Below are 40,378 nucleotides of genomic sequence, written 5' to 3'. Positions count from 1 at the left end.
GCTCCGCGACGGCACCTTCTACGACCCCCAACCCGCCCCAACCCCTTGACCAAAGTCATAGGGGCACCCCCCCGTGTCCCCCGGGCCCGTCAAGCGCCGGGGGCCTGCCGGCTCGCCGCCTTCTTGGCGAAGAGCTTCTCGACGTAGCCCGCGAGGAGGGCCTCGTACTTCGCAGCGTTCTCCTCGTCCATGGTGGTGTGCCGGACGATCTTGATCCCGCTGCGGGGATTCAGCATGTATTTCTCCGACAGGAGCACGCGGGCCTGCATGAAGTTCTGCCGGTTCGCCACCCGCATCATTTCGTGGCGGCTCTTCTTGCCCTGGCCCTGGAAGTGTTCGGGGTTCTTCCCCACGAGTTCACGCTGCCGCGGCAGTTCCGGATGGCTCAGCTTTTCCGGATCGTTCACGTAGTCGTCGAGGTGGCTGGTCGGTGCGTATTCGCCCTTACGGTACCGGTCGAGAGTCCGTTCGTGGAGCTCTGTGGCCTGCTGCTTCAGACGCCACTGGCGCCGCTGCTCCGTACGCGCGGCAAGTTCCGGACGTGCGGCTTCCACCTGCTCGGCGGTGGTTCCGGGGCCGGGCGGGAAGGTGCCCCTGGCCGGGACGGGGGACGGCTCCTCGACATCCTTGTCCCATACGTCGCGGACCGCTTCGAGGTTTCTGGTGATCTCGTCGTTCATCTTTTCCCGCTCGTTGTTGACGGGAAGCCCGGACCTCGTGCCGTCGGGCTCCTCCAGCGAGGAGGCCGTCGGCTTGTCGTAGCGGATGGGGCCGAGCGTGTGGAGGTCGTCGAGGAGCTCGTCGTCGTGCGGCAGACCGTGCGGATGGGCGACGTAGGCGACCTTGTCGGCCAGATCCCTGGGGACGAGGATCTGGAACAGGCTGCCCTCTGCGGTGTCGTTGAGCGCTTCGGCTTCTTTGTAGATCTCGGCCACGCCACTGGCGTCCAGACCGAATTTCGTCAGGAAATCCTCGATGAAAGACGCCACGGGGATTTCCGTCTGGCCCTTTCCGACCTGGAAATAGTGGAAGGTCTCCTCACCCGAATGGTTGAGGCCGCCGTGGAGGGACAGGTTGGCGGAAATGATGCTGGACTTGGTCGGGACGATGTTGTCGTCGATCAGCCCGTGCTCCTTCATGTCCGCCTCGAAGAACTCCTCCATTTTCCCGTACTTCGCATAGTCGGTGTCCTCCGGCCCCGGATACCTCAGGAAGTGGAAATCCTCCGGCACCTCCTCCCCGTGGTGGCGGGAGTAGACGTGCTTGTAGATGTCCTGGGCCACCCGGATACGGGGATCCTGAGCGTGGAAGAAGGGGTAGTGGTCAGCGCCGTGCTCGTCCTCCTTCGCGATGACGTCCTGCTGAATCCGCTCGTACTGCTGCGCCTGCTCCGAGGTGATCTGCCGGCGCGGTCGCCCGTCCTGTCGCTGCTCGTCCGTCAGCTCGGGCGTGGGGGTGAGGAAGCGGCCGTGCACACCCATCCGGTGCGGGCCCTGCTCCTCCAACTCGGCGTTGTGGAAGGGCAGACCGAGGTGCGCCCGGGAGGCCGAGCGCTCCACCCGCTGGACCGGGGCGAGCGGACCGACCGGGGCGAGCGGACCGTCCGGCGCGGGCAGCGTCTCGGTCCGGGCCCCGGTCCGGGCAGCGGTCTGTGCGGGGGCGGACGCTTCCGCCGTGCGCGGGGCGTCCCCGCGCAGGGCCTCGGTCGCACCCGCCTCCGCCTCGCGCTCGAACCGGTCCGACGGGTCCGAGATCTTCAGCCCGGTTCCGTCGTCCGTTCCCGCCACGGGCCCCTGCCGCTGCTGGATGACGTGGATCAGCTCGTGCGCCAGGGTGTGCTTGTCGCTCCCGCCGTCGCCGATGACCACGTGGTTGCCGGAGGTGAACGCACGGGCGCCCACCTCGGCCGCGGCGCGCCGTGCGCCGGCGCCGGTGTGCAGGGTGACGTCGGCGAAGTCCGCGCCCAGCCGCTCCTCCATCTCGGTGCGCAGCGGCGCGGCCAGCGGCTGCCCGGCCGAGCTCAGCGTGTCGTGCACCGTGGACCGCTGCACGGCCTGCTCATGCACCGTGGACCGCTGCACAGCCTGCTCATGCACCGTGGACCGCTGCACAGCCTGCTCGTGACCGTGGTCCGCGCCGGTGTCGCGCCGCTGCTCCTCGATCATCCGTGCCACCGCCGTGTTTCCGGCAGTACGTTGCAAGCTCATGAGCGCTGCCGGGGACATGGCCCCCAGGTGAGGCTGCACGGCTGCGGCTGCCTGCTCCGGCGGGGTCGGCACGCGTCGCGGAGCAGTGCCTTTCTCCGGCTGTTCCTTCATGTGCATGGCGGGACCTTTCTCAGGGCTCCGTCCCTCTTTACAGAGGCGGAGGCCGACCGGGAAGGTCCGAACAGGCAGCCTTGGGTGCACGATCGCCCACCTGGCGTGCATGCCGCGCGAAGGAGATCGGCACTTCGGACGGCGGGGCGGGGAGGGGTCCGCGCACCCTCCCCGCTCCGCCCTGCTCCACGGAGCTACAGGGTCGCCGCGGCCTGGGCGATGGCCGACGCGAACGTGGAGACCTCCGTGTACACGCCCGGGTAGTTCGGCCGTGCGCACCCGTTGCCCCAGCTCACGACGCCGACCTGGATCCACGCGCCCGCGTTGTCCTTGCGGAACATCGGGCCGCCCGAGTCACCCTGGCAGGTGTCGGTGCCGCCCTGCGCGTACCCGGCGCAGATCTCCTCGCCGGGGATCAGGTCGCTGTACGAGGACTTGCACGAGGCGTCGGAGACGAACGGCACCTGCGCCTTGAGGAGGTAGCGCTGCTGGGAGCCGCCCTCGCGGTTGGCACCCCAGCCTGCGACGGTGAAGGTGCCGGAGTTGTACGAGGTGTTGGTGGCGATCTTCAGCGTGGGCTGGTTGATCGGCTTGGCGAGCTTGATGAGTGCCCAGTCCTTGCCGCTGCCGTTGTAGCCGGGAGCCTGGAGGACCTTGGTGGACTTGACCTTGATCGCGCTGGAGCTCTGGAGGTCCACGACACCGCCGGTGGCGGTGATGCTGGTGTTGTTGCCGGAGCCGTCCACGCAGTGGGCGGCGGTCAGGACGATGTCCTTGGCGTAGAGCGAACCGCCACAGCCCATCGAGAGCCGGACCATGAAGGGGAACTCGCCCTGGGCGGCGCGCGTTCCACCGACGACGGGCTGCGTGCCGGGGGTCGGGCTCGCGGAGGCCCCGGCGGGCTGGAGGCTGACGGCGGCGAGGACGACGGCACCGACGACGGCGGATCTCTTGAAGGCCTGGAGTACGTTTCTCAACGGAGTGCCTTTCGTGGGGGGTGAAGCCGGAAGGACACGTGGGAGCACACACCGACGCAGCAATGGCATGAGCTCGTCAACGCGCTGCTGGATTATGTGAAGCTGGCCGACCGTCCGACAAGGACCCCTTTTCAGCCACGCACCGCCGGAATCAGGCGGGCACACGGGGCGCGGGGCGACACGGAGACCGTCGTTGTCGAGACGCCGGGCAGGACGTCGGTCCCCGGCTCGCGGGCCCGAGGATCCGCGCTCGCGGGCCCGAGGATCCGCGCGGTGACGAACAGCGCGTCGAAGCGCCGGGGTTGCGGAGACCGCCCTCAAAGCTGTCGCAGCCGACGGCGATCAGCCGCCGGAGCGGTCCGCTGCGAGGTCGATGCCGCTGTTGCCCATGCAGGGGATCCCGCAGAGGGCGAGCTGCCGACCCGAAGCAGGAGATCACGGCGGGACTGCTCCCCCGGGGGCACGTCGGCAGGGAGCAGTCCCGGCCGGTGCCGGCCCGAGCACTGCTGTCGGCTCGCGGGAGTGCCCCCTTCGCGGCCCGTCGGCCGGGTCAGTCGAGGCAGAACTCGTTGCCCTCGATGTCCTGCATCAGCAGGCACGACTCGTTGAACTCATCGGCACGCAGCAGCCGCACCCGTACCGCACCGAGCGGGAGCAGTCGTGCGCACTCGGCCTCCAGCGCGGCCACCCGCTCCTCGCCCACGAGCCCGGTGCCGACCCGCACATCAAGGTGCACCCGGTTCTTGACGACCTTGCCCTCGGGAACCCGCTGGAAGTACATGCGCGGGCCCACACCCGAGGGGTCCATGCAGACGAACCCCGCGCCCTGACGCTCGGTCGGCAGCGAGCGGTCGTAATCGTCCCAAGTGCCGAACCCCTCCGGCGGCGGCGGTACGACGTACCCCAGGACCTCGCACCAGAAGCGCGCGACGCGCTCCGGTTCCGCACAGTCAAAAGTGATCTGGACCTGCTTGATCGACGGCATCGGGCCATCGTAGAGCCGGGGTGCAGCGAGCCACACCGTTTTTCGGGGCGCGGGGCCGGCGTCCGCCCCGGCCCTCCCGCAGGGTCCCGCCCGGGTGCCGGAAGGTGCCGCACCCGACCGTTGTTTCGTCCTCCCTCAAGCTGCTTCACACGGCACGGAGGGCCCTGCCAGGCTCAGCCGTCGAAGGTGCATTCCTTGCGAGGAGAGGCTGGTCCCTTGTCGAATCGACGGAAGAGATGCGTGCTCGCCGCGGCGGCGCTCACGGCGGCACTCGGCATCGTGCCGGTGAGTACGGCTCAGGCACAAGCGACGGCCTGTCAGTGGCGGCAGACGACGTGGGAGCTGCCGCCCACCACGACTTCCGGCACGCTGTACGCGAGCGACGGCGGCCGGTACGGGGTCGGTGTCACCGGGACGCGGAGCACGAACTTCCCCTACGGCTACAAGGAAAAGCGCTGGACACTGTGGGACAACGGAAAGGTCGCGCTGCGGCTGGACGCGACCGGTCCCAGTCTGTCGGACGTCAACTCGGCGGGCCTGATGGTGGGCAACGTCCGCGCCAACAACAAATTCACGGGCGCGAAGGTGAGCCGCACCGGGACGACGACCGTGCTGCCGTCCAATCCGAACTGGGTCTACTCGACGGCCGATGTGATCAACGACGCCGGTGACATCGCCGGGACCGCCGAACTCGGATCGAAGCACCTCCTGGTGGTGTGGCCGGCGAACGCACCGGGAACGTATCGCGAACTGCCCACTCCCGCGGCCCACAACGTCACCGCCACCGACATGGACGAGCAGGGCAGGATCGTCGGGTACACCGACAGCGGGTACGCGGGCTCGGCCGGCTTCGTCACGGACCTCAACGGTCAGGTGCACAAGCTCGCCGCGCAGGGCGCCAACGGCATGGGCACCCCGTCGGCGATCCGGGACGGGCGCGTGGTCGGCGACATGGACAACGACACGAGCTACGCCGCGGCCGAGTGGAACGCTCAGGGTTCGCTGGTCAGGACCATCACCAAGGGCGCCCTCTCGGCAGAGGCCATCGGCGGTAACGGCACCGTGGGCGGCCTGGCGTTCGTCGGGTCGAATACGAGGCCGCGGTCCATCCTGTGGCGTGACGGCGTGGTCTCCGACTCGCTGTCCGGGGTCTCGGACTGGTTCATGCTCAAGGCGATCAGCGACGACGAGAAGACTCTCATCGGGGACGAGATCTCCGGGCCCGCGCACTACACCTGCTCCTGACACCACGAATGCTCCTGACACCACGGGACCGGCGGCCCCTCACCGAAGGGGCCGCCGGTCCCGTGGGTCTCCCTGCAGGAGCGCGCGTGGGTCGGGCAGACGGTTCCTCGACCGGCCAACTGGCCCTCCGCCGACGGCCGTAGACGACAGCGGCCCGGAAGACCGGGCCGGAGTACCGGGATCGGTGCGGCCTATGCTGTCCGTGGCGAGGGCCCGGAGTCCTTCGCGTTCAGATCAGACCGAGGATGTCCGCCCGATGAGCCCGAAGCAGCAGCGTGGGGAAGCCACCGTCGATCAGGTCCTGGCCTCCGCACTTCGCCTCCACGCCTCGTCCGGTGAGGCGGGCCTCACCGTTAGCGCGATCACGAAGGCCAGCGGTGTCAGCGCCGGAAGCGTCTACCACCACTTCGGCAGCCTCTCGGGAGTGTTCCACGCACTGGCCCTGCAGTGCACGGGCCGGTTGCTGGACGAAATCGTCGCGGCACTCCGGTCGGCAACAGGCGCCCGGTCCGGAGTCGATGCCACCGTCCGGGCCTACCTGGCCTTCGTCCAGGCCCACCCGGACGAAGCCCGGCTCCTGCACTCCGCCACCGTCGACCACGCATTCATGGCGCAGGCCAGGGAGATCCGCGACTCCCAAGAGGCCCGCCTGTCACCGATCGCCCACTGGATCCGCGCTCACACGGAGGCCGGCGAACTCACCGTGCTCCCCGTCCCCGTGATCGAGGCCCTCGTCATGGGCCCGGTCGTCGCAGTCGCCCGACGCTGGCTCTCCGTCGGAGACATCGATCTGAGCGAGGCCGCGCGGACCCTGCCTGACCACATCTGGCGCGCGGTCGGCCCGTAACCGCGCACGGCCCCCTGCCGACGTAGATCCCGTACTACTGGGCGGTCGCCGCCACGCCTACTCGATGACGAGCTCGACGGGGATGTTGCCACGGGTGGCCTTGGAGTACGGGCAGTACGCGTGGGTCTTCTCCAGGAGCGTCCGGCCCACCTCGCCCTCCAGGTGCTCGGGCAGCTCGACCCGCATGACCACGGAGAGGCCGAAGCCGCCGTCGGTGTCCTTGCCGATGCTGACCTCGGCGGTCACCGAGACGTCCGCGACGTCGAGCTTCTCCTGGCGGGCGATGGAGCCCATCGCGCTGGCGAAACAGGCGGCGTATCCGGCGGCGAAGAGCTGCTCGGGGTTGGTGCCCTGGCCATTGCCGCCGAGAGCGGCCGGGAAGCCGAGCGGCAGGTCGATCTGGCCGTCGGAGCTGACGGCGCGACCCTCGCGGCCGTTGGCGGTGGCGACAGCGGTGTACAGCGCGTCCATGGGGTCCATCTCTTTTCGGTCGTCGGTCCGGGGAAACACCCTGGACCAAATAGAGCACACAATTGAGTTGTGCACAACTTAGTTGCACACGGTACGATGCCTTCATGGCAGAGGAACGGGCGAAGGAACGGGCAGACGCGATGGCTGGACGGGACGAGGGCGACTTGACGGACGAGGACTTCCTCCGCCTCGACCACCAGATCTGCTTCTCACTGCACGCGGCGTCGCGCGCCCTGAACGGCGTCTACCGCACCGCGCTGAAGGACCTCGGCCTCACCTACCCCCAGTACCTGGTGATGCTGGTGCTCTGGGAGGACGGCGAGCTCCCGGTCAAGAAGATCGGCGAGCGTCTGAGGCTGGACTCGGGCACCCTCTCCCCGCTGCTCAAGCGCCTGGAGCTGGCGGGTCACGTGGAGCGGCGCCGCAGTCCCGACGACGAGCGCTCGGTCACCGTCAGGCCCACCGCGGAGGGCGTCGCACTCCGCGCGAAGGCCCTGGCCGTGCCGCGCGCCATCGCCTCGTCCACCGGTCTCTCCCTGGACGAGGTCAGGGACCTGCGCACCCGGCTCAACACCCTGACCGCCACCCTGGACGGCACAGACCCCGGCGCGCTCACCCAAAGCTGCGCGGCGGACGAGACCGGGAAGGCGTAACGGCATGGACCACATCGACGACAGGAACGACAGGCACAGCATGGAACAGTCACCCCAGGCGTACGCACCCCTGGCCCCCGCCGCCCACCGCGACGCCGTGGCGGCCGAGACCGCCGCCCTCGTCGCGCTCACCCGGGGCGCGGACCTGGCGACGCCGGTGCCCGGCTGCCCCGGCTGGACCCTGCTCGACCTGGTCAGGCACACCGGAAGCGTGCAGCGCTGGTTCGCCGTCCTGCTGCGCCGGGGCGCCCTGACCCGGCCCGAGAGCCGCGACGTGGAGCTGCGGCTGCCGCAGCACGAGGACGGATACGCGGACTGGCTGGCCCGGAGCGCGGACGAGGCCGCCGAGGCGTTCGCCACCATCGACCCGGACGCCCCGATGTGGGTGTGGGGCGCCGACGGGCACGCGAGGTTCTGGATGCGCCGGATGCTCTTCGAGACCCTGGTGCACCGCGTCGACGCCGAACTCGCCCTCGGGCAGCGGCCCGTGATCGACCCCGTGCTGGCGACCGACGGGGTGGACGAGTTCCTGGTCAACCTCCCCTTCGCCGCATTCTTCGCCCCCGGGACGGCCCAGCTGCGGGGCGCCGGCGAGACCCTCCGCTTCCGTACCACGGACACCGGGACCGACTGGCTGGTGCGCCTGCGCCCCGACGGCTTCGGCGTCGAAGAGCAGGACCCTGCGGGAGGCGCGGCCGACGCCACCGTGGAGGGAGCAGCCGCCGACCTCCTGCTGCTCGTGTACGGCAGGGTCCGGCACGGCGCGGACACCTTCGTGACCTCGGGGAACGAAGAGCTGCTGGAGCGGTGGTTCGCCCACTCCGCGTTCTGACGGGCCCGACCGGCTAACGGATGGAGCCCTCCCGCATGGCCGCCCTGTCCTCCGGCGGGAGCCACGCGTCCGGCGGCAGTTCCAGCCAGTGGTTCTCCCGTGCCAGGCGCCGTGTGGTCGCGGTCAGCGCTGCCAGGGCCGGGTGGCTCAGGCCGGCCCGCCAGACCAGGGAGAGGGGCGAGAGGGGCACGGGGTCGCACAGCAGGCGCAGTGCCATTCCCGGTACGTCGATGAACTCCGTGCTCGCCAGCACCCACCAGCCCCGTTTCCGTACGATGCGCATGAACTCTTCCGGGCCCTCGATCTCCGGGAACGGCTCCGCCAGTCCAATGCCGTGCTCGGAGAACAGGCGGGTCGCCAGGTCGGTCCACTCGGCGGTGGCCGGGTTGCCCGCCCCGGCGTAGAGGGTCCGGCCGGAGAGGGCCTTCAGGGGAATGCGGTCGTACGCGCACAGCGCGTGGTCCTCGGGCAGGAGGACGGCCATGTGCTCGTAGCGGGCCGGGAGATGGGAGAGCCGCGCGGCCACGGCGGGAGCGAGCCCGGCGAACCGGCCGAAAGCGGCGTCGAGGCGGCCGTCGACGATCTCCTGGGCGGCGCCCGTGAGACCGCTGTGGAAGCGGGCGACGAACTCCAGGTCGGGGTGGGCGCGCCGGGCCTCCTCCAGCACTTCGTGACCGGTGGCGGCCCGGTCGCCGACGTCGACGAGCAGGGGCCGCTGGTCGCGCACCGAGGCCGCGGTGGCGAACTCCTCGTGCGCGGTGAGCACTTGGCGGGCGTACGGCAGGAGCCGCGCGCCCTCGGCGGTGAGACCGACGTGGCGGGTGGTGCGTACGAACAGCTCGGCGCCCAGCTCGGCCTCCAGGCGGCGGATGTCGCGGCTCAGCGCCTGCTGGGCGACGTACAGACGCATGGCGGCACGGGTGAAGTGGAGTTCCTCGGCCGTGGCGACGAAGGCGCGCAGGAGTCGGGGATCGAAGTCGCGGGGCACCCGGGCAACCTACCCCCGCAGCATTGACAACCACAATGCGTGAATGGGTGCGGGACAGGTGTTGGACCGGGGTGGGTCCGCCACGCGAGCGTAGAGGCCATGCCCCCTTACGAATCCGTGCGTCCCACTCGTCATGCGTCGCCGCAGCCCGCCCCGGTTCTGCTGGCCGTGAGCGGCCATGCGCTTGTCGCGGCTGCCGTGCCCCCGTACGAGGTCCGCAGCACCGGGAACAGCAACGGCCCGCGCGGGCGGCCTGCCGCCTGGTTGCGGCGCCTGCTCTCCGCAGGACGGCGGGACGGCCCTGCCGCGTGACATGAGCATCCACGGCTGCCCGGCCCTGGGAGTGCGTCGGCTGCGGCGGTGTGCGGAAGAAGTCCGGCCGGTGCCGATCAGGGTCCGGGGCCTGCGGCGGACCGATCCCCCTCCGTCAGGTCGTCAGCATCCCCATGGACACGACGATCGACGCCGGGGCCTGTCACGTCCGCCATCACGTCCGCAACCCCGAGAAGCTGTCGCGGGTGGCGCGGGAGACCGCCGTCGGCCGCTGAGCCCGGCCTTCGATTCCTGCCCCGTGCCCCGCCTCGCCCCGGGCCCGGGGCGAGGTCCACGACGCGTCGCCGCTGCCGCCGCGCCGCCTCGTCACACGTGCGCGGCCCGGTGCGTGGGCCGTCCGTCGAGAACCGTGAGCAGCACGGGCAGTTCCGGGAGGTCGGTGGCAGCGGTGGTGAGCGGGTTCCCGGCGAAGGCCGTCAGGTCGGCGCGGTGGCCGACGGCGATCCGGCCCGCCTCGTGCTCCTCCCCCGCGGCCCAGGCGGCGTTGACCGTCATGCCCTGCAAGGCCTCCAGAGACGTGAGAGCCTGTTCGGGGCCGTGCGCAGGGCGCGTGACATCACGGCTCGGACGGCGGTGGCGGGCCCCGGCCATGACGCCCAGCGGCGGGTACGGCGCGATGGGCCAGTCGGAGCCGAGTACGACAGTGGCACCGGAGTCCCACAGGTCACGGCAGCGCCAGGCGCGCGCGGCACGCTCCTCGCCCAGGCGCCGGGACCAGTTGTCGGTGTGGTCGGCCCGGGTGAAGTCGCAGCAGTGGGTGGGCTGCATGGAGGCGGCGACACCCAGTTCGGCGAAGCGGCGCAGAGTGTCGTCGGGGACCGTCTCGATGTGCTCGACGCGGTGGCGTACCCCGCGCCCGCTCTCCGTCTGTGCCTTCTCCACGGCGTCGAGGACGTGCCGGACCGCCGCGTCCCCGATCGCATGGGTCGCGGTGGGCACGCCTGCCCGGTGGAGCTCTCCGATGATCCGCGTGTACACGGCGGGGTCCGGCCAGAAGGCGTGCGTGGACTCGCCGTTGCGGTCGGGGCGCTCCAGCCAGGCGGTGCCGTTGTCGATCGTGCCGTCCATGAAGATCTTGACGCCGTCGGTACGCCACAGCCTCCCGCCGGTGCCCTGCTGCTCGACGAGGGCACGCAACTCGTCGGCGCCGGTGCCGGGTTGGCACCAGGGGGCGACGCGGAGCCGCAGCGGGAGGTCGCCCGCGGCGTCGAGTTCACCGTAGAAGGCGAGGCTGTCCCCGCCCGCGTCCATGACGTGGCCACCGGTGAGGCCGGTGGCGGCCATGGCCCGCAGGGCGGCGGCGAGCCGGTCGCGGCGTTCCGCGCGGGTGGGCTGCGGGGCGACCCGTTCGACGATCTCGCAGGCGGCATCCTCCAGCAGGAGACCGGTCGGCCGCCCCTGGTCGTCGCAGACGATCTGGGCCGAGGCCTGGTCGAAGGAGCGCGGTCCTTCGACCCCGGCGATCTCCAGGGCCCGGCGGCTGGCCAGCATGGAGTGGGCGTCGAAGAGCAGCAGGAGGGCCGGGACACCGTCGAGCACGGCGTCGAAGGGCGCGGTCCCGACGGGCAGGTCGCCGAAGGCGTTCGGATCGAGACCCCAGCCGTGCAGCCACTCCCCCGGTGCCAGCGAGGCCACCCCGCGGGCGAGTGTCTCTCGTACGGCCCGTACGTCCGTGCAGTGCGAAAGGTCGAGCCCGTGGGTGAGTTCGGCACCCGTGACGGGGTGGAGGTGCCCGTCGACCAGCCCCGGGGTCACCACGGCTCCCTTGAGGTCGATCACGGTGGTCGAGGCGTCGGCCAAGGCGCGGATCTCGCGGTCGTCACCGAGCGCGGTGATCCGCCCTTCGGCCGCGGCAAGAGCGGTCTGCGGCAGAAGGACTCCCGAGACGGGGTCGAGCAGTCCGGCGGAGAGCAGGACGAGAGAGGTAGGCACGTGGGGCTCCATGGAGGGACGGGGGTCAGTTCGGGGTGACGGCGGGGGCTGCGGCGGTGTCATTGGCGGATGCCGCCGGGGCCGCCGGTGCCGCCGGGGCCGTCGGTGCTGATGTGGCGTCGGCGGCGCTCAACGTGCCGGTGGGCAGGCCGAGTTCGCGTTCCGCGGTGGTGAGGGCCATGTGGGTGATCTCGGGCGGGCTCTCCGGGCTCTCCGGGCTCTCCGGGGTGGCCGCGTTGGCGTGGGCGCCGAGGCCGTCGATGACGACCAGGATCTGAATGGCCGTCACCCTCGGGTGGTCGGTGTGGAATTCGCCCTGTTCCACGCCCTCACGGATGAGCCCTTCGAGCCGGCTGCGCCACGCGTGCTCCTGCACGGCGACGCGCTCGCGCAGGACGGGGCGGTAGCGGCTGAGGTGGCGGGCGTTGAGCCAGAGTCGACTGACGTCGTCGTACGCCGCCCCCGTCGCCCGGGCGAAGAAGCGCGCCAGATGCTGCGTCGGGGAGGCGCAGGCCCGGTCGGCAGGCAGGAGCGCTTCGAGTTCCGTCGTGGCGGCGTCGCCGTACGCCTCGGCGACGAGATCCTCCACGGCCGGGAAGTAATGGCTGATCAGCCCGGGCCGCACGGCGAGCTCGTCGGCGATGCGCCGGAGCGTCACGCACTCCAGCCCTTCGGTCAGAGCGACCGTCGCCGCCGCGGCTACGATTTCCGCACGTCTGGCGGCCGGAGACAGACGGATTCGCTTGTTCGAAACGCTTGACGACATGGAATCGATGCTATTGAGTTTGCGACCAATAAACAACCAGGTGGGTATCCAGCATCCGGAGGAGCCTGATGGCGTCCACGATTCCCGACCCGCACCCCGGCCCGCACCCCGGCCCACACGGTCCCGGCACACACGCTGCGGGCCAGGCGGCCAGGTCTCCTTCCAAGTCCTCCTCCGAGCGGGCGAGTCGTATCGAGGCACACGGCATCGACCTCATCGCCGACGAGGAACGCCACGGCCGCCCGCGGCAGTTGTTCGCCATCTGGGCCGCGGCCAACGTCAACTACCTCAGCCTGGTCACCGGCGGCGCCCTGATCCTCATGGGTCTGAGCCTGTGGCAGGCCCTCGCGGTCATCGTGGTGGGCAACCTGTTCTGGCTGACCACCGGTCTCCTCGCCGTCTCGGGCCCGGCCGCGGGCGCTCCGAGCGAGGTGATCACGCGAGCGATGTACGGAGTACGCGGAAACCGGGTGAACAACGCGATCGTCGGCTGGCTGATCTCTGTCTGCTACTTCGCCCTCAACCTCGCCGCGGCCTCGACCGCCGCCTTCTCCCTCGTCGAGATGACCGGCATCGCTGCGGGCACCGGCGTCCAGATCGCCGTCGTCGTGGTCATCGCCGCCCTCACCCTGGCCATCGGCGTCTACGGCCACGGCATGATCACGAAGCTGTACCTCCCGATCACCCTCGTCCTCACGGCCGTCTTCGCCGTGGTCGCCGTACCGGTCCTGGTCCACACCGACTTCGGACACACCCCGGCCGTGCCGCTCAGCGGCATCGGACTGTGGTCGGCCCTCATCGCCGGCGTGACCCTCATCGCCTCCGCCCCGCTGTCCTACACCACCAGCGCCGACTTCTCGCGCTACCTCTCCCGCACGACGTCCGCCAAGGCCGTCGTCGGCTGGACCGCCTTGGGCGGATTCCTGCCGGGCGTCATCGTCTGCTCCCTCGGCGCCTGTGCCGCGACCGCGGTCGACATGAGCAACCCCCGGACGGGTCTCGAAAAGATCCTCCCCGCCTGGTTCACCCCGGTCTTCCTGCTGGCCCTGGTCCTCGGCACCATCGCCATCAACGCGTTGACCTCCTACAGCGCCGGACTCGCCCTCCAAGCCGTCGGCATCCGCATCCGCCGCGCCCGCAGCGTCGTCGTCGACGGAGTCGCCGCCGTCTCCCTCACCCTGTACGGGCTGCTCATATCCAACTTCCTCGACACCGTCAGCAACGTCCTGCAGCTCACGGTCGTCCTCCTCGGACCCGCCACGGCCGTCTACGCCACGGACATCCTGCTGCGCCGCAACCGCTACGACGGCCCCGCGCTCATGGACGAGACCCCGGGCAGCCCCTTCTGGTTCACCGCCGGCGTCAACCCCGCCGGAGCCCTCGCACTCACGGCGGGCGTCACCGCGGCGGCCCTGTGCGTGAACACCCTCTACACGGGCCCGGTCGCACACGCCCTGGGCGGAGTGGACCTGGCGCTGCCCGTCGGTTTCGTCGTCGCCTCCACCACGTACGCCCTGCTCCTGCGTGTCCTGGGCCGTGGACCGGCCCGGGCATGAGACGCGAAGTCCGCGCCGGGCGGCCAGGCCGGTGCGGATGCGGGCCTTGGTCCGGGGCAGTGCCAGGCCCAGGAGGACGAGCGCAACTCCCAGCAGGCGCACACGGGGCCTGTGTGGTGGGCGGGTTCACCGATGAACTGGGTCATCAGCGTGAGCAGCACACCGCCGGCGACGGCCGGCAGCCAGTCGGCGGCGTGCCCGGTCATGTTGTCCCTCCGGCGTTGTGGGGAGGGCCGTAAGGGTCTGCGTGACCGGAAAGAGGCCACTCCTGCTGCGCGGCCGACCGGTCCGGAGACTTGACGCCTCTTCGGACGTCCGATCCCCGTACCCGCCCGGGACACGCGTCAAGGCCGGTGATCGACTCCATGAGGGCCCTCGGCGACCTTGGCCGGATGGCGTGCGCCCCGGGCACGATTGGCTTGATGCCGGGGTGTCCGGCCCGGCGCCAGGACCCCCGCGAAGCGTTGTGCTCCCGCGTCCCGACGCCGAACCCCGGTCCGAGGACGACGCTTACGGCGTGGCCGGGACCGCGTTCGTCCACGCGGCGCGCAGCGCCTTCTTGTCCACCTTGCCGACCTTGGTCGTCGGCAGCCGGTCCAGCAGGACCGTCCTGCGGGGCGTGTACAGCTCTCCCAGCTCGGCGGTCACCGAGGCGCCGACCGCGGCCGGGTCGACGTCGGCGCCCTCGGCCGTGGCCAGGAAGATCTGAACGGCCTCCCCGTACTCCTCGTCGGGCACGCCCAGCGCCGCCGCGTTGCGCACACCGGGCAGCGTGAGCAGGAAGTCCTCCAGGACCCGGGAGTAGACGTTGTCGCTGGTGCTGCCGGTGACGATGATGTCCTTGGCCCGGTCGACGAGGTAGAGGTGCCCCTCGGCGTCGAGGTAGCCCATGTCGCCGGTGCGCAGCCAGCCGTCGTGCAGCGCCTCGGCGGTGCGCTCCGGGTCCTCGTAGTAGCCGAGCATCACCGTCTCGCCGCGGACGCACACCTCGCCGACCTGCCTGGCGGGCAGCGCCTCCGTACTGCCTTCGGTACGGATCTCGATCTCGGTGTCGGATATCGCCCGGCCGCAGCTGCGCCAGAGCTCGGGCCGCTCTGCGCCCGCCGACGCGAGGTCCTCGGCACCGAACGCGGCGATGCCGAGCGCCTCCGACTGCCCGTAGGCCTGGCTGAGTACGGGCCCGAAGAACTCGACCGTCTGCTGCAGTCGGCTGGGCGACGAGGCCGCGCCACCGACGACGATCCGCCGCAGCGCGGGCAGGGCCCCCGGCCCGCACTCCGGGTGGTCGAGCAGCGCGTACAGCATCGGCGGTACGAACATGGTGGCGGTGATCCGCTCCTCGCGCAGCGCCGTCAGCGCCGCGCCCGCCTCGAACTCGGGCAGCACGACGAGGACGGACCCGGTCACCAGCGCCTGGATCGTGGTGAGGTGGCCGCTGCCGTGAGTGAGCAGCGTGGCGGCGAGCACCCGGTCCGCGCCCGGTTCCGTGGCGGAGAAGACCGCCGGCCGGGGGTCCTCCGGGGCGCCCACCACCAGCTCCACCACTGCGTCGTAGAGCCGACGGCTGTGTGCGGCGAGCTTGGGACGGCCCAGGGTTCCGCCGGTGTAGAGGACGGTGACGGCCTCGTCGGCTCCCGGCGCGGGCACCCCTTCGGGGCGTACCGCCGGGCACCCGGCCGCCAGGGCCAGCAGGTCCGTGCACGGCTGCTCGCAGGGGCCGAGGCTGAGCAGCACGGGGGCGTGGACGCTGCGGCCGGCCGCGTCCGCGGCCCGTTGCGCGAAGAGCGGGTCGGTGACCACGGCGCGTGCCCGGGACTGCTCGACCAGGGCGGCGAGCTCGCCGGGACCCGGCTCGGGCGGCAGGAACACGACGCGGCAGCCGATGAGGTGCACCGCGAGCTGCACCAGTACGGAGTCCAGCCGGTTGGCCAGGAACAGCCCCACTCCGTCGCCGGGCGCGAGCCCCTGCCCGCGCAGCGCGTGCCCCAGACGGAACAGCCGCCGCCTGGCCTCCCCCCGGGTCAGCCGCTGTGCGCCCTGGACGAGCGCCTCGGCGTCCTCGTCCTCGTGCCAGTGATCCAGGATGTGGTCCACGTACGTCCGCGGCTGATGTGTCTTCTCTGCGTTAACGATCATTGACGTATGCAAACATGCCGCTCAGGGGCCATGACCTTACAGGGGGCTTATTTCGGTCACCGACTGACGGAGTACCATGCCCCCGGCCGGGACGGGCGGTTGCGGGTCCGCAGGCGCGAGGAGGCGTCAGGCGACGGGTTCTTGATGCGCCTGGTGCACTTGGTGTACCCGATTTCCTGGATATACCCCTTTCGCGGTGAGCAGTTGCGCGACCGGGTCGGTGCTGCCCGAGCCGTGCAGTTCCTGGACGAGTTCGCAGTTCCTGGTGATCCTGGCGGCGATCCATGCACGCAGCCAGGCGGAGAGGCGCGGCAGCGGCAGGCCGGACGGGGCGAGGCCGGCGAGGACGCAGCCGGTTGCGGCAGCACCGCCCACGTTCACGACCACGTCGGGCAGGACGGTGTGACCAGCCTCGCGGAGCAGCCGGCGGGCCGGTTCCGTGCAGCTCATGTTCCCGCCCTCGACCACCGTCCCGGCCCGGACGTCGGGCACCGCGTCCTCCCGGACCGCCGCTGCGGACGCCGCGAGCACGAGGACGTCGGCGTCGACGTGCAGCCACGCCTGCCCGGCCGTGTGCACCCGGGCCGTCGCGGGCAGCCGGGTCCTGTCGATCGTGCCGTCGCTGCTGGTGAGCGCGGTGAGCGCGGCGACGGGCAGCCCGCGCTGATCCTCGATCGTGCCGCGTACGTCGGCCACGGCCACCACCAGGTGCCCGTGGTCGGCCAGGTGGCGGGCGACCGCGCGCCCGACCGTGCCGAACCCCTGGATCGCGATGCGCTGCGGGGTCCGCGTGCCGGCGGCGCGCAGGGTGCCGAGCACCGCGACGGCCACGCCGAACCCGGTGATGTCGGCCAGGTGGGTCCAGAGTTCGTCCCAGCCGACGGTGAGCCGGGTCGCGCCGGGCCGGTGGGCGACGTCGTACCCGGCGGCGTCGAAGGCCAGTTGCCGGTCCGCGTAGGTGGTGCCCTGGTCGCAGCCGAGGTAGACGCCGCCGTGCAGCAGCGGGGCCGCCGCGCGGCCGAACGCCCGCATCAGCTCCGGTCGTTGGACCGCCGCCCCGGGCGCGGGCGCTATGCCGGCCTTGGCGCCTCCGATGGGCAGGCCGACCAGCGCCAGCTTCTGGGTCATGGCCCTGGCGAGGTGGGCCAGTTCCTGCTCGGTCACCGTCGCGGTCATCCTGGTCCCGCCCATGGCCAGCCCGTCGACCATGCGGTCGACGACGACCCACCCCTGGGCGTCGCCCGGCTCCATGCGCAGAGTGGTGGAGAGCAGGGGCCCGGCCGGGTCGGCGAGAGGGGCCGGATCGGCCACGGGGAGTGCCTGATTCACTCGGCACCCGCTTCCGAGGCGGTACGCCGCCGCAGGCTCAGGGGGCGCATGTCGGTCCATACGCGCTCGATGTGCGCGAGGCACTCGTCCTTCTCGCCCTGCACGCCGACCTCGTGCCAGCCCGCCGGGGACTCGCGGTCGGCGCTCCAGATCGAGTACTGCTCCTCGTCGTTGACGACGACCTTCCACTGCTCGACTGCGGTGCTGCTCATGTGCTTCCTCCGGATGTGTGTGGGGTGTTCAGGAACGGGCGTGGCGTACGTGGTCGAAGTCGTCGAGCCAGTCGGTCAGGCTGTTCGTGCGCAGGAGTCCCGTACCGATGAGCACTCCTGCGAAGCCCTCCCGTACCAGCCGGGCCGCGACCTCCGGCTGCTCGATGCCGCCGGCGCTCACCGGGCACGGGGTGCCGGTGTGCTTCAGCGCGGGCAGGAGCTCCGAGCTCCGCCCGATGTCCCCCGCGCCGCGTTCGCGGGTCGTGATGTCCTTGTTGTTGACCGCGATCACACAGTCCTCGCCGCGCGGTACGCGCAGCGTCTCCGCCTCCGTCGTCACCTCGACGAAAGGGGTCAGGCCGAGCCGCACGGCGTGGTCGATCAGATTGCCCAGGGTGGACCTCGCCAGCAGTGTGGCGGTGAGCAGGACGGCGGACGCACCGTCCTCCCCGGCCTGCTCCAACTGGCTGCGCCGGGTGATGAAGTCCTTTTGCAGCACCGGGAGTTCGGTGCATCGGACGACCTCTTGCAGCAGGGCCCCGGTGCCGCCGAACCAGTGGCCGGTCACCACGGAGAGACAGGGTGCGCCGACGTCCTCGTACGCGGCGACGAGGTCCGCGACGGACCGCCCGTCGAAGAGGTCGCGGCCTGCGGCGTCCTGCCGCTTCAGCTCCATGATCACCGGTCGGCGGGCGCCCAGCAGCGCCTCGACGAACGCGGCCGTCACGCCCCCTCCCCCGCATCGCCGTCCGCCCGCCAGCCCCGGACCACCGCCGTGACCCGCTCGGCCCGTATCCGTCCGCCGCCGGGGTCCTTGGCCGCCGTGTCGACGTCGATGCCCCGGAAGAGCGGGTGCTCCCGCACGGCCCGGTAGTCCGCCCGGTTGTCTCCCGAGATGCCGCCGGCGAGCAGGAACGGCCGCGACATCCGTGCCACGACCTCCAGGACTGCCCCGGGGTCGGCCTGTTGCCCCGTGCTGCCGATGCGACCGTCGTCGGCCGTCGCGTCCACCAGGAAGAGATCCGTGCCGGCCCGCTCGTACGACGGGATCAGGGGCAGCTCCGGGCACGTGCCCCGACCCCCTGCGCCGAGGTGCACGACCTTGACCACGGTGAAGTCCCCCGCGCCCTTCAGTGCGCGGACGGTGCCCGGTGTCTGGTAGCCGTGCAGCTGGACCCAGTCGATCCGTGCGGAGGTCAGCGCGGAGCGCAGTGCCTCGGCGTCGTTGAGGAAGGTGACGAGGACGGGCCGGAGGCGTGCGGTGCGGTGTGCCGCCGCGGCCAGGGCTGCCAGTTCCGCCGGGGGCAGGTCCGTACGGCCACCCGGCACGCCGTGCCAGACCCCGACGAGATCGGCTCCTGCCGAGGCGAGCGGTTCCATGTCCCCCGCCCGGGTGGCGCCGCAGATCTTGATCAGCATCAAGCGTCACAGCCCCAGCATCGAGGCGATGCGATTGCGCTGGATCTCCGAGGTGCCCGAGTAGATGGTGCTCGCCGTCGCGTCCCGCAGGTCCTTCTCCAGGCCGCACCCGGTGAGGTAGCCCTGGCCTCCGAAGATCTGCACGGCCGCCTGTGCGGAGGCGACGTTGCTCTCGCTCGCGAGCAGTTTGCAGGTGGCGATGTCCGTCGTGACGTTCTCGCCTTCGGTCAGCCGGACCGCCGTGTCGTAGAGCCACTTGCGGGCGGTCTCCAGGCCGGTCCGCATGTCCACGAGCCGGTGGGCGATCGACTGGTTCGCACCGATCGGCTTCCCGAACTGGGTGCGTGTTCTCGCGTACTCGACACAGCGGTCGAGCCGGTGGCGCATCTGGCCGGTGTTGATGATGAAGGAGCAGAGGATCTCCCACTTCATCACGTGGTCCAGGACCAGGAAGCCGGAGCCGACGCTGCCGATGACGGCGGACGCGGGAACCCGGCAGTCGTCGAGGTGCAGGTCACCCAGCGGAGAGGTCCTGAGCCCCATCTTGCTGACGGGCGCTCCGACGGAGAGGCCCGGGGTGTCCCGCTCCACGAGGAAGGCGGTGATGCCCAGCGGCCCGCCCGCCGGGTGCGTACGGGCGTAGACGACGAACACGTCGGCCACCGGACCGTTGCTGACGAAGCACTTGGTGCCCCGCAGTACGAAATGGTCGCCTTCGCGCGTCGCCGTCGTCCGCATGGCCAGCGCGTCGGAGCCGCTCTCGGACTCGGTGATCGCGTGCGCCCCGATCGTCCCGCCGGAGCAGATGCCGGGCAGATGGCGCTGCTTGAGCGCCTCCGAGCCGAAGCGCTGCAGGGGAACGCCGACGCTGACCAGGTGGGTGGAGACCGAGAAGTTCAGCCCGCCGTCGCGGCATCCCGCGCCGAGCTCCTCCAGTACGTACATGGTGGTGAGCAGGGACTGGCCGAGTCCGCCCCACTGTTCGTCGAAGGGCAGGCCGAGGATTCCGGACTCCTGGATCAGCTTCCACTGGTCGTACGGGAAGAGACCTTCGGCGTCCCGCTCGATGTGGCCGGCGCTGAGCGCCTGGTGCCAGTGGCTGAGGCCCTGGCGCAGTGCGGTCTGGTCGGCGTTCCATCTGATCATGTGTCGGTCCCGTCAGTACTGGGAGAACTCGGGCGAGTCCAGGCTGTGCCGCTCGCCTCCGTGCAGCGCGGGCGTGAAGACGCACACCAGTCGGAGGTCTTCTTCCGGTCCCGCGATGAGGTAGTGGGCGTCGTGCTGGTCGAGGGCGTAGAGCGTGCCGGGTGCGATCGGGTGGGACGTACCGTCGGCGTCCACCACTTCTCCCGTACCGCTGATGCAGTAGCACGCTTCGAGGTGACGCCGGTACTCCAGCCGGGACTTGGTGCCCGCCAGCACCGTGGTGTCGGTCATCGAATAGCCCATGCCGTCGGCTTCGACGAGGAATCTGCGGCTGAGACCGTTGCCCCAGTCCACGGCCGGCACATCGTCAAGACGTCGGACAATCATGGGGTGGAACTCCTGACTGGGTCGGGGAAGGGGGTCGGGGAATCGGGGAGAAGGGTGTGTACGAAGGACCGGAACTCGTCTACCACGTCGGCCTGTTGGGCGAGGGCGTGCTCGATCCTGGCGACTCCTGCGCTGCCCACGATCGCGGCGTCGGCGCCGAGGGCGTGCACCCTGGCGATGTCGTCCCTGGACCGGATGCCGAAGCCGACGGCGACGGGCGCCGTGGCCGCCTTGCGCAACAGGGCGATGGTGGAGGCCAGTTGGCGGGGATCGGCGGCGCTCGCACTGCTGCCGCTGCGGCCGTAGTGGGCGACCAGATACAGATACGCGGCTGCGTGCTCGGCGGCCTCGGCCTTCACCTCTGCGGCCGAACTCGCGTAGCAGGTGGTCACCAGGGGCAGCCCGGCGTCCCGTGCCGCTTCGCGGAGGCCGGTGCGCAGCCGTGGGGGCAGGCCGTGGACCAGCAGTCCGTCGGCGCCCGAAGCGGCGACCCGGCCTGCGAAGTCCGCCAACGGCAGGGGTCTGACCGTGTGGCTCCAGTCCGCCAGCAGCGCCACCCGCAGATGGCGGAGGTGGGGACGGATCCCGCCGAGGAGGTCGAGCACCTCGTCGAGGCCGACGCCCTCGGCCAACGCACGCTGTGCGGAACGCCTGTTGACCTCCCCGTCGGTGACCGAGTCGGGAAAGGGCACGGCCAGCTCCAGGCAGTCCACCCGGCAGTCGTCGAGCATCCGCACGAGGTCGGCCAGGACGGGCAGTGGCGGGTCCCCGGCGTTGAGGAACAGGGCCAGACCCGGCCGGCCGGGTGCCCGCCGCGCGAAGAACTCGCTCACCGCGGGCCCACCCCGACCGCAGCCGTGCGTACCGGCCGGGTCCGCAGCCGGTTGACGAGGTCGAGTGCGGCGCCGCTGATCAGGGCGTCCTCGGCTGCCGCCGTCGCGTCGGCCCAGTCGTCCACGAGCCCGCTCGCGACGGCCAGCGCGGCGGCGTTCAGACAGACGGTGTCTGTCGCGAGGCCCCAGCCCTTGCCGGACAGCACGCCGAGGAAGTGCTCCACCACCTCTGTCCTCAGCGGGGTCGGCCGCAGTTCGTCCATCGATCCTGGCGCGTCCGCCTGCAGCCGTATCTCGCCGGCGGCGTCGTTGCTGTGGATGACGTTGTCGACGGAGCTGACCAGCTCGTCGATTCCCAGGGCGTTGTTGCAGAGCCAGATCCTCCGGTCGGCCGTGCTGTCCGCGACGTACCGCAGGCTCGGCAGCAGCGAGGGGTCCGCCACGCCGATGAGCTGGTACGAGACCGGCAGCGCTGCCAGGAAGGGACCGACCGAGTTGATGAACCGGCCGAGCGTCCGCAGCTCCAGCGGCAGAACGCTCTTCGCCAGCAGCATCAGCTCGCGGGGGTACACGAAGTGCCCGGGGAAGGCGATGCCGTACCGCTCCAGCGTGGCGTCGGTCTGCTCGTACGAGGTGGTCAGGGGTATGCCGAGCAGTTCCAGCAGGTCGTACGATCCGCAGCTGCTCGTGTAGGCGCGGGAGCCCGTCTTGGCCACGCGGACCCCCATCGCGGCGGCGACGAACGCCGCAGCGGTGGAGATGTTGAAGGTGCTGGGCCCGCCACCGGTGCCGACGATGTTGGCCGTGCCCGCCAGCCGTGCGACGGGCTGCGGGCGGCGCTCGTCCAGTGAGCGCAGGAACGCGCCCAGTGTGTCCCGGTCCGGCATGCGGGTGGAGAGCGAGGCCAGCAGCGCCACCGTCTCGCCCCGCTGGAGACCGCCTTCGTGCAGCCGGTCCCAGAAGGACCGCCACATCTGCCGCTCCACGGGGCGGTCCCGGGTGAGCAGCGCCAAGGGCACCTCGTGCATGGCTACTTGGCCTCCGCCTGCTGCCGCCGGGCCCGCTCGACGAAGGTGCTGATCTCGGCGACGGAGCGGAAGTTCTCGGGCTTGAGGTCGATCTGGTCGGCGCGCAGGTCGAACCTGTCCTCCAGCCAGGCCATCGTCTTGAGCAGGCCGAGGCTGTCGATGACGCCTCCGGCCATCAGGTCGTAGTCGGAGGCCAGTTCGGCGATGTCGACGTCCGGCAGGAACTCCTCGATGATGAATTGCTTGACCACCGTGTCGTGCTTCATGTCGGCGCTCTCCATGTCAGCGTTCCTTCGTTCGGCCGTGAGGGGGGTGGGCGGCCTCGACGAGCGCATGGGCGATCTTGCCGGTGGACGTCCTCGGCAAGGGGTCGTCCACGATCAGCACGGTCGAGGGGATGGCGGTGGTGGGCAGCAGTTCCGCGCAGTGCCCGCGCAGTTCGAGGCTGTTGAGCCGGCTGTCGGGTGCGCGGCGGACGACGCCGTGCAGGAGGCGGCCGGCCACGGCGTCGGGCACCGCCATCACCGCTGCCTCCACGACGTCCGGGTGCTTCAGCAGCACCTGCTCGACCTCGTGCGTGTTGACCCGTAGACCACGGACCTTGACCTGGTGGTCGTTGCGGCCCTCCAGGGTGATCCGGCCGTCCGGGTCGCGGCGCACCAGGTCGCCGCTGCGGAAGTAACGCCGCTCCTGCTGCCCGTCGAAGTGCGTGGCGAACCTGTCCGCGTCCTGGTCCCGGTCGAGGTAGCCGTCGGTCTGGAACGGTGTCGCGACATGGAGTTCGCCGGTTCCGGGCCCGGTCAGGATCGTGCCTTCGGCGTCGACGATCACGGCGTGCACCCCGGGCAGCGGGCTGCCGATGGGGACGGGAGCGTCCGTCGGTTCGCTGCGGTCGACCTCGTGGAGGAAGCTGTCGTTGGTCTCGGTGCAGCCGTAGATGTTGGAGAGCCGCGCCGTGGCGAACAGTCCGGGGAGTCGGGCGAGGCAGCGGGCGGGCATGCTGTCGCCGGTGAAGACGGCGTGCTCGACCGTGTCGAGCCGCAGGCCGCGTCGCGCGGCCTCGTCCGAGAGCAGTTGGTAGAACATCGGCACCGCCTGGACGACCCGGACCTCGTGCTGGGCGATGAGGTCGAGGAGGTGCCGGGCGTCGGTGGCCTGCGCGGGGTCGACCAGGACGACACGGCCGCCGTTCTTGAGCGTGGTCCAGATGTCCAGCAGGCAGAGGTCGAAGTTGAGCGGGGCGTAGTTGAGCACGGTCGTTCCCCGGCGGATGCCGAAGTGTTCGCCCGCCCAGTCGGTGAAGCGGTCCACCGCGCCCGTGCTCAGCGGCACGATCTTCGGGTGCCCGGTGGATCCGGAGGTGGTGAACATGAAGGACACGTCGGACGGTTCGGTCCGGCGCGGCTCCACGGAAGCGGTCGGATCCGACGACGCGGCCGGATCCGACGATGCGGTCGGATCCGACGATGCACTCGGCTCGGCCCGAGGCGTCGCCAGGCTCTCGGGGCTCTCAGGGCTCCCCGGTGACAGCACGTGCAAGCAACCGGCCTGCTCGAACAACCGATTCAGTGATCTTGTCGTCAACAAGGGTGAAGGCAGTAGAAACCGGCGCCCTTCCATCAGACAGGCGAGCACCAGTGCGATCACCGCAGGCGACTTGGCGGCCAGGATGCCGATCGGCCCGTCCGCGCCCGGCGCGAGTCGGGTGAGCCGCGCGCGCTCCCGGTACGCCAGCTCCAGGAGTTCGGAATAGGTCGTTTCTTCTCCGTGCCAGACCAACGCCGGATCGGCGGGGTGGTGGGTGGCGTGAGAGATAAAGGAACTCACTAAATTCTGCTGTCGCATCATGACTTCTCCGAGTTCCTACGTTCCCGCGATCCCGCGTTCCCGCGTTCCCACAACAGCTGCCTTAAAGCACTCGACTCGAATGACAGCCCGGCATGGATGAGCACCGACAATCGCCCTGCGGGCAGTGGAAGACTTTCAAGAAATACTGCCCGGTAAGCTTCGCTTCGCGAATGCCCCGCTGGCCTTACACGACACTCTCGCACCCCCCGAGAAGCGCCTGACCAGTATCAACGCCCGATGCTCCCGATACTGACACCATGGTCAACCATTTAACTAATGGCCCGGAGCAGCACGTTGGCGTTCGACGGTGCGATGTTATCCATCGAACCCTCCCGGATGCAACGAAAAGATTTCTTGACGTCGGATCCCCTGCGTGATCTTGCCGAGCCGGGCGAACATCGACTAGCGTCCTTCGTACTGTTCGCGACGAAGCGAATCAGCGGGGCTTTCCAGGTCTCCCCATGTCTCTGCAGAGTTCCCGAACGCCGCGAAAGGTGAATCCCTCATGCCTTCCTCCGAACGGCGCGTGGACACTCCGGCAACGTTGTCTTTCGCGCAGCAACGGCTGTGGTTCCTCGACCGGCTCCGGCCGGGCAGGCCCGACCACAACGTGCCGGTCGCGATCCGCCTGCGGGGCCCGCTGGACCGGGGAGCGCTGGTGTCGGCACTGACCGAAGTGGTCCGGCGCCACGAGGTGTTACGCAGCAGGATCGTCGTGGTCGACGACAGTCCGTACCAGGTCACGGAACCGGTCGACACCTTCGTGCCGACCTTCACCGACCTGACGGCCCTCCCCCTGGCGGAGGCTCAGGAGCGGGCCCACGAGCTGGTGGTCGGCGACGCGGCGACCCCGTTCGATCTCGGCAGCGCACCGATGCTGCGCGCCCGGCTGATCCGTATCGCCGCCGACGACCACCTGCTGCTTCTGGTGATCCACCACATCGCGGCCGACGGCTGGTCGCTCTCCGTGCTGTGGCAGGAGTTCTCCGTCGCGTACCGCGCCACCGTTTCCGGCCGACCGGTCGAACTTCCGGAACTCCCCGTCCAGTACGAGGATTTCGCCGACTGGCAGCGGAACTTCCTCACCGGAACGGCGCTGCGCGACCAGCTCGACCACTGGCGCGAGCGGCTGGCGGGCCGGAGCCCGTCGGCGTTCCCGACGGACCGGCCGCGCCCCGCGCTGTGGTCGGGGCGCGGTGACCACGTCGAGGTGCGGATTCCGGCAGAGCTCACCGAGCGCATCCGGACGCTGGGGCGCGCCCACGAGGTGACGCCGTTCATGACGTTGCTGGCCGCCTTCCAGGTACTGCTCGCGCACCACTCGGGCGAGCCCGACGTGCCGGTGGGAACCCCGATCTCCGGGCGGACCCGCATCGAGGTGGAACCGCTGATCGGGTTCTTCGTCAACACCCTGGTCCTGCGCACCGACCTGGCGGGCGACCCCAGCTTCACCGAGGCGCTCGGTCGTGTGCGGGAGTGCGCGGTGGACGCCTACGCCCACCAGGACGTGCCCTTCGAGCGCCTGGTGGAGGAGCTGCGCCCCGAGCGCGATCTCGGCCAGCACCCGCTGTTCACGGTGATGTTCCAGCTGGAGGGGGTGCCCGCCCTCCCGTCCGGACTGCCGGGGCTCGACGTGAGTGCCCATCAGATTCCCTACGAGATCGTGAAGTTCGACGTCGAGGTCTCCCTGACGGACCACGGCGACCACTTCACCGGTGTGGTCCGCTACGCCACCGACCTCTTCGACCGCGCCACCATGGACCGGCTGGCCGAGGATTACCGGGAACTGCTCGGCCGGCTCGTCGGCAGCCCCGAGCGGCCGATCTCGGCGTGGCAGCCCCGGCTCGCCCCGCGAGCGGTCCCCGCCCGTCCCGCGGAACAGCCGGATGCCGGACCGGGCGCACCGGACGACGCGCCTCCCACCGAGACCGAGCTGCTCGTCCTGGAGGTCTGGGCCGAGGTGTTCGGCGTCGCCCCCGGCGGCGTGCAGGACGACTTCTTCGAGCTGGGCGGACACTCGCTGCTCGCGTCGAAGGTCATGTCCCGGCTCAGCCGGGCGCTCGACCTCGAACTGCCGCTCACCCTGCTCTTCTACCACCCCACCGTCGCGGAACTGGCCCAGGGCATCGAAGCGGCGCTGCTGGCGGACCTCGACAGCACCGACTCCCACCCGGCACTGCTTCCCGCCGGAGAGGACCCACACGCATGAAGCAGCACCCCAGTCGCCCCGGACCCGAATCCGAACCGGGCGTGCCGCCCGGCCCCGGCCCGGCCGTCGCCACCGCCACCACCACCCGGGCCCTGCTCGACCAGCGCATCCGAGCCGCCCGCCGCCACACCTCCGCCGGTGACACGGCGTCCGGGGTGCCGCCCCGCCCCGAGGGCACGCTGACGGCTTCGTACACCCAGGAACGCATGTGGCTGAGCGAGCACCTCTCCGAAGGGCCCGCCCTCTACAACGTCCATGAGGTCTTCCGGCTGCGCGGCCTCCTCGACGTCGCCGCGCTCGGGCACGCCCTCTCGGATCTGATATGCCGTCACGAGGTGTTGCGTACGGTCTTCACCGAGCGGGACGGGCGGCCCGAGCCCTCGGTCTCACCGGCGGGTCCCTACGAACTGACCTGCGTCGACGCACGAGTTGACGCCGGACAGAACCCGGACCGGCGGGCTCTCGCACTCGCCCGCACCGAGATCCGGCGCCCGTTCGACCTGACCCGCGCCCCGCTGCTGCGCGCGACGCTGTTGCGGACCGGCGAGAGCGACCACCTGCTGGTGGTCGTCATCCATCACATCGCGGTCGACGGATGGTCGGTGCCGCTGCTGTGGGACGACCTCTCCGCGATGTACCGGAGCCGGCTGGAGGGCCGGGAGCACGGGCTGCCCGCGCCGGCGATCCAGTACGCGGACTTCGCCCACTGGCAGCGGGACCGGCTCACCGGCGAGCGGCTGCGGGTCCCGCTCGACCACTGGCGCGAGCGGCTCGCGGGCGTGGCCACTCTGGACCTGCCGACCGACCGGCCGCGCGGTCCGGTCCGCTCGGGGCGGGGCGAGCGGATCACCTTCGCGGTCCCGGACGAACTGGTGGACCGGCTGCGGCTGGTGGGGCAGCGGCACGGCACCACTCTGTTCATGACGCTGCTCGCCGCGTTCCAGGCGCTGCTCGCCCGCTACAGCGGGCAGCACGACGTGGCGGTCGGCACGCCCGTCGCGGGCCGGACCCGGCCCGAACTCGAAGGGCTGGTCGGCGCGTTCATCAACACCGTGGTCGTCAGGACCGACCTGTCGGGCGACCCCGGCTTCGCCGAACTGCTCGGCCGGGTCCGCCGCACCGCGGTCGACGCCTACGCCCATCAGGACGTCCCGTTCGAACGGCTCGTCCAGGAACTGCGGCCGGAGCGCGGCCCCGACCGCAACCCGCTGTTCCAGGTGCTGTTCGCGGGACTGTCCGGCAGCGCCCCCGGGCCGCGGTTTCCCGGGGTGGAGGTCGAGCCGGTCGACATCGACAACGGCACCGCCAAGGTCGACCTCAGCCTGGTGGTGGCCGAGCGGCCGACTGGCACGACCGGCACTGTCGCGTTCGACCAGGACCTCTTCGACCGCCCGACCGTGGAACGCCTGGTCGGCCACTACCTGCGCCTCCTCGACAGCGCGGCGCACGACCCCGACCTCCCGCTCTCCCGCCTTGAGTTGCTCACCGAGGCCGAGCGCAGGGAACTCCTGGAGACGGCCCACGACACCACCGAGTCCGTCCCCTCGGAACTGTGCCTGCACGAGCTGGTCGAGCACCGGGCCGCGCTCGCCCCCGGCACGGCGGCGGTCCACTGCGGCGACCAGCGGCTCACGTACGGAGAGCTCGACCGGCGCGCCAACCGGCTGGCCCGCCATCTGCGCGACCGGGGCGCGGGCCCCGAGCGCCTCGTCGGCGTGTGCCTGCCCCGGTCGGTGGACCTGGTCGTGGCTCTGCTGGCCGTGCTCAAGTCCGGCGCCGCCTACCTGCCGCTGGACCCCGAACTCCCGGAGCAGCGGCTCGCGTTCATGCTCACCGACGCCGAGGTACCGCTGCTGGTCACGCAGCGGTCACTGGCCGACCGGCTCCCGGAGACCGGCGCCGCGGTCGTGTGGACGGACACCGAGGCCGACCTGATCGCGGCGCGGTCCGACGAGCCGCTGCCTGCCTACGCGGCCCCAGCCGACCTCGCGTACTCGATCTACACCTCCGGCTCGACGGGCCGGCCCAAGGCCGTGCTGGTCCCCCACGAGGGCGTCGTCAACTACCTGGTGGTGCGCGGCCGTCAGCTCGGCCTGGACCGGACCGACGTCGTCGCCTCGGTGGCCTCGATCTCCTTCGACGTCCTCGTCCCCCAGGTGTTCATGCCCCTGACCCGGGGCGCGAGCGTGGTGATCGCCCCTCCGGAGGTCGCCGTCGACGGGCCCCGGCTCGCGGAGATGATGAGCCTGTTCGGCGTCACCACGCTCATGGCCACCCCGGCCACCTGGCTCCTGCTGCTCGACAGCGGATGGCAGGGCGGCCGGTTCCAGGCGATCTGCGTGGGCGAGGCGCTCCAGCCACAGCTGGCCCGCCGGCTGCTCGGCGTGGTGTCGACCCTGTGGAACGGCTACGGCCCCACCGAGGCTTCCGTCGGCTGCGTCACTCACCGCGTGGACGCCGGGCGGGACCTCGACCGGCCGGGCGCCTCCGTCCCGATCGGCCGCCCGCTCGGCAACCTCCGGGTCCATCTGCTGGACCGGGCGGGGAACCCGGTGCCGGTCGGCCTCCCGGGCGAGATCCACATCGGGGGCGTCGGGGTCACCCGGGGATACGCCAACCGGCCGGGGCTGACCGCCGAACGCTTCGTACCCGATCCGTACGGAAGCGGCGGGCGGCTGTACCGGACCGGCGACCTGGCCCGGTATCTGCCGGACGGCAGCCTCGTCTTCCTCGGCCGCACCGACGAACAGGTGAAGGTACGGGGCTACCGCATCGAACTCGGCGAGATCGAGGCCGCGTTGTGCGCACAGCCCGGGGTCGCCAGGGCCGTCGTCATCGTGCGGGGCGGCGGGACCGACGCCGAGCTGGCGGGATACGTGGTGTGGCGGGACGGAGACGGAGACGGGGACGGGGACGGAGAGGCGGGCGGGGGTGCGGCCGGGGACGGAGGGGTGCGCGGAGACGTGACCGCGCTGCGGCACGCCCTGCGCGAGACCCTCCCCGAGTTCATGGTCCCCGCGACCCTGACGGTGCTGGACCGGGTGCCGCTGACCACCAACGGAAAGGTGGACCGGGGGGCTCTGCCCGCCCCCGACCGCCGGAATCACGGCGCGTCGGTGCTGCCCCCGCGGGACGTGCTGGAACTCCGGATGACCAGGATCTGGCAGCGCGTGCTGAAATCGCCGGAGGTCGGCGTACGGGACAACTTCTTCGATCTGGGCGGTCATTCGCTCAGAGCCGTCGAGCTCATGGAGGAGATCCGTCGGGAACTGGGGGTGCGCGCACCGCTCCACACGGTGTTCCGCCACCCCACCGTGGAGGGCCTGTGCGCGGAACTGCCGGCCGCACCGGCCGCACTGCGCCGGCTCGTGGTTCCCCTGGTGGAGGGCGATCACCGACGGGCGCCGCTGTTCCTGGTGCATCCGCAGAGCGGTGGCGCGTCCGGGTACCTCTCGCTGGCGAGACACCTCGGCGCCGACCGGCCGGTCTTCGGCATCGAGGCCGTCGGCTACGACACCGACGAGCAGCCGCTCGCCACCGTCGAGGAGCAGGCGGAGCGCTACCTTCGCGAGATGCGCGAGGCGGCGCCGAACGGCCCGTACCTGCTGATGGGCTGGTCCTTCGGCGGGCTCGTCGCCTTCGAGATGGCCAGGCTGCTGGAGAACGAGGGCGAGCCGCCGGAGTTCCTGGGGATCATCGACGTCGGAGCGCCGGGATCGTCACGGGGCAACCGCGCCGGGAACGAGACCGCGCCGTTCATGCTCGGCTCGGGCCCGGATCAACTCCCCGCGCGCGGAAGGTCCGCACTCCTGCGCCGCATGGAGCGCATCTTCGCGGCGAACGGTGACGCCGCCCCGCGCTACCGCTCAACAGCCCGTCTGCGTACGCCGATTCACCTCTTCGCGAGCGCCGACGACCATCCCACGCGCCGCACCCCCAAGGTGGTTCCCGCGCTGTGGCAGCGGCACACCGAGGGTGGAGTGAGCGTGTTCGACGTGCCCGGCAACCACTTCGACATGCTGTCGGCGCCGTACGTCGCGTCCTTCGCCGAGACCCTCTCGTCGATCCTCGATCCTTCCAGCGGAGTCACGACATGAGCGCCGAACTTCCGGTCGACCGCCCGGAACTCCCGGTGACGAGCGCCGACCTGCCGTTGACCTCGGCACAGTCCGGAATCTGGTTCGCCCACCACCTGCACGCGGGCAGTCCGGCGTACAACACGGGCGAATATCTCGACATCCCCGGCCCGGTCGACGCGGAGCTGTTCGAGCGTGCACTGCGCAGCGTGGTGGACGAGACCGATTCGCTGCGCGTGCGCTTCACCGTCGACGCGGACGGACCCCGGCAGGTCGTCGCACCCTCCCTCGACTGGTCGATGCACCGGGCCGACCTCAGCTCGGCGCCCGACCCGCACGCGGCGGCCGAGGAGTGGATGAGGGCGGATCTGGCCACCCCGGTCGACCTCACGCGCGGCCCGCTCTTCTGCCAGGCCCTGTTCAAGATCGCGCCGGATCGGTTCCTCTGGTACCAGCGGGTCCACCACATCGTGGTCGACGGCTTCAGCATGTCGCTCGTCGCACGGCGCGTGGCCAAGACGTACACCGCTCTCGTCGAGGGCACCGGGCGCCCGGGCGCCGCCTTCGGCCCGCTGAGCGTGCTCCTCTCCCACGACGCGGACTACCTCGCCTCGCCACAGCGCGAGGACGACCGGGAGTTCTGGAGGGACCGGCTGGCCGACCGAGGGGATCCGGCCGGCCCCGCGGGCCGTTCGGCGGCGGCGTCGGGCAGCTTCCTGCGCCGTACGAGCAGCCTCTCCGGCCCCACCATGACCGCGCTGCGCACTGCCGCACAGCACGCGGGAGCGACCTGGCCCGTCGCGGTGATCGCCACGACCGCCGCGTACCTCCACCGCCTCACGGGCAAGCGGGACGTCGTGCTCAGCATGCCCGTGACGGGACGCACGGCGCCCGCCGAGCGGGCCGTCCCCGGCATGGTGGCGAACGTGGTGCCGCTGCGGATCCAGGTGCGTCCCGAGCGGGGCCTGTCCGCTCTCGTCCGTCAAGTGGCCGACGAGATAGCCGCGTTGCGGGAGCACCAGCGCTACCGGGGCGAGGACCTCCGCAGGGATCTGGGCGCGGCCGAGCCGCAGCAGGTCACCTTCGGCCCCATCGCCAACATCATGTCCTTCTACTACCGCCTGGAGTTCGCCGGCGTCCGCGCCACGGCGCACAACCTCTCCAACGGGCCGGTCGAGGACCTGTCGATCTCCGTCTACGACCGGTCCGACGGCACCGCGCCCAGAATCGACTTCGACGCGAACCCGGCGCTCTACTCCGAAGCCGAACTCACCGCCCACCAAAGGCGGTTCCTGACCTTCCTGGAGACCGTCGTCGGCGCCGACCCCGACCGCCCGCTCGGCAGCCACGACGTCCTCACCGCCGAGGAGCGGCACCGGACGGTCGTGGAGTGGAACGACACCGCACGTCCGTTCCCGTCGACGACGGTGCCCGAAGCCTTCGCCGCCCGGGTCGCCCGCACACCCGGCGCACCGGCCGTGGTCTTCGGCGACCTCACCCTGTCGTACGGGGAGCTGAACGCACGCGCCAACCAACTGGCGCACCGGCTCGTCGCGCTGGGCGTGCGCAGCGAGTGCAGGGTCGCCGTGCTCATGGAACGCTCGGTCGACGTGGTCGTGTCGGTGCTGGCGATCAGCAAGGCGGGGGGCGCCTACGTGCCCCTGGACACCCGGTCCCCCGCCGCCCGGCTGCAGCACGTCATGACCGGGACCGGCGCCACGGTACTGCTCACCCACCGGGCCACCGAGGGCCATGAACTCGCCGACGGCGCAACGGAGTTGGTCGTCGACGCCGTCGCGTCCGGCCTCGCCGACGAGTCGGCCGGAGACCCCTTCGTACCGCTGCGTCCGGATCACCTGGCGTGCGTGCTGTACACCTCGGGATCCACGGGTACGCCGAAGGGCGTGGCCCTCAGCCACCGCAACGTCCTCGGTATGACGTCGGACCGCTGCTGGCGCGGCGACAGTCCCCCACGGGTGCTCGCGCACTCCCCGCACGCCTTCGACGCGTCGACCTACGAGTGGTGGGTGCCGCTCCTCAACGGCGGCCAGGTGGTCATGGCACCGCCCGGTGACCTGGACCTCGCGGCGTACCGGCGCCTCGTCGTCGAAGGCCGGATCGGTGCGCTGTGGCTGACGGCCGGGCTGTTCCGGGTCCTCGCCGAGGAGTCGCCGGAAGTGCTGGCGGGCGTCGGCCAGGTGTGGACCGGCGGCGACGTCGTCCCGGCCGACGCGGTGCGGCGGGTGCTCGACCGGTGTCCCGACACCGTGGTCGTCGCCGGATACGGGCCGACCGAAGCCACCACGTTCACCACGCGCACCGTGTTGCGCCCGGGCCTGCCCGTGCCCGATGTCGTGCCGATCGGCCGTCCCATGGACAACAGGCGCGCGTACGTGCTGGACGAGTCGCTGTCGCCGGTGCCGCCGGGCGTGGCGGGCGAGCTGTACGTCGCCGGTGCCGGTGTGGCGCGCGGATATCTGAACCGCCCCCTGTGGACCGCCCGGCACTTCGTGCCGTGCCCGTTCGGCGAGCCGGGTGACCGGATGTACGGCACGGGGGACGTGGTGCGCTGGAACCACGAAGGCGAACTGGAGTTTCTCGGCCGGGTCGACGAGCAGGTCAAACTCAGGGGATTCCGGATCGAGTTGGGGGAGATCGAGGCGGTGCTCGCCGGGCACCCCGACGTCGCCCAGGCGACGGTCCTCGCGGGCCTGGACGCCGCGGGCGAGAAGCGGCTGATCGGCTACGTGGTCCCGACCGGGACCACCACGTCGGGCGCGGCATCGGACGGGACTTCGACCGCCACATCGGCCGAGCCCCCGACCGGGACCTCGGCCGCAGCCGGGACCGCAACCGGCTCCCCGGGGTTCGACGTGGCCTCGCTGCGGGAGCACGCCTCGGCGGTGCTGCCCGACTACATGGTGCCCACGGCGATCGTCACCCTGGACGCCTTCCCCCTGACGCCTCGCGGGAAGATCGACCGATCCGCGCTGCCCGTACCGGAGTCGGCGCCCGCGCCGTCCGGCCCGACGCCCACCAGCCCGGCGGAGCGGGACATGTGCGCACTGTTCGCCGAGGTCCTCGGACTGCCCACGGTGAACGTCCACGACAGCTTCTTCGCGCTGGGCGGGAACTCGCTGCTCGCGACGCGGCTGATCAACCGCGTCCGGGTGCGGTCCGGCCGCGAACTCACGCTGAGCGCGCTGTTCCGGGCGCGTACACCCGCCCGCCTGGCCGAGGCGGTCGACAGTGCCCCGGAGGCCTCGGCGATGCCAGGCCCCGTACGGCGATCCACAGCACGGACAGAGACCACAGGGAGTTTCTCGTAATGGACCGGACGACGGCCGCGCTCGGGGAGTCCCGCATACGCCGCTACTACCAACTCGTCGACGCCGGAGACGTACCGGCACTGGTCGACCTGTTCACCCCGGACGCGCGCTACCGGCGTCCCGGCTACGAACCACTGGTGGGACACGCCGAGTTGGAGCACTTCTACCGCGAGCAGCGGGTGATCCGCAAGGGCGAGCACACCCTGGCCACCCTGGTCGCGACGGACGACGAGATCGCGGTGCACGGACTGTTCCGCGGCGAACTGCGCGACGGCGACCGGGTCGAGCTGCGGTTCGCGGACTTCTTCCGCATGGCGCCCCGGGGCCGCATCGCGTCCCGGGACACCTTCTTCTTCGTCCCGGCGGTCTGAGCCGGTGGACACCTACGACGACATCGCACACCGCCTGGGCTGCGTCGATACGATCCGTGTCGGCCGCCGCCACAACGGCCCGCCGGCCAGCGCCAACGGCGGCTACGTCTCCGGTCTGATCGCTCCGCGCGCGAAACGGCTGCTGGCGCACGAGGGCGAACTCGTGGTCCAGCTGCACGCCCCGCCCCCGCTGGACACCGACCTCTGGCTGACCCGGGCAGGACGGCGGGTCCACGTCTGGCACGGCGACGTCCTCGTCGCGACCGCGTCGCCCCAGGCGCCCGGCGGCTCCGACACCCCCGAAGCCGTCGCCCCCGACCTCGCTGAGCAGGCCGCGCTCGGGTACGGGGGACGGGGCGCCGAGGGAGAGGGCGCCCACCCCTTCCCCACCTGTTTCGTGTGCGGCCCCGCACACCCGGACGGCATGCGGCTGGCACCCGGCCCGGTGCCGGGCCTGGGCGACCACGTCGCCTGCGTCTGGACGCCGGACCCCGCCGCCGACGGCGGAACCGGAACAGGCGTCGTCACCGAGGAGCTGGTCTGGGCGGCGCTGGACTGTCCGGGCGGCTGGACGCTCGACCCGGTGCGCAGCCCGCTGGTGCTCGGCAGGATGACGGCCAGGATCACGGCGTTTCCGCGCGTCGGCGAAACCGTGGTCGCGGTGGGACGCGGCGTCCCCGGCGACGGCCGGGTCCACACCTGCTGCACCGCACTCTTCCGCAGCGACGGAACCGAACTGGCCCGCTCGACGGCGACATGGGTCCGGCTGGCCCCCACGGCATCACTTCAGGACACGAAAGCGGGAGACAGTTGACCAGCACGGTCCCTACGACGGACACCCCCACGACGGACACCCCTACGGCGGACATCACCGCCGGCACCGGCATTCCCGGGTTCATCGGCAGTGGAGAGCCTCCGTTCACGGCCCGGCCGCTTCACGAGCTCGTCGCCGAGCAGGCGGAGCGGGCCCCGCACGCACCTGCGGTGACCTGCGACGGCCAGACCCTCACGTACCAGCAGCTGATCACCCGCGCCCAGGACCTCGCCGAGCGGCTCCGGGCCGCCGGTCTGGCGCAGGAGGACGTCGTGGGCGTCCTGATGCGGCGGTCCCCGGAGCTGATCGTGGCCCTGCTCGCCGTGCTCATGGCGGGCGGGGCGTACCTCGGACTCGAACCGGACGACCCGGCGAGCCGCAGGGAGGCGCTGCTGAAGGACGCCGGCGTCGGCATGGTGATCGTCGACGACGATCTCCAAGGCCGCGTCCCCGACGGCATCACCGCGCTCGCGGAAGGCCCCGGGGCCCCCGGGCCGACGAGCGGCTCGACCGTTCCTCGCCCCGGTCACCCCGACCGGCTCGCCTACGTCAGCTACACCTCGGGTTCCACCGGCGAGCCCAAGGGCGTGGCCGTGCCGCACCGGGCGGTCGACCGCCTCGTGCGGGGCGCGGACTGGATGGAGGCCCGCCCCTCGGACGTCTTCTTCCACATCGCGCCGGTCGCGTTCGACGCGTCCACCCTGGAGATCTGGGCCGCCCTGGTCAACGGCTGCCGCCTGGTCGTCTTCCCGCCGGTCGCGATCACGCTGGAGCAGGTGGCGGAGACCGTCCGCGCCGAAGGCGTGACCGTACTCCTCCTGACCACCGGGCTCTTCCACCAGATGGCGGGCTCCCGGCTGGACGCGTTCGCCGGTGTGCGCCACGTCCTCACCGGCGGCGACGTCGCGTCGCCGAGCCACGTGGGCCGCCTGCTGGCCGCGTACCCGCACCTGCTCTTCACCAACGGCTACGGGCCGACGGAGAACACCACGTACACCACCTGCTGGACCAGCAGCACCCTCGCGGCCGGGCGGAGCGTGCCGATCGGCCGCCCGATCAGCGGCACGCGGGTCGCCGTGCTCGACGGCGACCTGCGCCCCGTACCCCTGGGCGAATGCGGTGAGCTGTACGCGGCGGGTGCCGGACTGTCGCGCGGCTATCTGCACCGACCCGGTGCGACCGCGGAGCGGTTCGTACCGGACCCGTTCGCGACCGAGCCGGGGGCCAGGATGTACCGGACCGGCGATCTGGTGCGCTGGACGCCGGACGGCACGCTGGAGTTCGTCGGGCGCGCGGACGCGCAGGTCAAGGTGCAGGGCTATCGCGCCGAACCGCAGGCGGTGGAGGCCGAGTTGGAGCACATGGCGGGGGTGCGTCACGCGGTCGTGCTGCCGCAGGCCGACCCGGTCGGCGGCACCAGGCTCCTCGCCTATGTCGTGCCGGCCGATCCGGATCTGGGCAATGCGATCGGTCTCGGCCGTCAACTGCGCCTGGATCTGCGGGAGAAGCTGCCCGCCCACCTCGTCCCCTGGGCGATCCTGATCCGCCCCGAGCTCCCCCTGAACCGCAACGGCAAGGTCGACCGCCGGGCCCTGCCGATCGCCACCCGGGTGCCCCGGAACGTGGCCAACGAGTTCGTCGCACCGCTCACGACGGTGCAGTTGCGGCTGGCCGAACTCTGGGGCGAGCTCCTGGGAGTCGAGCCGGTCGGGACCGAGGACGACTTCTTCGAGCTGGGCGGCCACTCGCTGCTGGCGACCGATCTACTGGTCGTCGTACAGCGGGAGTTCGGGGTCGACGTCCCCGCGCAGACCCTGTTCCTCTCCCCCACCGTGGCCGAGTTCGCCACCGCGCTCGTGGAGCGGCTGGAGGAGCAGAGCCGATGACGACGGTCCCTTCCGGCAACCGCTGCCCGGTCTCCGCGCCGCAGCAGGTCGATCTGATCGACCCCGACCTCTACCGGGGGGACGGGGCGCACGAGGCCTGGCGGCAACTGCGCCGGCACGCTCCGGTGAGCTGGCAGCCGGTGCGCGACATCGGGTACTGGTCGGTCGTCGGTCACGCGGAGGCCTGCCGCATCCTGCGCGACCACGACGCCTTCACCTCCGAACAGGGCACGCTCCTCAACCTCCTCGGCAAGGGCGACCCGGCCGGCGGACGCCAGATGGCGGTGACCGACCCCCCGGCCCACACCCGGATGCGCAGCCCGCTGCAACAGGCGCTGTCCATCAAGAACGTGGAGAACGACCGGGAGCGGATCCGCCGCACCGTCGTCGCCCTCCTCGAACCCCTCGCGGACGGCGGCCCGTTCGACTTCGCCCTCGCCATGGCCGCCCTGCCGATGCGGGTGATCGGCGCGCTGATGGCGCTGCCGGAGGAGGACTGGCCCCGCCTGATCCGACTCACCCACGCGTGCATCGCGGCGGACGACCCGGAGTTCCAGCTCGCCGCGGGACCACAGGCCACCCTGCGGGCCGCCCACCGCGAGCTCTTCGCCTACTTCCAGGACATCGTCACCCAGCGGCGGCACGCGCCGGGCGACGACCTGATCAGCGTGCTGCTGACCATGGAGCTCGACGGGCGCAGGCTGTCACCGGGCGAGATCGTGTCCAACTGCTACAGCCTGCTGCTGGGCGCGACGGTCACCACGGCCCAGCCCCCGAACGCGGCGATGGCCGCCCTCGCCGGGACGCCGGTCCTCGACGACTGGGCCGCCCACCCGGAGCTGCTGACCAGCGGCGTGGAGGAGTCGCTGCGCTGGGCGTCGCCCACCCAGCACTTCATGCGCCACACCACGCGCGAGGTGGAGATCCGCGGGGTACGCGTCCCGGCGGGGGACCCGGTCGTGGTGTGGCTCGGCTCGGCCAACCGCGACGAGAGCGTGTTCGCCGACCCGGACACCTTCGACATCCGGCGCACCCCCAACAAGCACATCGCGTTCGGCGTGGGAGCGCACTACTGCATCGGGCACACCGTCGCCCGGGTGACCCTGCGGATCTTCTTCGCGGAACTGCTGGCCAGGTTCACCGACTTCGCACTCGCGGGCGACCCGATCCGCCTGCGCTCGAACATCATCGCGGGCTACTCCCACCTGCCGATCACCGCAAGGCCCCGCCCGCAGTCCCGCACAGAAGGCCCCCGGCAATGACCACACCCACACCCTCCTCCACGCCCACGCCCACCCCCATGCCCTCCCCCGCACCCCGCACCACCCCGCCCCGCAAGAAGTGGTTCCTGCGCGAACCGTCACCGACGGCGACGGCACGCCTCTTCTGCCTGCCCTACTCGGGCTGCGGCGCGAGCATGTACCGCCGCTGGCCGACGACGATCGACGGCATCGAGGTCTGTCCGGTACAGCTGCCGGGCCGGGAGAACCGCATGCGCGAGCCCGCCCATGCCACCTACGAGTCGTTGGCGGACGACCTGGCCGAGGCACTGCTCCCCCATCTGGACCGCCCCTACGCGCTCTTCGGCCATTGCGGCTCCGCACTCGCGGCGTACGAAACAGCGGTCCGTCTCACCCAGCGGGGCCATCCCGCCCCGACCCGGCTCTTCGTCTCCTCCGAGGTGGCCCCGCAGGACGGCCCGTACGGCCGCTTCCTGGACATGACCGACGAGGAGCTGGCCGCCGAACTGCGCGAACTGGTCGCGGAACTGGGCGGCACCCTGGAACCGAGCCTGCTCGCCCTGTACCTGGGCGTGCTGCGCAAGGACGTGGACATGAACGCCCGCTACCACGTGCCCGACCCGGTCCGGCTGCCGACGCGCATCACCGCGATCGGCTGGACCGGCGACACGGGCATTCCGCCGTCCCTCATGACCGGCTGGTCGGCCTGCGGCGACACGAGCTTCGAACTGCTGGAGGGGGGCCACTACCGCTTCATCGAGGCACCGGCGGCCCTCCGGTCGCTCCTGGCAGCAGAGCTGCGCCCCGGGGGCTGACCAAAAAGCAGCGTGACAGACCCCCGGCGCGGGAGCAGGCTCTCCGCAACGACGTCACCACGATGTCGCCCAGGGAGATGCCATGGCCCGGGACGATCCACCGGCCTTCCCGGCGGCGGAGTTCGACGGCGTGCACGACGTGTGGCGTTCCGCGTCGGGGCGTCTGTGCGTGGCGGGCCCGGAGGCCGCACGCGAGGTCATGGGCAACCGGCGGGGCACCTTCGTGGAGACCTCCGACTTCTTCCACACCCGCGACGGGGTCTTCGGTCCCCGCACGGCACAGGTCGAGATCGGCCGTGCGGCACGGGATCTGATCCGCCGCCAACTCGACGCCCGCCGCCCCGACCTGCCCCGTCTGGTGCGCGAGCGGCTCGCGCCCGTGAGCACCTGGCCGGACGCGGGCAACCTGCTGGTCCGCGAGCACCTGCGGGAGGTGCTGCTGTGCCGGGACACGCCCGCGGAGGTCCACGAGACGGTGGACGCCGTCGTGGCCCGCGCGGTGCTGGCCGGCGCGCGGAGCCGCCATTCGGCGCTGTCGCGGTGGCGCTTCCGCCGCCGGGCGACGGACGTCCTGGTACGGGAGGTCCTGGCCCGCCGCAGCGCCGGCGTCGCCGCGCCGCGTGACCTGCTCGACGTGGCCGTCGCCGGGGCCGGGCCCTCGGCGGACTGCGGCGAGGTGGCCGAGGTCTATCTGTCGTTCCTGTTCGCCACCGTCGGTTCGATGGGCTTCGCCCTCGGCTGGTCGGTCCGGCTCGCCGGCACGCACCCGGACACCCTCGGCGACGAGCCGGCGTGGATCGTCCGGGAGGCGTTGCGGCTGTGGCCGGTGGCCTGGCTGTTCACCCGTACGCCGAGCCGCGGGCACGAACTGGCGGGTACCACGGTGCGCCCGCACGACGCCGTCGACGTGTGCCTGTACCTGGTGCACCGCCACCCCCGGCACTGGGAGCGCCCCGACGAGTTCGTGCCGCGCCGCTGGGCACAGCCCCGCCACGACCCGGCCTTCCTGCCGTTCGGCTTCGGCCCGCACGCCTGCGCGGGGGCGACGGTCACCATGACGCTCCTTGAGGACCTGATCCGCATCATCACGCGCGACTGGCAGTTGTCGGTCAGCGCCGGCGGCGGCGAACCCCAGTGGGGGCCCGCGCTGGCACCGCCGCGATTCACCGCGGAGCTGCACGGCCGGGACGTCACGGTGGGAGGGGGTGAATGACATGAGGAAGCTCTACCGCACGGCCAAGTCGGTCCTCAACATCCGGTCCGGCTACAGCTGGCACCACTTCTGGTACGTGTACCACCACATCTGAGCGGTACCGGCGTGGAGGGGCTCGGCCCGCCACGCCGGGCCGTGAGAGGGCGTGCCCTGACCCCCCCCCAGCGCCGGCCGGACTTCCTG

General features: G+C 71.4%; 33 protein-coding genes. 15 read left to right on the top strand and 18 right to left on the bottom strand.

Features of this window, described 5'->3' with window-relative positions; translation table 11 throughout:
• Positions 1 to 89: 89 nt before the first annotated feature.
• From ACWGIG_RS11250 to ACWGIG_RS11240, 3 genes are all read right to left on the bottom strand, one after another.
• Positions 90 to 2,207, bottom strand: a complete 2,118-nt coding sequence (locus ACWGIG_RS11250) for an eCIS core domain-containing protein (protein WP_453321288.1) — start codon at positions 2,205 to 2,207, stop codon at positions 90 to 92.
• 305 nt (positions 2,208 to 2,512) lie between these two features.
• On the bottom strand, positions 2,513 to 3,364 hold the full coding sequence (locus tag ACWGIG_RS11245) for a S1 family peptidase (RefSeq protein ID WP_453321287.1): 852 nt from the start codon (positions 3,362 to 3,364) through the stop codon (positions 2,513 to 2,515).
• Between the two features lie 481 nt (positions 3,365 to 3,845).
• Positions 3,846 to 4,280 carry a VOC family protein gene (locus ACWGIG_RS11240; RefSeq protein WP_453321286.1) on the bottom strand — a complete coding sequence of 145 codons (435 nt, stop codon included), beginning with the start codon at positions 4,278 to 4,280 and terminating at the stop codon, positions 3,846 to 3,848.
• Between the two features lie 216 nt (positions 4,281 to 4,496).
• On the opposite strand from ACWGIG_RS11240, the gene ACWGIG_RS11235 reads away from it, so the two are divergent.
• Together ACWGIG_RS11235 and ACWGIG_RS11230 are read left to right on the top strand one after the other, a co-directional pair.
• Entirely contained in the window at positions 4,497 to 5,525 is a 1,029-nt protein-coding gene (locus ACWGIG_RS11235; RefSeq protein ID WP_453321285.1) for a hypothetical protein, read from the top strand.
• Between the two features lie 256 nt (positions 5,526 to 5,781).
• Positions 5,782 to 6,372 carry a TetR/AcrR family transcriptional regulator gene (locus ACWGIG_RS11230; RefSeq protein WP_453321284.1) on the top strand — a complete coding sequence of 197 codons (591 nt, stop codon included), beginning with the start codon at positions 5,782 to 5,784 and terminating at the stop codon, positions 6,370 to 6,372.
• A 57-nt stretch (positions 6,373 to 6,429) separates the two neighbouring features.
• Here the strand turns inward: ACWGIG_RS11230 and ACWGIG_RS11225 are convergent, their stop codons facing one another.
• Positions 6,430 to 6,843, bottom strand: coding sequence for an organic hydroperoxide resistance protein (locus ACWGIG_RS11225; RefSeq protein WP_453321283.1), 414 nt, complete (start codon positions 6,841 to 6,843; stop codon positions 6,430 to 6,432).
• A gap of 140 nt (positions 6,844 to 6,983) precedes the next feature.
• Here ACWGIG_RS11225 and ACWGIG_RS11220 point away from each other — a divergent pair, with 140 nt between their 5' ends.
• Both ACWGIG_RS11220 and ACWGIG_RS11215 read left to right on the top strand, forming a co-directional pair.
• Positions 6,984 to 7,496, top strand: a complete 513-nt coding sequence (locus ACWGIG_RS11220; RefSeq protein ID WP_453321289.1) for a MarR family winged helix-turn-helix transcriptional regulator — start codon at positions 6,984 to 6,986, stop codon at positions 7,494 to 7,496.
• Between the two features lie 4 nt (positions 7,497 to 7,500).
• Positions 7,501 to 8,328, top strand: coding sequence for a maleylpyruvate isomerase family mycothiol-dependent enzyme (locus ACWGIG_RS11215; protein ID WP_453321282.1), 828 nt, complete (start codon positions 7,501 to 7,503; stop codon positions 8,326 to 8,328).
• 13 nt (positions 8,329 to 8,341) lie between these two features.
• On the opposite strand, the gene ACWGIG_RS11210 is transcribed toward ACWGIG_RS11215, so the two are convergent.
• Positions 8,342 to 9,316, bottom strand: coding sequence for a LysR family transcriptional regulator (locus ACWGIG_RS11210; protein ID WP_453321281.1), 975 nt, complete (start codon positions 9,314 to 9,316; stop codon positions 8,342 to 8,344).
• Between the two features lie 99 nt (positions 9,317 to 9,415).
• Here ACWGIG_RS11210 and ACWGIG_RS11205 point away from each other — a divergent pair, with 99 nt between their 5' ends.
• Positions 9,416 to 9,628 (top strand): hypothetical protein, encoded by a 213-nt coding sequence (locus tag ACWGIG_RS11205; RefSeq protein WP_453321280.1) that lies wholly within the window; start codon positions 9,416 to 9,418, stop codon positions 9,626 to 9,628.
• Positions 9,629 to 9,955: 327 nt separating this feature from the next.
• On the opposite strand, the gene ACWGIG_RS11200 is transcribed toward ACWGIG_RS11205, so the two are convergent.
• Positions 9,956 to 11,581: an amidohydrolase gene (locus ACWGIG_RS11200; protein WP_453321279.1), complete on the bottom strand. Its 1,626-nt coding sequence runs from the start codon at positions 11,579 to 11,581 to the stop codon at positions 9,956 to 9,958.
• 25 nt (positions 11,582 to 11,606) lie between these two features.
• Positions 11,607 to 12,347, bottom strand: coding sequence for a TetR/AcrR family transcriptional regulator (locus ACWGIG_RS11195; protein WP_453321278.1), 741 nt, complete (start codon positions 12,345 to 12,347; stop codon positions 11,607 to 11,609).
• 68 nt (positions 12,348 to 12,415) lie between these two features.
• On the opposite strand from ACWGIG_RS11195, the gene ACWGIG_RS11190 reads away from it, so the two are divergent.
• Complete coding sequence (locus ACWGIG_RS11190) at positions 12,416 to 13,903, top strand: purine-cytosine permease family protein (protein WP_453321277.1); 1,488 nt, start codon at positions 12,416 to 12,418, stop codon at positions 13,901 to 13,903.
• A 510-nt stretch (positions 13,904 to 14,413) separates the two neighbouring features.
• Here the strand turns inward: ACWGIG_RS11190 and ACWGIG_RS11185 are convergent.
• The 11 genes from ACWGIG_RS11185 to ACWGIG_RS11135 form a co-directional block, all read right to left on the bottom strand.
• Positions 14,414 to 16,039, bottom strand: coding sequence for an AMP-binding protein (locus ACWGIG_RS11185; protein ID WP_453321276.1), 1,626 nt, complete (start codon positions 16,037 to 16,039; stop codon positions 14,414 to 14,416).
• Positions 16,040 to 16,165: 126 nt separating this feature from the next.
• Entirely contained in the window at positions 16,166 to 17,368 is a 1,203-nt protein-coding gene (locus ACWGIG_RS11180) for a Glu/Leu/Phe/Val dehydrogenase dimerization domain-containing protein (RefSeq protein ID WP_453321275.1), read from the bottom strand.
• The gene (locus ACWGIG_RS11175) at positions 17,365 to 17,580 is read right to left on the bottom strand and encodes an MbtH family protein (protein WP_453321274.1); all 216 of its coding nucleotides are present in this window, start codon (positions 17,578 to 17,580) and stop codon (positions 17,365 to 17,367) included. Before ACWGIG_RS11175 ends, ACWGIG_RS11180 begins: the two co-directional genes overlap by 4 nt.
• Positions 17,581 to 17,608: 28 nt before the next feature.
• The gene (locus ACWGIG_RS11170; protein WP_453321273.1) at positions 17,609 to 18,307 is read right to left on the bottom strand and encodes an indole-3-glycerol-phosphate synthase; all 699 of its coding nucleotides are present in this window, start codon (positions 18,305 to 18,307) and stop codon (positions 17,609 to 17,611) included.
• A complete protein-coding gene (locus ACWGIG_RS11165; protein WP_453321272.1) occupies positions 18,304 to 18,999 on the bottom strand; it encodes a phosphoribosylanthranilate isomerase in 696 nt (231 codons plus the stop codon). Before ACWGIG_RS11165 ends, ACWGIG_RS11170 begins: the two co-directional genes overlap by 4 nt.
• 6 nt (positions 19,000 to 19,005) lie before the next feature.
• Entirely contained in the window at positions 19,006 to 20,145 is a 1,140-nt protein-coding gene (locus ACWGIG_RS11160; protein ID WP_453321271.1) for an acyl-CoA dehydrogenase family protein, read from the bottom strand.
• Between the two features lie 12 nt (positions 20,146 to 20,157).
• On the bottom strand, positions 20,158 to 20,532 hold the full coding sequence (locus tag ACWGIG_RS11155; protein ID WP_453321270.1) for an ectoine synthase: 375 nt from the start codon (positions 20,530 to 20,532) through the stop codon (positions 20,158 to 20,160).
• Positions 20,529 to 21,365, bottom strand: coding sequence for a tryptophan synthase subunit alpha (gene trpA, locus ACWGIG_RS11150; RefSeq protein ID WP_453321269.1), 837 nt, complete (start codon positions 21,363 to 21,365; stop codon positions 20,529 to 20,531). Before trpA ends, ACWGIG_RS11155 begins: the two co-directional genes overlap by 4 nt.
• Positions 21,362 to 22,393 carry an anthranilate phosphoribosyltransferase gene (locus tag ACWGIG_RS11145; RefSeq protein WP_453321268.1) on the bottom strand — a complete coding sequence of 344 codons (1,032 nt, stop codon included), beginning with the start codon at positions 22,391 to 22,393 and terminating at the stop codon, positions 21,362 to 21,364. Before ACWGIG_RS11145 ends, trpA begins: the two co-directional genes overlap by 4 nt.
• Before the next feature lie 2 nt (positions 22,394 to 22,395).
• Positions 22,396 to 22,674, bottom strand: a complete 279-nt coding sequence (locus ACWGIG_RS11140) for an acyl carrier protein (RefSeq protein ID WP_453321267.1) — start codon at positions 22,672 to 22,674, stop codon at positions 22,396 to 22,398.
• Position 22,675: 1 nt separating this feature from the next.
• On the bottom strand, positions 22,676 to 24,238 hold the full coding sequence (locus ACWGIG_RS11135; RefSeq protein WP_453321266.1) for an AMP-binding protein: 1,563 nt from the start codon (positions 24,236 to 24,238) through the stop codon (positions 22,676 to 22,678).
• Between the two features lie 508 nt (positions 24,239 to 24,746).
• Between ACWGIG_RS11135 and ACWGIG_RS11130 the strand changes: the two genes are divergently transcribed.
• The 9 genes from ACWGIG_RS11130 (at position 24,747) to ACWGIG_RS11090 (ending at position 40,195) form a co-directional block, all read left to right on the top strand.
• Positions 24,747 to 26,450, top strand: coding sequence for a condensation domain-containing protein (locus ACWGIG_RS11130; protein WP_453321265.1), 1,704 nt, complete (start codon positions 24,747 to 24,749; stop codon positions 26,448 to 26,450).
• A complete protein-coding gene (locus ACWGIG_RS11125) occupies positions 26,447 to 30,547 on the top strand; it encodes a non-ribosomal peptide synthetase (RefSeq protein ID WP_453321264.1) in 4,101 nt (1,366 codons plus the stop codon). Before ACWGIG_RS11130 ends, ACWGIG_RS11125 begins: the two co-directional genes overlap by 4 nt.
• Entirely contained in the window at positions 30,544 to 33,855 is a 3,312-nt protein-coding gene (locus tag ACWGIG_RS11120) for an amino acid adenylation domain-containing protein (RefSeq protein WP_453321263.1), read from the top strand. Before ACWGIG_RS11125 ends, ACWGIG_RS11120 begins: the two co-directional genes overlap by 4 nt.
• On the top strand, positions 33,855 to 34,226 hold the full coding sequence (locus ACWGIG_RS11115; RefSeq protein ID WP_453321262.1) for a nuclear transport factor 2 family protein: 372 nt from the start codon (positions 33,855 to 33,857) through the stop codon (positions 34,224 to 34,226). Before ACWGIG_RS11120 ends, ACWGIG_RS11115 begins: the two co-directional genes overlap by 1 nt.
• A gap of 4 nt (positions 34,227 to 34,230) precedes the next feature.
• The gene (locus ACWGIG_RS11110) at positions 34,231 to 35,040 is read left to right on the top strand and encodes a hypothetical protein (protein ID WP_453321261.1); all 810 of its coding nucleotides are present in this window, start codon (positions 34,231 to 34,233) and stop codon (positions 35,038 to 35,040) included.
• A complete protein-coding gene (locus ACWGIG_RS11105; RefSeq protein WP_453321260.1) occupies positions 35,037 to 36,926 on the top strand; it encodes an amino acid adenylation domain-containing protein in 1,890 nt (629 codons plus the stop codon). The genes ACWGIG_RS11110 and ACWGIG_RS11105 overlap by 4 nt, the downstream gene beginning before the upstream one ends.
• On the top strand, positions 36,923 to 38,188 hold the full coding sequence (locus ACWGIG_RS11100; protein ID WP_453321259.1) for a cytochrome P450: 1,266 nt from the start codon (positions 36,923 to 36,925) through the stop codon (positions 38,186 to 38,188). The genes ACWGIG_RS11105 and ACWGIG_RS11100 overlap by 4 nt, the downstream gene beginning before the upstream one ends.
• Complete coding sequence (locus ACWGIG_RS11095) at positions 38,185 to 38,982, top strand: thioesterase II family protein (protein ID WP_453321258.1); 798 nt, start codon at positions 38,185 to 38,187, stop codon at positions 38,980 to 38,982. Before ACWGIG_RS11100 ends, ACWGIG_RS11095 begins: the two co-directional genes overlap by 4 nt.
• Positions 38,983 to 39,064: 82 nt before the next feature.
• Positions 39,065 to 40,195, top strand: coding sequence for a cytochrome P450 (locus ACWGIG_RS11090; protein ID WP_453321257.1), 1,131 nt, complete (start codon positions 39,065 to 39,067; stop codon positions 40,193 to 40,195).
• Positions 40,196 to 40,378: the final 183 nt, after the last annotated feature.

It is taken from the genome of Streptomyces sp. NPDC054863 (assembly GCF_053610825.1).
The sequence above is the reverse complement of the archived record's forward strand: the minus strand, read 5'-3'. Positions and strand labels throughout refer to the sequence as shown.

Coding starts and splice junctions, on each gene's coding strand:
- ACWGIG_RS11165 (WP_453321272.1), bottom strand. CDS start 18,999: ATGCTGATCAAGATCTGCGGCGCCACCCGGGCGGGGGACATGGAACCG.
- ACWGIG_RS11160 (WP_453321271.1), bottom strand. CDS start 20,145: ATGATCAGATGGAACGCCGACCAGACCGCACTGCGCCAGGGCCTCAGC.
- ACWGIG_RS11190 (WP_453321277.1), top strand. CDS start 12,416: ATGGCGTCCACGATTCCCGACCCGCACCCCGGCCCGCACCCCGGCCCA.
- ACWGIG_RS11220 (WP_453321289.1), top strand. CDS start 6,984: ATGGCTGGACGGGACGAGGGCGACTTGACGGACGAGGACTTCCTCCGC.
- ACWGIG_RS11130 (WP_453321265.1), top strand. CDS start 24,747: ATGCCTTCCTCCGAACGGCGCGTGGACACTCCGGCAACGTTGTCTTTC.
- ACWGIG_RS11245 (WP_453321287.1), bottom strand. CDS start 3,364: ATGCCATTGCTGCGTCGGTGTGTGCTCCCACGTGTCCTTCCGGCTTCA.
- ACWGIG_RS11135 (WP_453321266.1), bottom strand. CDS start 24,238: ATGCGACAGCAGAATTTAGTGAGTTCCTTTATCTCTCACGCCACCCAC.
- ACWGIG_RS11185 (WP_453321276.1), bottom strand. CDS start 16,039: ATGATCGTTAACGCAGAGAAGACACATCAGCCGCGGACGTACGTGGAC.
- ACWGIG_RS11140 (WP_453321267.1), bottom strand. CDS start 22,674: ATGGAGAGCGCCGACATGAAGCACGACACGGTGGTCAAGCAATTCATC.
- ACWGIG_RS11195 (WP_453321278.1), bottom strand. CDS start 12,347: ATGTCGTCAAGCGTTTCGAACAAGCGAATCCGTCTGTCTCCGGCCGCC.
- ACWGIG_RS11125 (WP_453321264.1), top strand. CDS start 26,447: ATGAAGCAGCACCCCAGTCGCCCCGGACCCGAATCCGAACCGGGCGTG.
- ACWGIG_RS11120 (WP_453321263.1), top strand. CDS start 30,544: ATGAGCGCCGAACTTCCGGTCGACCGCCCGGAACTCCCGGTGACGAGC.
- ACWGIG_RS11155 (WP_453321270.1), bottom strand. CDS start 20,532: ATGATTGTCCGACGTCTTGACGATGTGCCGGCCGTGGACTGGGGCAAC.
- ACWGIG_RS11115 (WP_453321262.1), top strand. CDS start 33,855: ATGGACCGGACGACGGCCGCGCTCGGGGAGTCCCGCATACGCCGCTAC.
- ACWGIG_RS11090 (WP_453321257.1), top strand. CDS start 39,065: ATGGCCCGGGACGATCCACCGGCCTTCCCGGCGGCGGAGTTCGACGGC.
- ACWGIG_RS11175 (WP_453321274.1), bottom strand. CDS start 17,580: ATGAGCAGCACCGCAGTCGAGCAGTGGAAGGTCGTCGTCAACGACGAG.
- ACWGIG_RS11100 (WP_453321259.1), top strand. CDS start 36,923: ATGACGACGGTCCCTTCCGGCAACCGCTGCCCGGTCTCCGCGCCGCAG.
- ACWGIG_RS11225 (WP_453321283.1), bottom strand. CDS start 6,843: ATGGACGCGCTGTACACCGCTGTCGCCACCGCCAACGGCCGCGAGGGT.
- ACWGIG_RS11230 (WP_453321284.1), top strand. CDS start 5,782: ATGAGCCCGAAGCAGCAGCGTGGGGAAGCCACCGTCGATCAGGTCCTG.
- ACWGIG_RS11240 (WP_453321286.1), bottom strand. CDS start 4,280: ATGCCGTCGATCAAGCAGGTCCAGATCACTTTTGACTGTGCGGAACCG.
- ACWGIG_RS11205 (WP_453321280.1), top strand. CDS start 9,416: ATGCCCCCTTACGAATCCGTGCGTCCCACTCGTCATGCGTCGCCGCAG.
- ACWGIG_RS11250 (WP_453321288.1), bottom strand. CDS start 2,207: ATGAGCTTGCAACGTACTGCCGGAAACACGGCGGTGGCACGGATGATC.
- ACWGIG_RS11095 (WP_453321258.1), top strand. CDS start 38,185: ATGACCACACCCACACCCTCCTCCACGCCCACGCCCACCCCCATGCCC.
- ACWGIG_RS11145 (WP_453321268.1), bottom strand. CDS start 22,393: ATGCACGAGGTGCCCTTGGCGCTGCTCACCCGGGACCGCCCCGTGGAG.
- ACWGIG_RS11215 (WP_453321282.1), top strand. CDS start 7,501: ATGGACCACATCGACGACAGGAACGACAGGCACAGCATGGAACAGTCA.